Here is a 45,621-nt window from a genome sequence, read left to right as displayed (position 1 = left end):
CAAGAACTCCGGCATCGGCCGGGAGAACCACAAGATGATGCTGGACCACTACCAGCAGACCAAGAACCTGCTGGTCAGCTACTCGGCGAAGAAGCTCGGATTCTTCTGAGCGGAATGACGGGGCGGCGCCCTCACGCCGCCCGGCACAGCGCCACCGCGCCGGCGCAGGAGCGGTGGTGACGAGGGGCCGGACACCCAGGTGTCCGGCCCCTTCGGTGCACGCGGGCCTCGTTCACGAGCCCCCGGTAACACTCCACGACACGAGCGTCATACCGCGGTGGCGGTGCGGCGGCAGATGGCGAGGAGATTGGCGGCCAGGGTGGCGGCCACGGCCAGGCCCATTCCCAGTACCGCACCGCCCACCCCGAGTCCCGGGGCCGCGAAGCCCAGCGCCAGCACGACGAGCGCACCGCCGGCCACCAGCAGTTCGTGCCCCACGGCGCCGGTACCGGTCAAGCGGTGCAGAACGCCCAGGGCAACCAGGACGATCACCACCGGCACGGCCACGGTCAGCGCCGCGCCCCGGGCCGACAGGTGTGCGTGGTGTTCCGCGGCACCCAGGGCCACTTCCAGTCCGGCACCCAGGGCAGCGATGGCCGCGAAGATCACGTAGTGGCCGTACCCCCAGGCGAGCGCGGTCTTCAGACAGGGCAGGGTGACCTCCGGGCCGGTGAAGTAGAGCCACCACAGGGAGAAGACCAGCAGCAGACCGCCGACGACGATCATCAACAGCCCGGCGGACAGGCCCCCCTCGCTCACGGCGGACCGGACGGCCGCCAAGGAGGCGAGAATGACCTCGCCGAGCACGATGATGGTGAACAGGCCGTAGCGTTCGGCGATGTGGCCGGGGTGCCAGCGCGTGGTGCGCCCCCGGAACTCCGCCCAGGCCGGCACGGCCAGCTCCGCGGCCACCAGCACCACGAACGTGACCCACGCCCATGACTCGGGTGTCCACAGCCGGGCGATCCACCCGGCCTGCACAACGATGATCCCCACGGCGTAGCGCACGGCCGCGCCCCGGCCCTGCGGATGCTCCGCCGCGGCCCGCAGCCACTGCGTGACCATCGCCACCCGCATGATCACATAGCCGACGACCACCACCGCGAAGTCGCCGTGCGTGAAGGCGGGCTTCACTCCTGCGGCCAGTACCAGCACCCCTGCCATCTGCAGCAGGGTCAGGAGCCGGTAGGGGACATCGTCCGTGTCGTAGGCGGAGGCGAACCAGGTGAAGTTCACCCACGCCCACCAGATCGCGAAAAACACCGCGGCGTACCCGGGCAGCGCCGCACCGGTGTGTCCCTCGGCCAGCGCGTGGTGCAGCTCGGCGGCGGCCTGCGAGATCGCGACCACGAACGTCAGGTCGAACAGCAGCTCCAGCGGCGTGGAGGCGCGGTGTTCCTCGTCCGGGTCACGCCCCCGCATCACCCGCCGCATCGGTCCACCACGCCACGTACTCTCGTCGCTCACGCGCTCTGCCTCTCCTCTTCCTGCTTCGGCTGCCGCTCGATGGCACTCCCACCCTTCCACCCGCTCGGGGACGTACGCATACGCGGCGCACCGCGTGCGAGCGAGGAGCGGCGATTACCGCGACAGGGCCTCCAGGTGCGCGAGCAGCACATCGCCGCATCGCTCCGGGGTGAGGAGCTCGGGGTGCAGGACAGCGCTGAGGCCGAGGCCGTCCAGGAGCGCCGTCAGCCGCTCGGTCTCGATCGTGAGGTCGAGACCGGGGCGCAGGGTGCCTGTGGCGTCGAGCCGGGTGAGGACGCGGCGCACCAGCTTTCTGGTGCCTTCGGCGGCCTGGCGCGTGAGGTCGCCGAAGGCCGGATCGGTGCGGGCGGCCGTGTTGAAGTCCAGGAAGACGGTGACCTCGGCGCGGCGGGTCTCGTCCAGGGGCAGCAGCTCGGCCAGGAGCCCGGCAGCGAGCCGGAGCCGCTCGGGGCGGGGGTGACGACCCAGATCCCCGATGCGCTCCACGTGTGCGAGCAGCCGGCCGCCGACCCGGTCGAGCATCGACTGCATCGCGAAGCGCATCAGCTCCTGCTGGCCGGCGAAGTAGTGGCGCAGGGAGCCGATATTGAGCTGGGCCTCGTCGGCGACGGCACGCAGCGAGGTGCGCTGCAGACCGTCGCGGACCGCGCGGCGGCGAACGCCGGGCCGTCTCCGGTGCGGGCGCGCAGGGCGGCGAGGCGGTCGCGGGCCGGGTCCGCCATGGCGGCCGCGTGCTCGCCGGGGGCGAAGCCGGGGGAGTCGTCCGAGCCGACCTGGCGGGTGCGGTGGCCGAGTGCCGAGTTGGACCAGCGGGTGAAGAGCCGGGCCACGTACGCGTCCAGATCGACGTCGTCGGGGACGGTGAGGCTCGGGAGGTACTCGTTCCACAGGACCGCGCGGTGGACTGCGGGATGGTGTCGCAGCCCGCGAGGGCGCCCAGGTAGGCGATGAGCGAGTGGGTGCCGTTGAGCAGCCGGACCTTGAGGAGCTCGTACGGTTCGACGTCGTCGGTGAACAGCGCGCCGCCCGCCTGTGGTCGGCAATATTGCACAAGCTTGTCAACGAGCTCGTCGATGGTCCCTCGTCCGGGGGGCATCGCCCGTCACTCTCTGCGCATAAGTGTCATGTGCGTTCCGGGTTGTTCTGTGTCGTTCCGGGGCGTTCCTGGTCGGACAAGGGACGACGGTTCTGGTCAAAGGGTGTGTGGACGTCTTGCGGCCTGCAAAGATGGAGCGTGGGCAGTGCGGGCCTCGTCGCTGAGTGTCGCCGGGTATCGCTGTGAGCATCGGGGGCAGATGGGCCGTGGCCGGCATCAACGAGACGTTGCGGGACCTGTTGAAGATCGACGGTGTCCTCGGGGCCTCTGTGGTCGACTACTACAGTCGGCTCCTGCTGGGCGCCATCGGCCACCCCGCCGGACCCGATCTGGAGAAGGCGGCGCTGGTGGACACCGATGTCGTACGGGCCAAGCTCGCCGCGCTCGAAACGCTCGGTTACACCCCCGACCGGATGGAAGACATACTGATCACGCTGGATGACGAGTACCACCTCATCCGCCCCCTCTCCCGCGGCGGGAACGACGGTATTTTCCTCTACGTGGTCATGAGCCGGGCCGATGCCGACCTGGCGGCCACCAGGCAGTGGCTTCGGGCGGCGGAGGAAGGATTCGACGTATGACCATCGACCGGCTGCTCGCCTTCGCGGCCATGTCCTTTCTGTTGATCGTGGTTCCGGGGCCCAGCGTGCTGTTCGTGATCGGGCGGGCGCTGGCGCAGGGGCGCCGTGCCGCGCTGACCACGGTCGTGGGGAACGCACTCGGGGCGTACGTGCTCGTGGTGGCCGTGGCGCTGGGAGTCGGGTCCCTCGTGGAGCGCTCGGCCCTGGTGTTCATGGCGCTGAAGCTCGTGGGTGCCGCGTACTTGGTGTACCTCGGCGTCAAGGCGGTGCGGCAGCGCGGGGCGTTGCAGGCCGCGTTCGCGGGTGACGCCCCGGCGCGCGGCGGCCTGCGGACGGTGTGGGAGGGATTCGCCGTCGGTGTGGCCAACCCCAAGACGATCGTCTTCTTCGCCGCCGTACTGCCGCAGTTCGTGGACCGCGAACAGGGGCACGTCACCGCTCAAATGCTGCTGCTCGGCCTGGTCTTCAACGTCATCGCGGTGGTCTCCGACAGCGTGTGGGGGATGGCCGCGGCCACCGCGCGGAGCTGGTTCGCCCGGTCGCCGCGGCGGCTCGCCGTGGTCGGCGGGGCCGGCGGACTCGCGATGATCGGCCTCGGTGTCACCGTCGCCGCGACGGGCCGCACGGATTAACGGGTGGGCGCGAAGGCGCCATTGGCAGTGAAGGCCAGTTTCGTGAAGCGTTCGCCGATGCGGCGGTGGGTGGCGGCGTCCGGGTGGAGCCGGTCGGGCAGCGGCAGTTCGGCGTGGTCGTACTCGCCGTAGAGCTCGCGGCCGTCGAGGTAGTGCAGGTTCGGGTCCTCGGCCGCGCGGGCGGCGGTGATCCGGGAGAGCTCCGCCCGGATGATGTTGAGCGTCAGGCGGGTGCGGTCCGCGGGGTCGCCCGTGGCCCGGAAACTCAGCTTCCCGGCACCGATGTCGCTGAAGTCCGGAGCGGCCGGCCCGGGGGTGTCCTCGTGGATCGGGCAGTAGATCGGCGAGACGACCAGCAGCGGTGTGGCCGGGTGGCCTTCGCGGATGGTGTCGAGGAAGCCATGGACGGCGGGGGCGAAGGCGCGCAGCCGCATCAGGTCGGCGTTGACCAGGTTGATGCCGATCTTGACGCTGATCAGGTCCGCGGGGGTGTCCCGCAGGGTACGGGCGGTGAACGGGTCGAGCAGAGCGCTGCCGCCGAAGCCCAGGTTGATCAGTTCCACGCCCGCGAGGGAGGCGGCGAGGGCGGGCCACGTGCTCGTGGGCCCGGCGGCGTCGGAGCCGTGGCTGATCGAACTGCCGTGGTGCAGCCACACCTTGCGGCCGCGGTCCGGTACGGGCTCGACGGGCGCGTCGGTGCGCAGGGCGACCAGTTCGGTGGTCTCGTTGTGCGGCAGCCAGATCTCGACGTCCTTGGCGCGGCCGGGCAGGCCGGTGAAGCGGAGGGTGCCCGCCGGACCGGGCCGGGTCTCGGCGGATCCGGTGGTCATGTCGATGGTCAGGGTGTTGCCGCCCGTGACGCTGCCCCGGTCGGCCGGGCGGCCGTCGACGAGCAGCTCGTACACGCCGTCCGGGCGGGGCGGGGCGCCCACGTAGTCCCGCTTGGTGGGCAACGCGTCCAGTTCGACGGCGGTGGCACGGGTGCGGAAGACCAGTCGCACGCCGGAGGGCTGGGACTCCGCCATGGCAAGCTGCCCGTCGGGGATCTGCTTGCGGGCCCAGGCGGGCAGCCGGTGCGGCAGCACCCCGTGCTCTGTGTGCTCCAGATCGAGGGCGCCGCGCAGCAGGTCCGCGGTGAGGGGCGTGGTGATCCAGGTGTGTGCGGTGTTGTGCTCGGTGTGCATGGTCTCAACCTGTAGGCGTGGTGGGGGTGTTCGGGGGCGCGGGCCAGTTCCGCAGCAGTGCGTCGAGGGCGTCCAGCGTCCGTGACCAGCTTTCCTGGCTGTCGGGGGCGCTGTGGCTGAAACCACCGCCCAGCTCCAGGCTGACGTAGCCGTGGAAGACACTGCCCAGCATCCGGACCGCGTGTGTCTGGTCGGGCTCCGTCAGGTCGTAGCCGCGCAGGATCGCCCGCGTCATCTGTGCGTGCCGCACGCCCGCGCTCGCGGCCGCCGTTTCCGGGTCGAGCCTGAGCTGGGCCGCGGCGTAGCGGCCGGGATGCTCCCGGGCGTAGTCGCGGTAGACGTTCGCGAAGGCGGTCAGCGCGTCCTTGCCGGCCCGCCCGGCGAGCGCAGCGGCGGCCCGGTCGGCCATTTCCTCCAGGGCGAGCAGGGCGATCCGGGTCTTGAGGTCCTGCGAGTTCTTCACGTGCGAGTACAGACTCGCGACCTTGACGTCGAACCGCCGGGCGAGCGCCGAGACGGTCACCTGGTCGAACCCGACCTCATCGGCCAGCTCCGCCCCCGCCCGGGTCAGCCGTTCCGTGGTCAGTCCTACGCGGCGCGTCATGCCGTCCTCCCGGTCGTCCGGAATCGATTATGCATTTGCCTAATGCTTTTAGGCAACTCGGTATCTCGATTAGGCGAGTATCGAGACAGTGGAGGCAGTGGCCGCCGGGGAAATTTCTCAGCCGCCCGTACAACCTTTCGATGCTCCGGATGATCTTCCCCGTCGAGTCAACCGACTCCTTCGCACCCTCGGGCCTGTGAGCAGCCAGTTCCGGGCCCCTTCTCCACCTGGAGAACACCATGCATAGACGTGCCACTGCCGCCGCCGTGAGCGGCGCTCTGGCCCTGACCGCTCTCGCGATTCCGGTCGCGCAGGCCGACGCCGGGCGGACGGGCGACGCCACCGTGGCCGCCCGGACCGCGCAGGAGAGCGCAGTGCAGCAGGCCGCATCGGCGAAGCAGAAGGCCGCGCCGGCCGGCCTGCGCGCCGCCGCCGACGACGGGTACGGCGACACGACGATCTCCAACGTCGTCGTCAACGGCGGCAAGGACGTGGTCCTGGGCACCACCAACACCAAAACGGTGACGGTCACCTTCACCGCGACCGACGCCTCGGGCATCGACTGGGCCGACGCCATCCTGTGGCACGGTGGCGCCACCTTCGACGACATGGACACCGGTGTCGTCGCGAACGAGGAAGAGGCCGACTGCACGGCGACGTCGGACACCGCCTCCAAGTGCACGCTGACGTACACGGTCGACCCGCTGTACCTGTCCAACACCGACGCCGGCACGTGGAAGGTGTGGGCGCTCGCGCAGGGCAACGACGCGGACTACGTCCAGCAGGACAACGTCAAGTCCTTCTCGGTGAAGCGCTACTCCAAGCTCACCACCAACGCCTCGCCCGAGCCGGTCCTCAAGGGCCGGACCCTCACCATCACCGGCTCGCTGACCCGCGCCAACTGGGACACCTCCAAGTACGCCGGCTACACCCAGCAGTCGGTGAAGCTCCAGTCGCGTCCCGCGAGCGGTGGCACGTACGCCACGCTCAAGACGTACACCTCGGGCAGCGGCTCGACCGCGGGCCAGGTGAAGACCACCCGTACCGCGAGCACGGACACCTGCTGGCGCTACAGCTTCGCCGGTACCTCCACCACCCCCGCCGTGACCTCCACCGGCGACTGCGTCGACGTGCGCTGACGCCCGGCACGCCCCCTTCCCCGCCGGGGCCCGGTCACCCGTGGGTGAGAAGGTCCTGGTGGGGGAGGGGGCGGTGGAGGGCGAGGAGGGCCTGGTCGTCCTGGGGGGCGCTGGCGCTGTGCCGGCTGACGTCGCGGGCCAGGAAGTCCAGGACGGCCGCCGGCTCCGCGGGATGGCCGGTCTGGCGCAGATAGTCGCGGAGCATGCCGGGGACCCGGTCGGCCGGGTCGTAGAAGGCGCCGGCGCGGTCGCGGGCCTCGGTCACGCCGTCCGTGAAGCACAGCAGCATCGCCCCGGGCGGGAAGGCGTACGTCTCCACCGGTGACGCCCAGCTCCCCAGCGAGGTGATGCCCAGCGGCGGCGCCTCCTCCGCCGGCTCCAGCACGCGCGCCCGGCCGTCCGCGTACAGCAGGAGCGGCGCCGGGTGCCCGCGATTGACGAGCTGCACCTGCTCCAGGTCGTCGCTGAACTGGACGATCAGAGCGGTGGTGAACCCCTCGGTATCGTCCGGGCCCTCCCGGCGCCGGCCCTCGCGCAGCAGCGCCTCCTCCATGACCTCCACCAGGTCGGGCAGGTCGGGCGAGTGGTCGGCGGCGTAGCGGAAGGCGCCGATGTCGACGCTGACGGCCGCGACGGCGGACAGGCCCTTGCCACGCACGTCGCCGACCATCGCGCGGACGCCGAACGGCGTGTCCTGCACCACGAAGAGGTCGCCACCGATCAGGGCCATGTCCTCGGCCGGCACGTACCGGGCCGCGATCCTCAGGTCACCCAGCCTGCTGGGCGGCCGGGGCAGCACGGCCCGCTGGGCCACCTCGGCGGCGTACCGCGCCCGGCTGGCGCTGGCGTGCTGCGAGCGCAGGGACCGGTCCAGGCCCACGGCCAGTGCGGTGACCGCCAGAAGAGTGACCTGGTTGGCGATGCCGGCCTGCCAGCCGAAGGAGCCGGCGGCGTACGCCAGGCCCGCGTGCGCCAGCATCGCGGCGAGGCCGACGGCGATGATGCCCACCGGCCGGAGGAGGGAGACCGCCGCCACCGGCGCGACGGCCAGCAGCGGCGCCGACGACACGGGTGAGGGCGTCAGCAGGTCCACCAGCACGGCGAGAACGATCACCGCCGCCGGAATCCAATGACGCGTCCGCGACCACACTGCCAACTCCCTCATCAGGCCATCTTGCCCGCCCACTACGCCGCAAGCAGCTCACGGCAAGCCGAAGGCCACCGAACGGTATCCCTCCGAGCGGCCACCGGCGGAATCTCTCAGGCGCGCCGGGGTGCTGCCGAGGCCATCGCCGTCAGGGTCCGGCGGCAGATCTTGCCCGTCGGGCCCAGCGGCATTTCCGGCAGCCGGAGGAGGAGTTCGGGGAGCTTGCGGCGTTCGAGGCCGCGCTCCCGCTCCAGGAAGGCGGTGAGGTCCGGCAGGGTCAGCGACGGGGCCGTACCGGGCAGCTCGCGGACGCACGCGCACAGGCGCTCGCCCAGATCGGGGTCCGGCACGGCCACGCAGACGGCCTCGGCGACGGCGGGATGGGCGCCCAGCTCCCGCTCCACCTCGGCCGGACTGATGTTGTATCCGCCGCGTACGACGATCTGCCGGAGCCGGCCGAGGACGTGCAGCCGGCCGTGCGCATCCAGCAGCCCAAGGTCGCCCGTGCGCACCCAGCCGCCGGCGGTGCGGTAGCGGGCGTCCAGCTCCGGGCTCGCGACATAGCAGAGCGGGGTCATCGGGCCGCGGGCACAGATCTCGCCCGGCTGCCCCGGGGGAAGCGGATCGCCGTGGCCGTCGGTGATGCGGATGGCGGCCACGGCGGGGTCGGGGCGGCCCGTGCCGGTCTCCGGGGTGAGGCCGGTCGCCGCGGTGTGGCAGTTCACGCCGTCGGAGGAGCCGTACACGGCGATGACCGGGCGCCCGAACCGCCGCCGGCAGGCGTCGGCGGTGGAGGCGGGGAGCGCGGCACCGCTGGAGACGACGGCCCGCAGGCCGGTGAGGTCCTCGCCCGGGAGCGGTGGGTGGTCGGCGAGGCGGCGCAGCATGGTCGGCACGCCGAAGACATGCGTGGGGCGGTACTCGCTGATCATGCGGAGGGCCGCCGCCGGGTCGAAGGAGTCCTGGACGAGGAGGGTGCCGCCGAGCGCCGCGACCGTGACGGGCGTGCCGCAGGAGCCGAAGGAGGAGGCGAGCGGGACGAGGACGAGGTGGCGCGGCGGAGTGCCGTCGGCGTGCAGGGCCCGGATGTACGCGGCCCGGCCGCCGGCCATCGCGTTGTGCGCGTAGGCAACCATCTTCGGCTCGGCCTCGGAGCCGGAGGAGACGAGGATACGGGCGGGGGAGTCGGGATCGGGGGTCGGCGGCGGGTCCGGGAAGGCGGGCGCGGGGACATCGAGCGGACGGGCGCCGGGCAGGCCGCCGGGGGCGAACACCGCGCGCAAACAAGCTAGTTGAGGAAGGAGAGCAACATCGTCGGGGGAGGAGAAGACGGCGCCGCGGGCCCGGGAGCGGGTCAGCAGGCTGACGGTGTCCCGGGTGCCGCGGCCGGGCGGGTAGGGGAGCGACACCGCACCCAGCGCGGCCACCGCCAGCTCCGCCGCAACCGCCTCGCGGCCGTTGGGCAGCCGGAGCGCGATGATGTCCCGCGCGCCCAGGCCCGCGGCGGCGAAGGCAGCGGCGATGCGCCGCACCCGGGCGGCGAGGGTGGCGTAGTCCACCGCGCCCGCCGCGTCGATGACCGCCTCCCGCCCCGGGTGCCGGCGGGCGTGCTCGGCGAAGAGCGAGTACAGGTCGCGGTCCGGGCAGTGGCCCCGGGCGGCCCAGGCGCGGCGGTCCCGCTCCGGTACGAGATCGTGGATCACCACTCCGTCGCGCGAGGTCCACACGGTCCTCGGCGTGGCAACTGCTGACTCCGCCGTCATGAGAACTCCCAGGGGGCGAGCGGATACGCGTGCTCCGCCGTCGCGATCGCCCCGCGGAAGGCCGGGGCGCGGGGCAGGTCGCGCAGGTCGGTGCAGACCGGCGTCGCGGTCAGGCCCGCCTCGTGCAGCCGGGGCGACCAGAAGCCCGTCGGGCGGAGGCGGAAGCGGAGGAGGGAAGCGGCGAGGTCCGCCGCGGCGCCGGGCCCCGTGATCCGCGCGACGCGCTCTGGGTGGGCGCGGGCTTCCGGGCCCAGCGCGAGATAGCCGTCCGCGGTCCGCACGGGACGGTCCAGCGGGGTCCACTCGACCCGCCGCCGGCGGCGCGGGATCACCGCGGCCGCGGAGAGCAGGGAGGAGTCGACGCGGCCGCCGTGACCGGTGCGGATGCGGGTGAGCAGCGCCGCCAGTACGCCTTGCGCCGACACCAGGCCGCCGAGGACGTCGGTGAGCGTCATCAGGGAGGGGACGGGGACCTCGTCGGCGGGTCGGAGCGCGGCGGCCAGGCCGCTGCGGGCCTGCACCAGGAAGTCGGTGCCGAGCGGCGGCGTCGGCCCGAGCGCGTCGCCCCAGCCCGAGGCCCCGGCGTACACCAGGCCCGGGCGGGCCCCGCGCAGGTCGTCGGCGTCCAGACGGAGCTGCGCGGCCTTGCCTGGCGCCCAGTTGTGCAGGAAGACATCGGCCTCGGAGACCAGTTCGTGGACCTCGCGCCGGCCGGCCTCGGTGGTGAGGTCGATCTCCGCCACGGTCTTGTCCACGTTGAGCGCGCTGAAGCGGGCCGAGCAGGTGCCCGCGATCGGCGGGATGCCGCGCATCGGATCGCCGCCCGGCGGCTCGATGCGCATGACATCGGCGCCGAGCATCCGGAGGACGTGCCCGGCGAGCGGGCCCTGTACCCGCCGGGTCGATTCGATGACCCGCAGGCCGCCGAGCGGTGCTCCCGTTGCGGGGGAAGGCCGCTCGGCGGCCCGCTCGGGGAACGGGGTCAGGGTCCACGGCCGGATGCCGATCGGCGGGAACGGGTCCTCGCGGACGGCCAGTACGCTGACGCCCGCCTCGCCGGCCGCGTGCCGCACGGCCCGGAACGGGGCGCGGGCCACCGCCTCGTGCAGGGACGCCGGCAGCGGGCAGCCGGCGGTGCCGAACCGCTGCTGGAAGGGGCGCCAGCCGCGCCCGACATCGGCGGGGGGTGCGCCGAGCCGCCGCCAGAAGTCCTGCCACTGCAGTGGATCCAGGGTCTCTAATTCGATGTGCACCCCGTCGGCCGTGAGCCAGGCGCACTCGCCGGGGGCGAGCGGCTCGGGCGGGTCGTCGTCGGCGGTCGCGGCGGCGAGGTACTGCGTGACGGAGAGCAGCGCGGCCTGGGCGACCGAGGTGCGGACCCGGTCCAGCGCCAGGCCCCGGGACCGGCCGATGAGGACGGCCAGGGCGCCCTGCGCGGCCAGCACTCCGGCCACCGCCGACGCGTAGTCGACGGCGAGCGGTGCGGGGCGGCCCGCCGCGCGGCCGTGCACGTGCATGATGCCGCAGGCCGCCTGGACGGCCCGCTCGTCGGGCAGCGGCAGGCCGACCGGCCCCGCCCAGTCGATCGCGTACGCGGGCCGGCCGGACTTGGGGGCGTCGGCGAGGTCCAGGGCGCGCGCCGCGACGCGCCCCGCGACCGCGGCCTCGACCGGCTGCGGCGGGGCGGTCACGAGCCGCCTCCCACCGCCGGACGGCGGCCCTGTGTCGAGTACAGGATGCTGGACGCCGCGCGGAAGGACGGGTCCCGCATCAGCGCGCGTACGTCTTCCAGGTCCCGCTCGGTCATGCCCTCGGCGATCAGCTTGTCCCGCAGGTGGTAGGTGTGGTGGAGCTGGAGCCGCAGCCCTGCCGAGGCGGCGTGCCGGGCCTCGATGAACGGCTGCGGATCGATGTCGACCAGCCCGGCGGCCCGCATCGCGGCCGGCACCCGCCGCCCCCAGTGCGGGTCGCCGCCGCCCGCCCGCATCGCGGCGGCCTTCGCCCGCAGGAACGCCGAGTACAGCTCGGCCGCGCGCGCGTCCGGGGCGAGCAGGGGCGGTTCGTAGGAGGTGTCGAACTCGTCGATCTGCAGCAGGCCGCCGGGCTTGAGGGCGCCTACCAGTTTGTCGAGCACGGCGCCCCGCGCCGGGAGGTGCTGCAGGACGAGGCGCGCCACGATGAGGTCGAAGGCCGCCTCGGGCAGCGGATCGGTCACCACGTCGTGCCGGACCACGGAGAGCCCCGGCATCTCGGGGATGTGGTGCGGTTTGACGTCGGTGGCGGTCACCTCACCGGTGGGCACGACGCGTGCGGCGAGCCAGCGCGCCACGCTCCCGCCGCCCGAACCGATCTCCAGGCACCGCCAGCCGTCCCCGACCCCTGTCGCGGCCAGCCGCGGGAGGGTTACGGGGTCGTACGCGGCGGCCAGGCAGCGGTGCTGCTCCTCGCTGTGCGCGCTGTCGTTGTCGAAGACGTAACCGGGGGTGTCGTACGTGTAGTCCGTGCTGTCCGTGTCGTTCAGGGTCTGGCGCAGTGTGCTCCCCGCCTCTCTGCAATGCATGAGCCGCTCGTTACTCACCGGGCGCCGGCTCTCAGGCCCACCGGCCCTCAAATCCACCGGCTCTCACGTCCACTGGCCGGAGCCGCAGGTGTCCGTACGGCCGGTGAGCTGCCGGAGCAGTGCCGTGCGGCGCACCTTGCCCGTGCCCGTACGGGGGACGTCGTCCCAGGTGAGGACGGTCGGCTCGCGCAGCGTCGGGAGGTCGCGCACCGCCTCCTGCCAGCGGTCCCGGTCCAGCGTGCCGTCCGCGGTGACCACGACGGGCAGCGGATCCTCGCCGGGACTGCCGAGCACGACGCACTCCAGGACCTGCGGCAGCCGCTCCTCCAGAACGTCCTCCGTTTCCAGGCAGCTCAGTTGCGGGGTGCGGTCGACCTCGCGGTCGAGCAGCCGGACGGTGCCGCCGCGGCTCCGGATGCCGATGTCGCCGGTGTGCCACCAGCCGCGGTGCTGCTTCGCCGCCCAACGGGCGTCCTCGCCGATGTACGCGAGGCCGCGCGCCGCCGTCCTGGCCAATACGAGTCCCTCGCGGCCGCGCGGCAGCGGCGCGAGCGTCTCGGGATCGACCACCTTCAGCCGGGTCTTGAGGGGGATGGGGCGGCCCAGATCGCGGGCGTCCTGCTGCCCGTCGTCCGCCGACACGGAGCGGCGGGTATGGAAGCGGAAGGTCAGCGGGCCGGTCTCGGTCTGGCCCCAGCCCTGCATCCACAGCGGGCCGCGGGCTGCGCTGGCCTGCAGATAGGCGCGGAGGACGGGCGGGTGCACCGCGTCGTACGTGCTGATGTACAGCCGTACGCGCCTGAAGGGGTTGTCCAGGCGGGCGGTCAGCGGCCGGAAGCGGACGTAGGACGCGGGGAGCGCCTCGACGACCGTCGGCGGGTGGGCGCGCAGCAGCGGGTCGGCGGCGTCCGGGTCCTGGCCGGTGACGATCGTGATCCGTCGCGGCGCGAGGCACAGCACGCTCGCGGTCCAGCAGAACGTCCGGCCGTGCGCGTACGAACTGGCGTTGAGCAGCGTGTCGTCGCGCCGCACGCCGATCTTCGGATACCGCACGGTCTCGAACCGGGCCAGCTTGCCGATGATCGTGCGGGTCGAGTGCACCACCAGCTTGGGGACGCCCGTGGTGCCCGAGGTGTGGTTGATCACCAGGGGTTCGTCGTCGTGCCGGCGGCGGGGGCCGGGCGCGGGGTTCCCCTGCAGGGCTTCGAAGGCGAGCGTGCCCGGTAACGCGCCGTCCAGCAGGACACAGGCGTCCGCCGCCCGCGACAGGTCGGCGCCTTCGCCGCGGGCCCGCTCCAGCACACCCGACGTGGTCACGAGCAGGGCGGGGCCGAGGCGTTCGAGCAGCAGCCGCAGCGTCTCTCCGGAGAGCTGCCCCGAAAGCTGCGCGGGGACGGCGCCGATCCGCACGGCGGCGCAGGCCAGCAGGTCGTAGTCCCAGTGGTTGTCCTTGACGATCGCCACCCGGTCCCCGGGGCGGGCCCCGGCGGCGGCCAGCCGGCCCGCCATGTCCTGGACGAGCGCGGCCAGTCCGGCGACGGAGTGTGCCGTACCGGCCTCCGGCGCGATGTCGAAGGGCCGGTCCAGCCGGAACTCCGTACCGTGGCCCCGCTCGGCGCACTCCTCGAACAGGGTCCCCATGTCACGCGGTTTCACGTGTCGTCTCCCGGTCGGTCGTGTCGTGGGGGCGGGGGCCGCGCAGCCGGCTGAGGACGCGCGAGGCGGCGAGCGCGCCCGAGCGCACGGCGCCCTCGGAGGACGGCCGCAGCATCACCCAGTCGCCGGCGTACTCCACGGGGCTCGTGGCGCGGGCCATGAAGGACGGGCGGCGGCGCAGCGCCGCGGGGGTGGCCTCGGGCAGACCGTGCGGGAAGGCGTGCACGAAGTTGCGCATACCGGTCTGCTCCAGGTCCGGTACATAGCGCCGGGCCGCCTTGGTGAGGCGCTCGATGACCTCCCGTTCCGGCGCGGCGAGCAGCTCGGGGATGGTCCGGGCGTGCGCCATGAGGGTCAGCAGGCCCTTGCCGGCGGGGGCCCGCGCCGGGTGCTTGACGTGGTCCGCGATGACACCGGACAGCACGCTGTCCTCCGCGTCCGGGGTGAGGAGGAGGTACAGCGGCTCGCCGCCGGCCCGCGGCCCGCGCGGCCGGTCCAGCAGGCAGCTCACCTTCAGCGTCGGCGTGAACGTGCACGCGGACAGGAAAGCGGCCTCGTCCACCGAGGGGTTGGCGTGCAGCCGGGCGGCCACGGGCGCCGGTACGCAGAGCACCGCCGCGCGCGCCGTGACGACGCCGCCGCCGATCCGCAGGCCCGCCGAATCCCGGTCGGCGACCACTTCGTGCACCTCGCTGCCGGTGACGACGTCGAGCCCGGCGGCGAGCCGACGGGCGAGAAGGTCCATGCCGCTCGCGTACGTGTGCCAGCTCGCCGGGCCGCCCGCGTCCAGCAGCAGGCTCAGCATCGGGGCCGCGGCGGAGCGCGCGGTGTCCCAGCCGAAGAAGCCGCCGGCGACCGGCTGCAGGAGATAGTCGTGGAGATCGGGGTGGTAGCGCCCGGCCAGCTCCTTGACGGTCGTCGTGCCCAGCGGCGTCCGCTCCGGGTGGTCGGCGTCGAACTCCGCGCGCTGCCGCGCGAGCCGGGCGAGGAAGCGGGCCAGGTCCAGGCGGGCGCGCGGGCCGAGCCCGGCGCCGGTGAGCAGCGCCGAGGGCTCCGCCACGCCCGGCCGGGCCCGCGTGCCGCGCCACATGCCCAGCCGGCCGCCGATCCGCGGCACGTCGCCCTCCGGTACGCCCAGCCGCTCGATCAGCTCCCAGGTGGCGCGGTAGCCGTGCCGGGGGAGCTGCTCGGCGCCCTCGTCGACGGTGTAGCCGTCGTGCCGGAAGCTGCGCATCCGGCCGCCGACGTGCCGCTGCTTCTCGTACACCCGGACGCTCAGCCCGGCGCGCTGCAGTTCGTGCGCGGTGGTCAGCCCGGCGATGCCCGCGCCGATCACGGCCACGTCCAGGTCCGGGCTCATCCGGCGGCCCCCGATCCCACGAGGAGGTTCGCCGCGACCAGCAGCGCCACGCTCAGGCGGTGCACCCTGAAGCCGGTCCGCCGGGCCCGCATGATGTCGCCGCGCACGAAGCCGGTGACGAACTGCTTCGTCCGCAGCGCCGTCGCGGGCAGCATCAGCAGCACGAACCACCACGGGGCGATGCCGGTGGCCGAGGCGACCGCGCCGAGCAGGAACTCCGCGGCCGACAGACAGCCGATGAACACCGCGTTGCCGCGCTCCGACACCAGCGCCGCCACGGTCGGCCGCCCGACGGCCCGGTCGCCCTCGACGTCATTGGTGTTGGAGTACACCCCGAACATCAGCGGCCCGAACCCGAACAGCACGCCCTGCACGAGCAGGAACCCGGAGAACCGGCCCTCGGCGAGACCGTACGGCGCGACGACCAGCACCACGCCCAGCGCGACCAGGAACGCCTCCTGGAAGCCGTGATAGCTGATCTTCAGGCCGTAGGAGTACTGGAGGGACACCACGAACAGGGCCCCGATCAGCACCAGCGCCCACGTCGGACGGTGCGGCGCGAGGGTCACGGCGGCGGCCCACAGGAGCGCGCCGATCAGCGCTGTCACCCAGGCGAAGCCGAGCGCCTCGCGCTCCGTCAGGGTGCCGGCCACCAGTGGCTTGCGCAGCTTGTTGCGCAGTGGGTTGTCCGGGCCGTAGTTCTGGGTGTCGCTGCCGTCGCGGAAGCCGGTCACGTCGTCCAGCGCGACCATCGCCATGATCACGAACACCTGGCCGAGCAGGAACACCACGAGCATCGTGGCGGTGGGCCGGTCGAACCGGGCGACGGGCAGCAGCACGGCGGCCAGTACCACCAGGATGCTGAGGTAGTAGTCGTAGACATCGAGCTTGCCCAGCCGGGCGAAGCTGCGGAGCCGGTGCTCCGCCCGCCCCGCGGCGGCCCGCGGCAGCCCGGCCGGAAGGTCGTGGTGCGCCATCTGCCTTGTCCTCCTTCAGAGTTGGTCGCTTGTCGCGCAGTCGCTCATTGCTGAGGTGCTCGCTGCTGGAGCGCTCGCCGGTCAGTCGTGCGCTGCTCAGTGGGCAGCGCACGCGCACACGGCGTCGGCGATGTACTCGACCTGCGCGTCGGTCAGATGCGGGTACACCGGCAGCGCCAGGGCCTGCCTGCCCGCCTCCTCGGCGTGCGGCCACCGCTCCCCGGGCGGCGCGAACACGGCGAACGCGGGCTGCAGCGGCAGCGGGAGCGGGTAGTACGCGTGGGACTCGATGCCGCGCTCCCGCAGCGCCCGCTCCAGCTCCTGCCGCCGCTCCGCGAGCACCGCGTAGACGTAGTAGCAGCGGCCGTCCCGGCCCGCGGGCGGCGGGACCACGCCCCGCTCCGCCAGCGGCGCGAACCGCTCGGTGTAGTACTCGGCGATGGCGGCCCGCCGCTCCAGCCGCCCCGCCAGCCCGCCGAAGCGGTGGATCTGGAACGCGGCCTGGATCTCGTCGAACCTGCTGTTCCGCCCGATGACGTGGTGCAGGAAGCGATGACGGCCGTCCTGCCCGTGGTTGCGCAGCATCCGCACCCGCTCCCCGAGGGCGGCGTCCCGGGTCACCACCACGCCGCCCTCGCCGGGCATCCCGAAGGACTTCACCTGCACGAACGAGAACACCCCGGCCTCGCCCCACAGCCCGGCCGGCGTGCCGCCCAGCACCGCGCCCTGCGCGACAGCGGAGTCCTCGACGAGCCGGACTCCACGGCGCCGCGCGAGGTCGGCGAACTGCGGCATGTCGGCCATGACGGAGAAGATGTGGGCCGGCATGACCGCCTTGGTGCGCTCGGTGATCCGCTTCTCCACCTCGGCGGGGTCGGCGACCATGGTGTGCGGCCGGATGTCGGCGAACACCGGCGTGGCGCCCAGGTGCACGACGGACGAGGCGAGCGGGGCACAGCCGAAGGCCGGTACCACCACCTCGTCGCCCGGACCCACGTCCAGCGCGGCGAGCACCAGGTCCAGCGCCGAGGTCCCGCTGCTGCAGGCGACCACGTCGGCCGCGCCGAGCGATTCCTTGAGCAACTGCTCGAACCTGCGGGTGTGTTCCCCGAGAATGAAGCGCTGCTCCGGCGCGAGACCGATGTCGCGGAGGAGGCCGAGCAGTACCGCGCGGTCGTCCTCGAACAGGTCCGGCGGGAAGAACGGAATACGTAGCGGTACGGTCATTCCGGCCTCCCGCGGTAGAACGCGCTGATCGCCTCGCAGACGCGGTCGAGCTGCCGCTCGGACAGGTCCGGATGGAAAGGCAGCGCCACCGCGCGCTCGCTCGCCGCCTCGGCAATCGGGAAGTCGCCCCGGGAATAGCCGATTTCCGCGAAGCAGGGCTGCAGATGCAGCGGGGTCGGGTAATAGACCTCGGTGCCGATGCCCTGCCGGGCGAGGTGGTCGACCAGTTCGTCCCGGCGCTCGACTTCGATCAGATAAACATAGAAGACGGCCGAGGAGTCCGGTCCGCGGTCGATCACTTCGGGCAGCCGCAGGACGCCGGGAATTTCCCTGAGCCGTTCTCCGTAGGCCGCGGCCAGCTCGCCGCGGCGGGCGATGCCGGCGTCCAGCCGGGTCAGTTTGGCCAGTAGCACCGCCGCCTGGATGTCGTCCATCTTGCTGTTCACACCGGGTAATGCGCTCCGCGTCGAGATCGTGGGGAAGTCGTCGACGGTGCGGCCGAGCCGGCCGTGGTGGCGCAGGCCGGAGACCAGCTCCGCCGTCCCGGGATCGTCGGTGAGCACCGCGCCGGCGTCGCCGAGCGCGCCGAGCGTCTTGCTGGGGAAGAACGACAGCACCCCGCCCGCGCCGTGCAGTCCGGCGTGCACACCGCGCTGCCGCATGCCGATCGCCTCCGCGCTGTCCTCCAGCAGCACCAGGCCGTGCCGGGCGGCCACGCCGGCCAGGCCCGCCATGTCGGCCATCTGATGGAAGAGATGCGCGGGCATGACGAAACGGCTCGTCGGCGAGACGGCGGCGGCGAGTGCCGCGGGGTCCATCGCGTACGTGACGGGGTCGATGTCGACGAACTGCGGACGGCCCCCGGCGAGCGCCACCGACGTGGCGGTGGCCGCGAAGGAGTACGCGGGCACCAGGACGCCGTCGCCGGGCCGGATGCCGCAGGCGCGCAGCAGCAGCACCAGTGCGTCCGTGCCGCTGTTCACCCCGATCACATGGCGCGCTCCCGTGTACGCGGCCAACGCGCTTTCCAGTTCCGCCACCTGACGGCCGTGTGAGAATTTCCCGTTGTCGAACACCTCGTTCACGCGGTCCTCGATCAATGGCCACAGTCGCGCGAAGCTCTCCGCCTGGGAGAAGAATGGGACTGTACGACAATGCACTTGAAAGGTCGTCGCGTCATCTTCGTCGGTCGTGCCGCGACGATCCATGCCGAGAGCTACCTCGACCACCCCCTGGTACACATTCGGCGGTTTCCCGCAGGGTGAGTAATCCCCCGTTCGCATCAATCGACACGTGCCCCCTGGCATATTCACACTTTGCGGTAAGTCCTCTTCATATTTCTTGACTCGTCTTATGGCGGCACGCAGCATTCGCTTGTCCGATGAACGGCGCGCACGCCGCGCACCGCTTTTTGGAGGAAGATGCTGCAGCCCCTCGTGATCGGGCTGGGCCGGTCCGGAGCCGGACTTCATGTGAAGGCTCTCGCGCGCCTGGCCGCCTTATCCGAAGACCCGCCCGTCACCGGCCGGTTGATCGCCTGCGACCCGCGCCCGCGGGCCGGCGACGGCCTCACCGGCGTGACGGTCACCCGCTCGCTCGCCGAAGCCGCCCGGCTCGTCGACCCGCCGGCCACCGTCGTCCACGTCTGCACCCCGCCCCGGGCGCGGGCGCCCGTCCTCGCCGAGCTCGCCCGGCTCGGCTTCCGCACGTTCCTCGTCGAAAAGCCGCTCGCGGCCGACCGCGCGGCCCTCGACGCCATCGACCGGCTCCGCCGGCAGTACGGCCTCGACCTCGTGGTCATGAGCCACTGGCTGGCCGCCGGCCTCACCCACCGCCTGCGCCGCCTGGTCGAGGAACGCCCGCACGGCGCGCTGCGCCACATCGCCTTCGCGCAGCACAAACCGCGCTTCCTCAAGTCCCTCGCCGAGGACGGCCATCCGACCGCCTTCGACGTGGAGATACCGCACTCCCTCGGCGTCGTCCTCGACCTCGCGGGCCCCGCCGACCTCGTCGACGCGCACTGGAGCGACCTGACGTGCGAAGGCGGCGTACGCCGCCGGCTGGGCGGCGCCCGGCTCACCCTCCGCCACCACTCCGGCGTACGGACCGAGATCGTCTCCGACCTCGCCTCACCCGTCCAACAGCGCAGCATCACCATGCGGTTCGAGCAGGCCACGGTGGTCGGCCACTACCCCCTGAGCGAGCAGGACGACCACGCACAGCTCGTCCTCCCGGACGACCCGCACCGCCCCCGCGTCTTCCGCGACGACGCGCTCACCGCGTTCATCCGGCAGACGTACGAGGACTTCGCGGCGGGCCGGCGGCACGACGCGACCCTGCCGTACGACGTGGTCCGCCTGCTGTGCGCGGCGAAGGACCACTGTCTCGCCGCCGAAGGCCCGACCACGGCTCCCGACGCCCCGACCACGGAGGAACCGCATGCCCGGTGAACGCCCTTTCCCGCAGCACCGACTGACCGGCATCGGCGACGAGGCGGCCCGCGGCCTGGAGGGGCAGCTCGACGCGGTCCGCCGGCTCGGCTGGACCGCGCTGGAGCTGCGCACCATCGACGGCGTGCCGCTCGCCGACCTCGACGCCGGCACGTTCCGTACCGTCGCTGCCCGGCTCCGCGACGCCGGCCTCGACGCGCTCTGTCTCGCCTCCCGCATCGGCAACTGGGCCCGCCCCATCACCCATCCGTTCGCCGACGACCTCGCCGAACTGGACACGCTGGCCGACCAGTGCGCGGCCCTGAACTGCCAGTACGTACGGATCATGTCGTACCCCGACGACGGGCTCCCCGAGACCGAATGGGCCGCGCGGGCCGTCGACCGCGTCGCCCGTCTCGCCGCCCGCGCGGAAGCGGCCGGCCTCACCCTCCTGCACGAGAACTGCGCGGGCTGGGCCGGCGACCGCGCCGACCGCATGCTGCGCCTGGTGCGCGAGGTCGACAGCCCCGCGCTGCGCCTCCTGTTCGATACGGGGAACGGCGTCCCGCACGGTTATGACGCGCTCGGCATCCTGGAACAGGTCCTGCCGCACGTCGCCCACGTCCACGTCAAGGACGCCGTACGGGCCCCGGACGGCACGGTGGCGTACACCCTCCCCGGCGACGGACAGGCGCGCGTCACCGACTGCCTGCGGCTGCTCCTGGAGTCCGGCTACACCGGCGCCTTCTCCCTCGAACCGCACCTCGCCGTCCGGCCCCACGAGGGCCTGCGCACCCAGGACGACGCGGTGGGGCTCTTCGTCCGCGCGGGGCGGCGCCTCGAAGAGGTACTGGCCGGCCTGGCACCGCACGCGACGACGCCCGCCGCATCGGCGGCGACGCCCACCGCATCGGCGACGAAGCCCGCCGCATCGGAAGGAGCCCGCGCATGACCGGCAGCCCCCTGCTCGTCCCCGCCGACCTGGACCTGCTCCAGCGGCTGCTGCGCACGCCCACGGTAGGCCCCCTGGAGACCGTCCCCGGCGACGAGCCCGCGCGGCTGTGGGAGGCCCAGCACGACTACGCGCGCGCCGCCGAGGAGATCGGCATGCGCGTCGTGCACCACGCGGCGCCGCCCGCCGCCTGCGCCGCCCGCCGGGACGTGCCCGCGGCAGTACGACGGGCCGCCGCCGACCCGGACTTCCTCGCGCTGCAGCCCAGCCTCGTCCTGCGGCTGGGGCCCGCGCGGCCGCCCGCCGGGACCGTGATGTGCAACGTCCACCTCGACACGGTCGCCGGGCAGCAGCCGGTCACGTTCGACGGGCGGCGTTTCACCGGGCGCGGCGCCGCGGACGCCAAGGGCCCGGCGGTGGCCCTGCTGGCCGCGGTCCGGGCCGCGGCCGGGGCGGAGCCCTCCCTCGGCCGCGACACCGCCGTCCTCGTCCAGGCGGTCGCCGGCGAGGAGGGCGGCGCGATGGGCACGTACGGCACCCGGCCGCTGATCGAAGCCGGGTACTACGGCCGCCTCAACCTTTTCTGCGAGCCGACCGGGCTGCGCTACCTCCCGCGGGCCACCGCCTCGATGACCGCACGGATCACGGTCGACGGTGCGGGCGTGATCGACGACCGCCCGGACACCGGTCACAACGCCACGGTCCTCCTCGGCTTCCTCGCCCAGCACCTGGCGGCAACGCTGGACGGGGCGCTGCCGGACGGCCGGGTCTGCGTCGCCGGCCTGCACACCGGCGACCTGCACAACCGCGTCTACGGCCGAGGAACGCTGCTCCTCAACCTCTCGTACGCGCGCACCTCCGACGCCGCCGTACTGGAACGGGCGGTGACCGAGGCGCTCGACTCGGGTCTCCGTGCGTTCACTCAACACTTCGCGTCTACAAGGGAGTTCGCCCGCACGGCCGCTGACGCAACCCGCATCACCCGCCTGCAGTGGGACAAGCGCGGCCTGCCGTGTCTGGCCGACGCCGACCCCTGGGCCGAGGCCGTCCTCGCGGACGCGGGCGTGCCCCGATGGCCCGCCGACGAACCGGCGTTCACCTGCGACGCCCTCTGGATGGCCGGCCGTCCCGGCACCTTCACCGCGGTCCTCGGCCCCGGCACCCTCGACGGCAACCACGCCCACGCCGAAGGGGAGTTCGCGGACCTCGCCGATCTGGAGACGTTCGCCTCGGCGGTGGCCGCGGTGCTCACGACCTTCGCCCGGCGCACCGCCCGGCGAGCAGACCGAAACGCGGACCGGCAAGGGAGTTCCGTATGACCCACCCAGCCAAGGACCAGGCACCGCAGCAGCCGGTACTGGTCGAGCACGACGCCCTGTGCGCGGCCGTCACCGGCCTCTTCGCCTCCTACGGCATACCGCACCGGCGCGCCCGTACCGCCGCCACCGCCCTGTGCTACGGAGACCTCACCGGGCTCGACTCGCACGGAGTCTTCAACCTCGGGCGGCTCTACCTGCCCCTCCTGGAGAGCGGCCGGGCCGACCCCGCCGCCGAGCCACGGACCGTCACCGACCTCGGCGCCTGCGTGGTCCTCGACTCGCGCCGCGCGCTCGGCCTGTGGGCAGCGGCCGAGGCGATGGACCTCGCCGTGGAGCGGGCCCGGCTGTACGGCGTCGGCATGGTCTCGGCCCGCCGCGCGACCCACTTCGGCTGCGCCGGATTCCACACCGCACGCGCCGCCGAGCAGGGCATGATCGGCATGCTCGCCAGCAACTGCGGCGGCCAGCGCATCGCCCGCCCGCCGGACGGCGCACTCGCCATGCTCGGCACGAACCCGCTGAGCGTCGCCGCGCCCGCGCTGGACGGCCGTCCCTTCGTCCTCGACATGAGCACCACGGTCGTCCCCACGGGCCGGATCCGTACGGCGGCGCGCCGCGGCGAGACCGTACCGGAAGGCTGGCTGGCGGACCCGGCGGGCAATCCACAGACCGACCCCGCCGCCTTCGACCGCGGCGAGGCGCATCTGCGCTGGCTCGGCGGCGACCCGGCCACCGGCGCGTACAAGGGCTTCGGCCTCGGACTCGTCGTCGAGCTGCTCGCCGCCCTGCTGCCGGGCGCGGCCGTCGGACCGGCCCCGGAGGCGCTGCGGGGCGACGGCCGGCCGCACGGCCGCGACGACGACATCGGCTTCTTCGCCCTCGCCGTCGCGCCGGAGAAACTCCGTCCCGACGGGGACTTCCCCGGCGCCGCACGGGCCCTGTTCGGCACGCTGCTGGCCTGCCCGCCCGTGCAGGAGAGCCGCCCCGTGCGCTATCCGGGCTGGTGGGAGGCGGAACGGGCGGAGACGCACCGCCGCGAAGGCATTCCCCTGCCGGCCCACCTCCACGAGGAACTCACCGCCCTCGGCGTGCTCGCCCCGGAGAAGGGAGCGGTGCGATGACGCCCCGCCGCATCGGCGTCATCGGGCTCGGCGCCATCTCGCGGTACTACCTCGCCGCGATCGACCGGCTGCCCGGCTGGACCCTGGCGGCCGTGTGCGACCCACGGGAGGCGGCGCTGACCCCGCACCGCGGCCACGTCCCCTGCCACACCGGCCATCAGGCGCTCCTGGCGGAGCCCGGCCTGGACGCCGTGGTCGTCGCCGTACCGAACCACGCGCACGCCGCGATCTGCCGCGACGCCCTGCGCGCCGGCCTCCCGGTCTGCGTCGAGAAGCCGCTCGCCCTGCACGCCGGGGAAGGGCGCGAGCTGACCGCGCTGGCCCGTGCGCACGCGACGCCGCTCTTCACCGCCTTCCACCGCCGCTACAACGACGAGGTCCGCCGGCTCCAGCGCGACGTGGCCGCGGCGCGGGCCCCCATCGCCTCGCTCAAGGTCCGCTACCTCGAACGCATCGAGGAACACATAGGGGGCGACACCTGGTACCTCGATCCCGAGCGGTGCGGCGGCGGCTGCGTGGCCGACAACGGCCCCAACGCCTTCGACCTCGTACGGCAGTTCCTCGGCGACGTGGAGGTCAGCGAGGCGTCGATCACCCGCGACGCACAGGGCACCGATCGGCAGGCGGTCATCGGCCTGCGGGCAGCGGACGGGCGCACGGCCACGGTCGAACTGGACTGGTCCTACCCCGGCGAGGCCAAGGACATCGAGGTACGGCTGAGGGACGGCACCGTGCGGCACGCGGACATGCTGGCCCGGCACCCGGGCTTCAAGGCGTCGCTGTGGCACGAATACACCGGCATCCTCGACGACTTCGCCGCGGCCCGGCCGCCCGGAGCCGACGACACGGACGACGGCCTCGCCGCGCTGGAGCTGGTGGCGGCGAGCTACCGCACGGAACACGTCGTGACGACTGACAGGGGAGACCAGTGACCGGACGCATGTCCCGCGAGGGTGGTGCCTCGCACGAGGACGGCGCGAAGCGCTCCGTGCGCGGCGACCTCGTGAAGATCCTGCTGCACCGCCGGACGGACCGCGGCATGACGCTCGAACCGCACGCGAGCCGCTGCGTACGGCGCGGCGAGGTCCATGAACTGGTCACCACCGACCAGCGGGGGACCGGCCCGGGATCCCGTATCGACCGGGTCGGCTTCCTCGGCTTCGTGGAGCTGGCCTGCGCCGGGGTGATCGACCGCGGGGACGACGTCTGGATCGACGGCCTCTGCATCGGCACCGTCGTCGGCTTCGACGCCTGCCACTTCCCCAACCACTACAACATCCTTATCGGCACCGGCCGGCTCGTCACCGGCAGCGACCTGGAGCTGTGCCCCGAACTCCCGGTCGCCTTCACCCAGGCACCTTCCGCCGGCCACTGACTACTTACGGACGCGGCGCGGCCGGTGGCCCCCACGGGGACCACCGGCCGCGCCTTTCGGGGCGGTGACCGGATCAGCCGAGCAGCTCGACGTCGAGCTGGCCGAAGTGGTACTTGCGTACCGCCGCGAGCAGCTCGTCGAGCGACAGCTCACCGTCGTCGTTGGTGTCCACCTTGCGGAACGCCTCCTGGGCCTTCGAGCGGTCCACGCCGATCCCGCCGAGCCACGCCTCGAACTCACCGGCGTTGATCTGCCCGTCGGCGTTCTTGTCGCAGAGACCGATGATGCCCTTCACCACCGGGCCGAGCGCGCGGTTGAAGTCGGCCTCGCCGCCTTCGAAGATGAGGCTTTCGGTGACGCGCAGGAACTGGTCCTGAGTGAGCGGGCCGTTCGACGGCGCCCCGGCCGCCTGCGTGAGGTGGTCGAAGAGGCTGCGGAAAGCCTCCCGCAGTGCCCGCGCCTCCGCGGAGTCGGTGCGCTTGCCGAAGTTCTGCGCGATCTTCCCGGCCTCCTGCTCGAAGTCCTGCCACTCCAGGATTCCGTTACCGTCCGAGTCCCACTTCTGGAAACGCTTCAGCAGGCGCTCGTTCGCGACGGCAGTAGCCATGATGGTGTCCCTTTCTTTGGACGTACGGGATGTCAGCGACGCCGGACGGAGCGTCGGCGCCGCCTCGCGGGCCCTTCCTCTCCAAGGGCCCGCAAGTCTGGAATTCAGAGGAGCGTGACCCGGGCCCCGGAGGCCATTCCGCGGGTGTCCAGCAGGGCACAGTCCGCGCGGGTCAGCGTCGTCATGTCGTAACTCGTGTGGTACTGCAGGAGAATTGCCAGATCGGCACCGGCCAGGGCGTCCGGCAAGGAATCCACGCGCTCCAGGAATGTGCCGTCCGCCGCGAATTCCGGTACGTACGGGTCGTGATAGCGGACCGTGACGCCACGGGCGCGCAGTCCGCTCGCCACCGGCGCCGCCGGCGATTCCCTGGCGTCGGCCACATCGGGCTTGTACGCCACGCCGAGCAGCACGACCGTCGCTTCTTCGGGCGCCTTCCCCATGTCGCCGAGGAGCCCGACGGCCCGGCCGACGACATGCTCCGGCATCCGTGACACCACGTCATGGGCCGCGGACAGCATCCGGAAGTGGAAGCCCTCGGCTTCGGCCTTCGCCGCGAGATAGCGGGGATCGACCGGGATGCAGTGGCCGCCCACCCCGGCCCCGGGCCGGAACGGCGCGAACCCGAAGGGTTTTGTCGAGGCGCAGTGCAGCACGTCCCACACGTCGATGCCCGTGCGGTCGCAGAACAGCGCCACTTCATCGACGAGTGCGATATTGACGTACCGGTAGGTGTTCTCCAGCAGTTTGGCCATCTCGGCCTCGCGCGTGCCGCGCGAGACCACCAGCGTTTCCACGAACCGGCCGTAGAAGGCGACGGCGTGCTTGGCGCACAGCGGGGTGCAGCCGCTCACCACCTTCGGGGTGTTGCCGATCCCGAACTGCCGGTTACCCGGGTCGATGCGCTCGGGCGAGTACGCGAGGTGGAAGTCCGTGCCGGCCCGCAGCCCGCTGCCCTCCTCCAGGAGGGGGCGGACGACGTCCTCCGTGGTCCCCGGATAACTCGTGGACTCCAGGACGACGAGCATGCCGGGGCGCAGGCCGCGGGCCACGGCGCGCGACGCGGCACGCACCGCGCCGAGGTCCGGCGTGCCGTCGGCGCCCAGCCCCGTGGGGACGCAGATCACGACCGTGTCGGCCCGGCCGGTCACGGACGCGTCGTCCGTCGCACGGAACCCCGCCGCCACCATGTCGGCGACATCCGCGTCCGTCACCCCACCGACATGCGAGCGCCCCTCGTTGAGCCCGGTCACCACCGCGGCGGAGACGTCGTGCCCGATGGTGGTCAGGCCCGCGGCGCACGCGGCCCGCGCGAGCGGCAGCCCCACGTGCCCCAGGCCGACCACCGCGAGATCGGCAGTCATGGAAATTCTCCCCCCTTGTCAGCAACGGCTCTTTCTGCGGGTCAGGCGGAGAAACTCCCGGTGTCCGGAGGGACATGCGTGCCATATCCCGGTTGGACGGTCAGTGAGGGGGTGAGGCAGAACGGGTCGCGGTACACCCGGACGGGCTTGTCGGTGCGATTGACGAGGACATGCGCACCGACCGGCAGCGTCTGACAACCCGCCGGATTCTCATACGTGGTGAGGGGCTGCAACTCTGTTCGGAAAACGGTGACCTCGCCGTCGCTCGGGGCGGCGGTGGCCGGAACGGTCGCGGAAACGCTCGCGATGAGCGCGACGGCGACCAGGGCGAAAACAGAACCAACTCGGCGCATATGACTTTCCTTTCGTGGGGAATGAGCACCGCCCCAATGCTGCCCCAGCGCCGTCCCGCGTAATATTCACCCGTCAAGGTGCACCCGAATCAGCGACAATATGCCGATCCGGTGGAAAGAAAAGATCGTACGACCGGCCGGGGAAGCGGATACGGTCGCCGTCATGGACGAACTCGCGCTGCTCGAACGCTCCGGCGGTCCCGTGACCCGTGGCCGGCTCGCCCGTGACCTCACCGCGCTCGGCCTCGCCGACGGGGACCACGTCATGTTCCACACCGAGCTGTCCGCCCTCGGGTATGTGGCGGGCGGCCCGCAGACGGTCATCGGCGCGCTCCGCGAAGTCGTGGGTGAGCGGGGCACGTTGATGGTCACCTGCGGATGGAACGACGCACCGCCCTACGACTTCACCGACTGGCCGCGGGCCTGGCAGGACGCACTGCGCGCCGAACATCCGGCGTACGACCCGGAGTTGAGCGAGGCCGACCATGCCAACGGCCGCCTCCCCGAAGCCCTGCGCCGCATGGCGGGAGCCGTCCGCAGCCGGCACCCCGACGCCAGTTTCGCCGCACTCGGCGCGGCTGCGAAGGAGCTGATGGCCGACCATCCGTGGGACGGCCCGCACGGTCCCGGCAGCCCGCTGGCGCGGCTGGTCGCCCGGGGCGGCCGGGTCCTCCTGCTGGGCGCCCCGCTGGACTCCCTCACGCTGCTGCACCACGCCGAGGCGCTCGCCGACGCGCCGGGCAAGCGGTTCGTGACGTACGAGCAGCCGGTCGTCGTCGACGGGGAGCGGGTCTGGCGGCGTTTCCACGACATCGACTCGGAGAACGGGGCCTTCGACTACTCCGCCGTCGTGCCCGAGGGGCAGTGGCCGTTCGAGGTCATCGTCCGCGACATGCTCGCCGCGGGCCTCGGCCGCAGCGGCCGGGTCGGCGCGGCGCGCAGCCACCTCTTCGACGCCGGGGACGTCGTGGACTTCGGCGTCGCCTGGATCGAGGACCAACTGGGCGCCGCCGGCCGGTGAGACTACCGCCCGGCGGCGGACAGCAGGCCGAGTACGCCGGCGGACAGCGCGCAGGCGGAGAGGGCAGCCGCCACCGCCGTGCACAGCAGCCGGTGGCGCAGCCCTCGGTAGCGGGTGGCGTACTCGTCCTGGAGCCGGTCGCAGCGGTGGCGGACGCGTTCCAGGTAGCGGCGGGTGAGGACGAGGCGGTCGGCCGTGTACTGGCGGATGACCTCTTCGCGCTGTGCCGTGGTGAGCCAGGGCATCCGGTCCGCGAAGGCCGCGGCCTCGGTGCGGGCCCGCTCGGCCTCCGTCCAGCACAGCAGGTAGCCCTCCAGGCGGTCCGGGCCGGCGTCGGCCGCGCGCTCGTCCGGGCCGTACTGCGGGTTCATTTCTCCCCCGTGCCGCCGCGCAGCGAGGTGTCCGGGTCCTCGTCCACCATGTCCCTGCGCCCGGTGGTCTCCGCCTGGTCCAGCATGGCGACGTCCGGGTGGTGCAGGTCGAAGGCGGGGGACTCGGAGCGGACCCGGGGCAGCGTCTCGAAGTTGTGCCGCGGCGGCGGGCAGGACGTCGCCCACTCCAGGGACCGGCCGTACCCCCAGGGATCGTCGACCGTGATCTTCGGCGCGTACCTGGCGGTCCGCCACACGTTGTACAAGAAGGGCAGCGTGGAGACGCCCAGCAGGAAAGCGCCGATGGAGGAGACCGTGTTCAGCGCGGTGAAGCCGTCGGCCGAGAGGTAGTCGGCGTAGCGGCGGGGCATGCCTTCGGCGCCCAGCCAGTGCTGGACGAGGAACGTGGTGTGAAAGCCCACGAAGAGCGTCCAGAAGTGCATCTTCCCCAGCCGCTCGTCGAGCATGGTGCCGGTGAACTTCGGCCACCAGAAGTGGAATCCGCCGAACATGGCGAAGACGACCGTGCCGAACACGACGTAATGGAAGTGCGCGACCACGAAATAGCTGTCGCTCACATGGAAGTCCATCGGGGGAGAGGCCAGGATAACGCCGGTCAGGCCGCCGAACAGGAAGGTGAGGAGAAAGCCGAGGACCCAGAGCATGGGTGTCTCGAACGACAGGGAGCCGCGCCACATCGTCCCGATCCAGTTGAAGAACTTCACCCCGGTGGGCACCGCGATCAGGAAGGACATGAAGGAGAAGAACGGCAGCAGCACGCCGCCGGTGACGAACATGTGGTGCGCCCATACGGTGACCGAAAGACCGGTGATCGAGATGGTCGCCGCGATCAGTCCGATGTAACCGAAGATGGGCTTGCGGGCGAACACCGGGATGATTTCGGTGACGATGCCGAAGAACGGCAGCGCGATGATGTACACCTCGGGATGCCCGAAGAACCAGAACAGGTGCTGATAGAGCAGCGCGCCGCCGTTGGACGGGTCGTAGACATGGGCCCCGAACTTCCGGTCCGCCGCGAGCGCCAGCAGGGTGGCGGCCAGGACGGGGAAGGCCATCAGGACCAGCACGCTGGTCAGCAGCACGTTCCAGGTGAAGATCGGCATCCGGAACATCGTCATGCCGGGCATGCGCATGCAGATGATGGTGGTGATGAAATTGACCGCGCCGAGAATGGTGCCGAATCCGGAGAGCGCCAGGCCCATCACCCACATGTCCCCGCCGACCCCCGGCGTCCGGGTGGCGTCGGACAGCGGCGTATAGGCGAACCACCCGAAGTCGGCCGCGCCGCTCGGCGTCACGAATGACGCCACCGCGATCAGCGAACCGAAGAGGAAAAGCCAGTAGGACAGCATGTTCAACCGCGGGAACGCCACGTCCGGCGAGCCGATCTGCAAGGGCATGATGGCATTGGAGAAACCGGCGAAGAGGGGCGTGGCGAACATCAGCATCATGATGGTGCCGTGCATGGTGAACGCCTGGTTGAACTGCTCGTTGGAGAGGATCTGCAGGCCCGGGCGGGCCAGTTCGGTACGCATGGAAAGCGCCAGCAGCCCCCCGAACAGAAAGAAGATGAAGGCCGTCACCATGTAGAGGGAGCCGATCTTCTTGTGGTCCGTGGTGGTCAGCCACGTCACCACCACGGCACCTCTTGTGCGACGGGGGGTTTCTCGGACCATCGGCTGATCCGGGTGCTCCGTCTGCGTCGTCACGACGCCACTCCCTTTCCGCTCCCATGGGTACACGGCTGGTATACGGCACCGGCGGAAAGCAGCCGCGCCATTGGGCCGTACGTGGGAGGGGGGAATCCGGCCCGCCGGGGAACGCCCCGGCAACCGCTCAGGTGTCGGGGATCAGCGCCTGCTCGACGACCTCCCGGGCCACCTCCCGCAGGCGCCGGCCGCGGCGGCGGGCGTGGCCGCGCATCACCTCGAAAGCCTCATCGACGCTGACCCCCATGCGGTGGGCCAGGAAGCCCTTGGCCTGCTCGATGGCGATACGGGTCTGCAGCGCGGTCCGGAGCTGGTCGTTGACCCTGCGGTAGGTGATCAGGGCCTCCCGGTAGCACAGGCTGACGGCCACCACGTGGGCCAGTGCCTGCCCCAGCCGCACATCCGGCTCGGGCACCGGAGCGGAGCCCGTACGCAGCAACAGCAGGCAGCCGTCGGCCTGTCGGCGGTGGGTCAGCGGGACCGCGCTGGCGAAGCGGTACCCGGCGGCGAGGGCCTGCTCGGTGAACGCGGGCCAGCGCGATGCTGTGGTCAGCAGGTCCACCGAGACGACCGGGGAGGTGGTGCGGTAGCCCTCCCGCGCGGGTCCCTCCAGCGCCGCGATGGCCAGCAGGTCGGCGAAGGCCGGGTCCGGCTCGCTCGCGGCGACCGGCTGCAGCCCCTCGCCCGGCGGCGCGAACAGCACCGCCGCGGCGGAGACGTCCAGCAGCTGTACGCACCGGGTGGCGAACCTCTGCAAGTAGCCGGTCGTTTCGAACGCCTTCCCGTAGGAGGAGGCGTCGGCCAAGTCCACGAAGACGTCGGCCAGGAACTGCTCGCGACCCATGATCATCCTTACGGGCGTGAAGAGAGGGAGGAGGACGGTCGTCCGGCAGGCAGGGGGTGTGAACGCGCGGTCGGCCGCGACGCCTCCTCGGGCAATGCCGCACACCGTGCGCATCCACCCGGTAACAGCACTCTCACAGGGTCCCGCACCGGCCGCACGCGAGGACTATGACTCGGACACGTACCGCGCGGTCCGAGCCATCCGGCGCCCGGACCCGGACCTCCCGCCAGGGCACACGCGTGCGGGCACGCCCCGCACCGGGCCAGCCGTAATGCCAAGGGGACATGCCACACGATCCGCTGCACCCGCCGAATCCGACTCCTGGATGCGCATTCAAAGATGGCTCGGACAGCCCCGGCCCTCTTGAACCGTCATCCGGAAGCTGCGCAGGGCGTGCGCCCGGGCCGGCGAACCGGGTCCGACGCCCCATGGGGAAATCGGGGCAGGAAGCCTATCTTGAGGCGCATGGACAGCATCCCGCGCGAAGCATCCGTCGAAGCGAACCCGCTGCGCTGTCTCACCCTCGGAGAGCTGCGGCGGCGGACCAGCATGAAATGGCGCACGTACCCGGACGACGTGCTGCCCCTGTGGGTGGCGGAGATGGACGTACCACTGGCCGAACCGGTCGTACGGGCGGTCACGGACGCGCTCGCGCGCGGCGACACCGGCTACCCGGCGGGAACGGCGTACGCCGAGGCGCTGGCGGAGTTCGCGCGCGAGCGGTGGGGGTGGGACGGGCTCGCCGTGGAGCGCACGGCGATCGTGCCCGACGTGATGCTCGGCGTCGTGGAGATGCTGAAGCTGACCACGGGGCCGGGCGACGTGGTGGTCGTCAACTGCCCCGTCTATCCGCCGTTCTACCAGTTCCTCGGCAACGCGGACCGGAAGATCGTGGAGGCGCCGCTCGGCCCCGGCCACCGGATCGATGTCGACACGCTGGAGAACGCCTTCCGCAACGCCGTCGCGGGCGGGCGGCGGGCCGCGTACCTGTTGTGCAGCCCGCACAATCCGACCGGAACGGTGCACACCGCCGACGAACTCGCCGCGGTCGCCGCGCTGGCCGCCCGGTACGGCGTCCGGGTCGTGGCGGACGAGATCCATGCCCCGGTGGTGGCCACGGGGGTCACCTTCGTGCCGTATCTGAGCGTGCCGGGTGCGGAGAGCGGGCTGTCCCTGATGTCCGCGTCCAAGGGATGGAACCTCGCCGGGCTCAAGGCCGCCCTCGCGCTCGCGGGCCCGGCGGCCGCCGACGACCTCGCGCGCCTCCCGGAAGAGGTCGGCCACGGTCCCAGCCACGTGGGCGTGCTGGCCCACACCGCGGCCCTGCGGGACGGCGGCGACTGGCTGGACGCGCTGCTCGCCGGGCTGGACGAGAACCGTACGTTGCTGGGTGACCTGCTGGCCGAGCGGCTGCCGACGGTGCGGTACGCGCCTGCCCGGGGCACCTACCTCGCCTGGCTGGACTGCCGCGGCCTCGGCCTGGGCGACGACCCGGCCGCGGCCTTCCTGGAGCGCGGCCGGGTCGCCCTCAGCCCCGGTACGGACTTCGGCACCGGCGGCGCGGGCCACGCCCGGCTCAACCTCGCCACGTCGCCGGAAGTGCTCACCGAAGCGGTACACGGAATGGCGGCGGCCCTGGGCTGAACTGCGGGTGCTGTGCGACTGGGGCGCCACCGCAGCGGACCGGCCCGCGGAGCCGTCCGACTAGTCGCTCTCCGGCGTGGACTCGTCCGGGTCCCGGTGGCTGCCGGTGGACTCGGCCGGATCCTTGTGACTGCCGGTGGGCATGGCCGGGTGGCGGCCGAGCAGGAAGACGCCGGTCACCACCGCGGCCAGGCCGAGGAGTTCCCCGGTCAGCGCGCCGGGGGTGACGCGGATGCGGTCGCCGAGGAAGCCGATGCCACAGGCGATGCCGGCCAGCGGTTCGGCCGCGGTCAGCGCCGGCAGGGACATCCGCAGCGGCCCGGCCTCGAAGGCGCTCTGCACCAGCAGCAGCCCCGTCACGGCCAGCACCACGATCAGGTAGGGCTCCCAGCTCAGCAGCATCCTCCCGAGGCCGTGGTCCTCCGCGAGCGAGCTGGACACCCGGGTCAGCGCGTCCTGCAGGCCGTACAGCACACCCGCGGCGGCGGCCAGCAGCGGCGGCTCCTCCACCAGCCGCACATGACGGGCTGTCAGCACCAGGAGCAGTGCGATCGCGAGGACGCCGCCGAAGACGAGCCAGTGCCGCAGCGTGCCGGTGTGCGCCGGCCCGCTGTGCGGGCTCCCGGCGACGATGAAGGCCGCCACGCCACCGCTGAGCAGGAGCACGCCGGCCCAGCCCGACCAGCCCAGCCGCTCCCCGCTCAGCCACCGCGCGAGCACCATGGCGAAGAGCAGGTTCGTGGCCAGCAGCGGCTCGACCCGGGACAGGTCGCCGTGGCTCAGCGCGAGCACGCTGAAGATCTGCCCGACGACCATGCAGCCGATCCCCGCGAGCCACAGCGGTACCTTCATCAGGTCCAGCAGCAGCCGGAAGCTGAGCATGTCCTTCAGCGGCGCTTCCCGTGCCGCGTGCTGCTGCAGGACGAAGCCCAGCCCCAACAGGCAGGCGGCGAGGACACCGTAGAGGTAGATCATGGTCACCGCACCGGGGGGCGGCCGGCGCGCTGCTGCTCGGCCGAGGGCACCCGGGCCGCGTCACGCAGCGCCGCTTCGCCCTTGAGCAGCGGGGAGCGGGCCAGTACCAGCGCGGAGACGGCGATCAGCGCGCCGCCCGCCACGGCCGGCACGACGTACCAGCCGCCGCGCACGTGCTCCGCGAAGGCGAGGGAGCCCCACAGGATGGCCACCAGCGGGTCGGAGAGGGTCAGCCCGGGCTGGGCCGCGAGCAGATTGCCGGCGTGCAGCGCGGACTGGAGGAGGAACATCGCGAGGATGCCGGCCGCGACCATCGCGTAGAGCTGCCAGGCCGCGAAGACCGCGGAGAAGCCCTCTTCCTCACGGCTCATCGCGCCCTTCATGAAGGCGGCCGTCAGCCCGAACTGGCAGCCGGCCGCCACGCCGAAGGCGGCCGCCCTGCGGCTGGCGCCGCCCGGGAGCGCCGGCGGCTGGCGGCGGCCCCACTCCACGGTGGCGACGACGAAGGAGAGGTTCACGCCGACGCCCACCGTCCACGCCTCCCAGCCCGCCTCCTCGCCGTTCCCGGGGGCGGGCGAGAGGAAGTACAGCAGGGCGGCGAGCCCGCCGGTCATGCCCACGGCGGACAGCCACTCGCGGCGGTGCAGCCGGGTGTGGAAGACCCACGACGCCAGCAGCAGCGTCGCCGGCAGTTCGACGACGAGGATGGGCTGGACGACCGACAGGCTGCCGGTCGCCAGCGCGGCCGCCTGCAGGACGAAGCCCAGGATCACGCAGAGGAAGCCGGCGAACCACACCGGGCGGCGCAGCAGATGGAGGATCAACTGCGGCCGCAGGCTGTCCTCGCCCGGCAGATCGCGGCTGGCGCGCCGCTGCAGCACCGAGGCGGCCGCGTTGGCGCAGGCGGCGAGCACGGCCAGGAAGTAGCTCAGCACGACGTCCTTCCTCGGTCATCCTCCCCGGGAGGACGGATCGGGCGGCCCCGCACTCAGGCGAAGCGCGTGGCCAGCCGCCGGAACAGGGCCGGGGCGAGGCCCTTGAAGCGGGCGGGGAGCTGCAGCCAGCCGGGGACGAAGACCTCGCTCCGCTCGTGCGCCACCGCGTCCCAGACGGCGTCGGCGACCCGCGCCGGGGCGATCGGCCGCGGCCGGGAGCGCTGGTAGGGCGCTCCTCTGCGGGTGAAGAAGGGGGTGTTGACCGCGCCGGGCACCACCACCGAGACCCGCACCCGGCTGCCCGCCAGTTCGTACCGCAGGCTCTCGGCGAAGGCCGCGACGGCCGCCTTGGCCGCCGAGTACACGGCCTCCTCGCGCACGCCCACGGCGCCCGCGATCGACCCCACGAAGAGGAGGTGTCCGCGGTCGCGGCGCACTATGTCGGGGAGCACCCGGCGCGTCAGGTGCATCACGGCGGCCAGGTCCACCGCCAGGACCTCGTCGATGGCGGCCGGCGGCATGGCCATGAAGGGGCCCGCCCAGCCGATGCCGGCCCCGGCGACCAGCACGTCCACGCCGCCCGCCACGTCGAGGGCGCGCTCGACGAGCTGTCCGCAGCCCGCCGGGTCGCTCAGGTCGCAGGGGAGTGCCGTGGCACCGCAGTGGTCGGCGATCCGGTCCAGGCGCTCCTGGTCACGGCCGTTCAGCAGGAGCTGCCAGCCGCCCTCGGCGGCGAACCGGGTGGCGACGGCCGCGCCGATGCCCGACGAGGCGCCGGTGATCAGCGCCACCGGTGCGCCGGTCCGGTGGGCCCGCGGCGCGGGGCCGTGGCGCCCGGGCCGGTCCTCCGGGAGTACAGGACTGTGCGGCAGTGGTCCCGCGGCTTCCACAGGAGACCTCCTCCGGGCTGGGGCTCACCCTCTATGTCCTGATACCAGATCCGGACCAGCATGACACGACTTTCGTGATGATCCGGGCAATTGCCACCTCGGGCGTCACCACCCCGTGTCGTCCGTACCGTGGTCACGCAGCGGGCCCACGATGAGGCCCTGCCGGCGGCAGTGCTGCACCAGTACGGGCAGCGCCTGGAGCGTGGCGTGCCAGGAACCGGGCGCCGACGTGCGGTCGCTGTCGTGCAGCAGGACGGTCGCGCCGCCCTCCAGCCGGCGCTCCACGGTGCGCACGACCGCGGCCGCGTCGGCCCCCGCCACCCAGTCCCGCCCCCACGCGGACCACAGCACGGTGCGCAGCCCGAGGCGGTGCGCCGCGGCCCACCGGCCGCCTGTGAGGATGCCGTAGGGCGGCCGGTACCACCGGGGCCGCACCCCGCAGATGTCGGCGGCCGCCCGGACCGCCCGGCGCAGGTCGCGCAGTTCGCGTACCGGCGCGGGCCACCAGGGCCTGCGGTGGTCCCAGCCGTGCAGCCCCACCTCGTGCCCGCGGGTCACGATGTCCCGCCCCACCTCGGGCGCCTCGGCCAGCGCCGCGCCCAGCAGGAAGAAGGTCGCCCGGACGCCCAGACCGTCCAGCGCGTCGAGGAAGCGCGGCGTGCTCGCGCGGTCCGGGCCGTCGTCGAAGGTCAGGGCGATGTGCCCCGGGTGGCCCTGGCCGTCGAGCCCGGGGAAGAGGGCGCGCCGCACGGGCGGCAGCCAGGTCCCGGCGGGTCCGATGTGCAGCGCGGCCGCCGCTGTCGTGGCCGCGCCCGCCGCCTGCCACGCGGCGAGCCCAGGCGGAGGACGGTCGATGCGCATGACGTCCAGTATGGTCGCGTACGCCACGAAATGCTTGGGAAAGGCACCCGGACCGGGGCGGTGGACACATGGGCGGACGATTCGTCATCCTCAGCGCCGGCATGGGGGCCGGGCACCACGCGGTGGCAGGGGAACTCGCGCACCGGCTGACCGGCCGCGGCCACCAGGTCGCGACCCTGGACGTCCTCGACCTGCTGCCGGCCGGCACCGGCGCCGCCCTGCGCGGCTTCTACGCCACCACCGTCCGGCACGCGCCCGCGCTCTACGACGCGATCTACCGCGCCTACTTCGCCCCCCGGCCACCGTCAGGGACCGGGCGCCCGCAGCCGGGCCCCAACGACACCTCGCCGGTCGTCGCCCCCGCCGCCAAGGAGCTGCGGCGCCGCCTGGCCGGCGCGCCGCCCGACGCGGTGATCGCCACCTTCCACCTCGCCGCGCAGGTCAGCGGCCGGCTGCGGGAAGCCGGTGCGCTGAGCTGCCCGAGTGCCGTCGTGCTCACCGACTTCGCCGTGCACCGCCAGTGGCTGCACCCCGGCAACGACCTGCACCTGTGCCCGACCCGGGAGACCGCGGAGGAGATCGGCCGGCTCGGCGGCCGGGGCGCGCAGGCGGTCGGGCCGGTGGTACCCGCCGCGTTCCGCACCGCGCCGCCCCCCTCCCGTACCGCCGTCTTCGCCCGCCGCTTCGCCGCCGGCGCCCCCGGCCGCACCCCCGTCCTGCTCTCCGCCGGGGCCTGGGGCGTGGCCTCGCACCTGGCGCGCACGGCGGCGCTGCTCCGCGACGGCGGGTACCTGCCGGTGGTGATGTGCGGCCGCAGCCGGTCGCTGCGGCGGCGGATCGGCCGGGTGCCCGGGACCGTGGCGCTCGGCTGGGTGGCGGACGTACCGGCCCTGATGGCCGCGGCGGGCGCGCTGGTGGAGAACGCGGCGGGGCAGACGGCGGCCCAGGCGCTGGCGGCCGGGCTGCCCGTGGTGAGCTACCGGCCGATCCCCGGGCACGGCGCGGCGGGGGCCCGCCGGATGGCCGCCGCCGGGCTGTCGGGCCACGCCCGCGACCCGGCGGATCTGCTGCGCGTACTCGACGGGCTGACCCGCGACGGCCCGGCCAGGGAGGCCCGGATCGCCGCCGGGCGAGCCCTCTTCCGGGCCGATGCCGCCGAGATCATCACCGCTGCGGTACGGCCGGCGGCCACCGCGCCTCCGGTCTGACCCGGGCACGCCCGGTACCGGCGGCCACCGCGCCACCGGCCTGACACGGATACGTGCCGTACCGGCGGACTCAGCCGCTCCGGTGCGCCCGCCGGATCCACGGGTCGCCGAGCGACTCGGCCAGCCAGTCCAGCGCTGTCCGGCCGGTGCGGACCGGGTTGGCCAGCCGGCCCACGCCGTCGATGACGATCTCCACCACATCGCCGTCCGCCAGCGTGAAGTCCAGCTCCGGCACGATGCCCGTACCGGTCGAGAGCACCGCGCCGTCCGGGAACGGCTGGCCGTGGAAGAGATGGCGTACGAGGTCCTGCGGGGTGCGGTGGAAGGCGGCGGTGGAGGTGGTGGCCTCGTAGGCGGGCGCGCCGCCCCGGTGCACGGTCATGGTGATCTTCAGGGCCGACGGGTCGCCGATCTCCCACGCCGGCACGATGCCCGCCGAGAGTGCCGTACTGCCGGCGTAGATCTTGGCCTGCGGCAGGTACAGCGGGTTCTCGCCCTCGATGGAGCGGGAGCTGACGTCGTCGGCGACGAGGTAACCGACGGTCTCGGCGTGCCGGTTCAGGACGAGCGCCAGCTCCGGCTCGGGGACGTTGAGGGGCGAGTCGTCCCGTACGGCGATCGGCTCGCCGTCGGTCACCACGCGCCAGGGCACGGACTTGAAGAACAGCTCGGGCCGCTCGGCGTCGTAGATCCGCTCGTACACCGACTGCTCGGTGCTCTCGGCGATCCGCGCCTCGCGCGAGCGCTCGTACGTCACGCCGGCCGCCCACACCTCCGTCAGCCCGTCGGCCGGCGGCAGCAGCAGGACGTCGGACTCGGCGGCGTCCGGCTCCCGGGCGGCGGTCTCCTCGGTGAGCGCCCGCAGCTCATCGGCGGTGCGGTGCAGCAGGTCGGCGAGGCGCGGCGCGCCGGGGAAGGCGCGGATCGCGCCGGCGTCGTCCGCGAGTCCGGTGCGGACCGCGCCCGTGGTGTCAGCGAAGCGCACGATGCGGGTCATCGGTGATGTCCTCCTTGTCGGGGTGCGGGTGAGCGGCGGGGGTGCGGAGACCGGCCCAGCGGAAGCCGGTGACGACCGCGGCGCCGGCGATGACGATCAGTGCGACGGCGTACAGGCCGGTGGCGCCGGAGCCGGTGGACGTCTCGACGACGCCCATGACGTACGGGCCGAGGAAGCCGCCGAGGTTGCCGAAGCCGGAGATCAGCGCGATCGTGCCGGCCATCTGAACGCCGCTGAGGATCGTCGGCGGCACGGTCCAGAAGACCGGCTGGGCGCCCAGGAAGCCGAACGCGGCGACGCACAGTGCGGCGACCGCGGGGACCGGCGGCAGCAGCGCCCCGCCGACCAGGCCGGCCGCGGTGAGGACCAGGGCGAGGCGGAGCGGGCCGCGCCGGTTTCCGCTGCGGTCCGAGAGCCACGGCAGGATCAGCACGCCGAGCAGCGCGAAGACCCAGGGGAGCGCCGAGACGAAGCCGATGCCGACATCGTCCAGGCCGCCGATCCGGCCGACCAGCGCGGGCAGCCAGAACGTCACCCCGTACACGCCGATCTGGATTGCGAAGTACACGAACATCAGGCGCAGTACACGGCTGTCGCCGACGATCTCGCGGATGCGGCGCGGCGGACGCGCGTCCTCCGCCGGACGGTCCGCCTCGATGCGCGCGGCCAGCAGCGCCTTCTCCTCGGCGGTCAGCCAGCGCGCGTCCTCGGGGCGGTCGGTGAGCAGCCACGGCACGGCGAGCGCCAGGAGGACGGTCGGCGCGCCCTCCAGCAGGAACATCCACTGCCAGCCGTCCAGCCCGGCCAGGCCGTGCAGCCCGATGAGCCAGCCGCCGACCGGGTTGCCGATGATGCTCGAAATGGCCACCGCGGACTGGAACATGCCGGTGGCCTTCCCGCGGTCGGACGCGGGGAACCAGTAGGTGATGTAGAGGATCACGCCGGGGAAGAAGCCGGCCTCGGCGGCGCCGAGCAGGAAGCGCAGCACGTAGAAGCCGGTGGGGCTGGCGGTCAGCGCCATGGCGCAGGACAGCAGGCCCCAGACGAACATCAGCGCGGCGAGCCAGCGGCGGGCGCCCCAGCGGTGCAGCACCAGGTTGGAGGGCACGCCGAGCAGTGCGTATCCGACGAAGAAGACGCCGGCGCCGAAGCCGTACGCGGCCGCGTCGATCCCGGCGTCGGTGGCGAGGTGTGTTTTGACGAGCGCGACGTTCGTCCGGTCCAGGAAGCTCAGGACGAACATCAGGAAGAGAGGTGGTAGCAGGCGTCTGGCCACTTTGCGGCGCACGGTGTCCGTGTTCATCCGACCTCCTGAGGGAGACATCTGACCGCTGGACCGTACGAGCCGTGCGCCTGCCGAGCAATACTCCGTGCACCGGCAATTTTTCTCGGCGAAACATCTGGCCGTCGACACAGACATCTGACATCTTGGTCGCGCTGCGCCACAGTCCCCGCTGTGCCGCAGTCCCGCTGCGCCGCAGCCCTCTCACCCGACGCACCCGTACAGGAGTGAGCGCCGATGACCGCCCGTATCGTCGATGTCGAGACGATCGACATCCGCTTCCCCACCTCGCAGAACCTCGACGGCTCGGACGCCATGAACGAGGCCCCCGACTACTCCGCGGCATACGTCGTCCTCAAGACCGACGCGCCGGACGCCCCCGAGGGCCACGGCTTCACCTTCACCATCGGCCGCGGCAACGACCTCGCCGTCCAGGCGGCCCGCGCCATTGGCGAGCGCGCGCTCGGCATGACCGTCGAGGAGATCACCGGCGACCTCGGCGCCTTCTCCCGCCATCTGCTCGGCGACAGCCAACTGCGCTGGCTGGGCCCGGACAAGGGCGCCATTCACCTCGGCACCGCCGCCGTCGTCAACGCCGCCTGGGACCTGGCCGCCAAGCAGGCCGGCAAGCCGGTCTGGAAGCTGCTCGCCGACATGACGCCCCAGCAGATCGTCGACCTGGTCGACTGGCGTTACCTCAAGGACGCGCTCACCCCCGAGGACGCGCTGACGATGCTTCAGGAGCGCGCGGCCGGCCGGGCCGAGCGCGAGGCGTACGTACGCGAACACGGCTACCCCGCCTACACCACGAGCGCCGGCTGGCTCGGCTACGACGACGACAAGCTCGCGCGGCTCTGCCAGGAGGCCGTCGACGCGGGCTGGGACTCCGTCAAGCTCAAGGTCGGCGCGGACCTTTCGGACGACATCCGGCGCTGCCGCATCGCCCGCTCCATCATCGGCCCGGATCGCCGCCTGATGATCGACGCCAACCAGACTCTTGGCGTTGACGAGGCCGTCGCCTGGGCCAAGGCGCTGGCGGAGTTCGACATCTGGTGGTTCGAGGAGCCCACCAGCCCCGACGACGTCCTCGGCCACGCCGCCATCGCCCGGCAGATCGGCCCCACCCACGTCGCCACCGGCGAACACGCCCACAACGCCGTGATGTTCAAGCAGTTCCTGCAGGCCGACGCGATCGGCATCTGCCAGATCGACGCCTGCCGGCTCGGCGGCGTCAACGAGGCGGTCGCCGCGCTGCTGCTGGCCGCCGCGCACGGCGTACCGGTGTGCCCGCACGCCGGCGGCGTCGGCCTGTGCGAACTCGTACAACACCTCTCGCTCTTCGACTACATCGCGGTCAGCGGCTCCATGGAGAACCGCGTCATCGAGTACGTCGACCACCTCCACGAGCACTTCCACGACCCGGTCCGCATCCGCGGCTCGCGCTACCTGGTCCCCGAAGCCCCCGGCTACAGCGCACAGATCCGGCGCGCGACGCTGGCGGAGTACCGCTACCCGGACGGCCCGGTCTGGAGCGGCCGCGGCCGGGTGGCATCCTGACGTCCATGCCCACCAAGAGAGAACGGCCGGGCCGCGGCGACGGGAACGGCGCCGGCGGCAGCGTCGTCGACGAGGCGATCGGCCGGCTGCGCAAGCGCATCGAGAGCGGCGAGTTCGCGCCCGGCCACCGCCTCCCTCCGGAGGCGGTGCTCGCCGCCGAACTGGAGCTGTCCCGCCCCTCGCTCCGCGAGGCGGTCCGCGCGCTGGCCATGGCCGGGGTACTGGACGTACGGCGCGGCGACGGCACCTTCGTCACCGACCTGCGCCCGGACCGGCTGCTCAGCGCCATCGGCAGCTTCCTGGACCTGGCCCAGGACACCGGCCTCGAGGAGATGCTGGAGTGCCGCAAGGTGCTGGAACCCGGCGCCACCGCGCTCGCGGCCACCCGCATCGACGACGCCGCGCTGGACGGCCTGCTGGAGCGCATCGAACGGATGCGGACCCTGCAGGATCCCGAGGAGCTGGTCCGCGAGGACCTCGCCTTCCACGCGGACATCGTCGCCGCGGCCGGCAACCGGACGCTGTCGTCCCTGGTCTCCTCCGTCACCCAGCGGACCGCCAGGGCCCGCATCTGGCGTGCCCTGGTCAAGTCCGACGTGCTCTCCTGGACCCACCAGCAGCACATGGACATCTACGCCGCACTGCGCGCCCGCGACAGCCTGGCGGCCTTCACGGCGGCCGGCCGCCATGTGGGTGACGTGGAGCTGTGGGTACGCGAACGCCTCGATCCGCTCAGGGAGCGGACGGAGCACTGAGGGCTACGGCCCGGGGCGGCGTCCTCACGCGTCCCGCGGCCAGTAGTCCAGATCGCCGCCCCGCCACTCGATGAGCGCGGGATCGGCCAGCGGGATCTCCTCGGCGTCGGACAGCCCGGCCCGGCGCAGGAACTCGGCGACGTCCCCGCGGCCGTGGGCGAGGCCGACGATCTGGCCGTGAATGGTCACCCGCCGCCCACCGGCGGTGGGCGGATACACGATCACCGGCGGATGTGTGGTCATACCCCCAGGCTGTCTCCCCGCCGCCCGCCGCGCATCCCGAAGCCCCGAATCCGCCGGTACCGATACCCTCGGGCGCGCACCGGGACGTACTCCGGAACGTGCTCCGGGCGGCGGGCACGCACGGTCGTCGCTGTCCCCGCCAACGGCTACGATCGGCGCATTCGTGGCTGTCGCCGGGAGGAAGAGCGAGAGATGGGCCTGTTCCGCCGCGGTCCGAAGCGGGATCCGCGCGACACCCCGCGCGATGAGGAGTTCGGATTCTTCTCCGACCGCGAGGGCGGCATCTTCCGCGGCCAGGTGCGGGCGGCCTTCGCCGAGCAGGGCCTGGAGGTCACGGTGTACGCCGGCATGGTCGCCGACTCGGCGGGCCGGCAGTTCGGCCTCGGCAACCTCGCCGCCGTCTGCCACCGCGACCGCCGCGGCGAGCGCGCCTGGCCCGCGCTCGTCAGGGACCACGTCGGCAAGGTCCTCCGTACGATGGACGGCCCCCAGCCGATGGAGACGATGCCCGAGGACGAGATCCGGGCCCGGCTCTACCCCCGCGTCGTCGCCGAGGACTCCCTCCCCGCCTCCGACTCCTTCCGGTACGCGCGCCCGCTCGCCCCCGGCCTGCGCGAGGTCCTGGCGCTCGACCTGCCCGAAGCCGTGCAGATACTCGGCGAGGACTCGCTGCTGGACATCGGGGACGTCGCCGAGCTGCGCATCCGGGCGCTGAACAACCTCCGGGCACTGCCGGTCGAGGGGCACGAGACGGTCCGCCGCGGCGACGGCTCGGCCTTCGAGGTCGTACTCGGCGACTCCTTCTTCACCGCCAGCCGGGTCCTGGTCCTCGACGAACTGGTCGAGCGGCTGACCGGCGCGCCGCTGACGCCCGACGGGGCGCTGGTGGCGCTGCCCTTCCGGCACCAGCTCGCCTTCCACCGCATCCACGACGCCCAGGTCGTACCGGCGCTGCAGGCCATGGCGCAGTTCGCCGCCGCCGGACACGAGGACTCGGCCGGCGCGATCACACCGAACGTCTTCTGGTGGCGCCGGGGCACGATGACCCGGCTGAGCGAGCCGGACGGGGACGGGCTGCGGGTGGTCGTCGACGAGGACTTCCAGACCATGCTGGAACGGCTGGTCCAGGACGAGGCATAGCAGCGGCGAGGCGTGGGAGCCTGGGTCGGTCCGGCTCCCCGGCAGGGCGTCCGAGGGCATTGGTGAGGCCCCGCACACGGGGGATGATGCGGGGCCTCACTCAGTACAACGGCCGGACCCGCCGAGAGGTTCCGTCCTGCCGAAGAATTCCGCGAATAAATCTACGGGTGGCGCTGCGGGTGGCGCGCTGGCCGGGCATCTACGGGCAGAGCTGGACATAATTCTTCTGGGGGCCGCGGAACAGGGCCGAAATTAGGGAGCGACAGTGATCCGTGTTCTTCTCGTCGAGGAAAACGGGCTTCTGCGCGGAGCGCTCGCCGCTCTCCTGACCCGCGAATCGGACATGGAGGTCGTCGCGCAGGGCGGGGGAGACGGCCAGGTCCTCGCGCGGGCGCTCTCCTACCGCCCCGATGTGGTCGTCATCGACGTCGACGCCCGCCAGGACGAGGCGCTCGCCACGGCGGGCGAGCTGTGCGAGCGGCTCCCCGAATGCCGGACGCTGCTGGTGGCTGGGTCGCCGGCGCTGGAGCGGCTCCGCAGCGTACTGGCCCTGCGGCCGCCAGGACTCATCGGGAAGGACGCGCCCTGTGACCGGCTCGTCGAGGGCATCCGCAAGGTCGTCGGGGGACAGCGCTACATCGACCCCGGACTGGCACTGCTGGTGCTCGACGCGGCGGCGGACCCGCTGACGCCGCGGGAGCGGGAAGTCCTGCGGCTCGCCGCCGACGGCGCCCCCGGACGGGAGATCGCCGACCGGCTGTCGCTGTCCGTGGGCACGATCCGCAACCACCTCTCGGCGATCACTCGGAAGATCGGAGCACGGAACCGGATCGACGCGATCCGGATCGCCCGGGAGTCGGGCTGGCTGTGAGACCCGGCTTCCCGGCTGTGGAACCCGGTTTCCCGGCTGTGTGATCCGGCTTCCGGGTTGTGTGATCCGGCTTCCCGGTACCCGCCCCGTCCTCCCAGTGGCCGACGAGGTCCCGGTAGAGGGCGGAGCCCGCCATCAGCTCCGTATGGGTCCCGAGGGCGGCCCGCGCGCCGTCCAGCACCATGATCCGGTCGGCCCGCAGCGCCGAGCTGATCCGGTGCGCGCACACGATCAGCGTGCCCGGGCGGCGGGCGAACGCCTCCTCCGCGCGCGCCTCGGCGGCCGGGTCGAGATGGCAGGTCGCCTCGTCCAGCAGGAACAGTTCCGCCGGCGGGAGGTAGGAGCGGACCAGAGAGACGAGCTGGCGTTCCCCGGCCGACAGCTCCTGCTGGTCCACGGCCGCGTCGTAGCCGCCCAGCCGCTCCACGAGCGGCCGGGCGCCGACCTCGTCCACCGCCGCGTCCACCACCGCCGCCGGGACGCCGGGCGCCAGATAGGTGAGGTTCTCCCACAGCGACCCCGCGAACACATACGCCTCCTGCGGGATCAGCACCCGGTGCCGGGCCGGGCCGTCGTTGAGGCACCCGACCGGTACACCGCCCAGCCGGACGCCGCCCGTATGCGGCGCGAGCACCCCGGCCACCAGCGCGGCGAAGGTCGACTTCCCCGCCCCGCTCGGCCCCACGACGGCCAGATGCTCGTCCGGCCGCAGCACGAGGTCGAGCGCGTCGATCACCGGCTCGGCGGAGCGCGCGTAGCGGAAGGTGACGCCGTGGAGCTCTACGCCGGAGTGGCGCGGGCGGCCGGGCGGGCTGCTGGCTGTGGGCCCACCGGCTTCGGGCTCACCGGCTTCGGGTTCCGTCGGCGGCCCGCCGGCCGTGGGCTCCGTCGGTGGCTCGCCGGCCGCCCCCGTGATCCGGCCGAGCGTGACCAGCAGCCACAGTCCGCTGTCCGCGATCCCCCGGACCAGGCTCTGCAACGCGGGCTGGAGCCCCTGCGACACATACGTCACCGCACCCAGCACCGCGCCCGCCGTCACCCCCCGCTGCACCAGCCACGGCGCCCCGGCCAGGACGAGGACGAGTGGCAGCCAGCCACCGACGGCCAGCGACGCGGTCCGTACGGCCGTCATCCGCGCCAGCGCCCGGGTGGCCCGCGCCGCCGCGTCGATCCGCTGGCCCGCCCGCTCCCGTACGACGTCCTCCCCGCCGCACGCCACCACGTCCCGCAGCCCGCCGGTCACCTCGCTCGCGGTCTCGGCGACGCGCTCGTCGGCCAGCATCACGTCCCGCTGGCGCGCGGCCATCGCCCGCAGCGCCCCGACGAAGAGTCCGAGCCCCGCGAGGAGGGGCGGCAGAACGAA

The 45,621-nt window shown here is 72.8% G+C and carries 44 protein-coding genes and 1 pseudogene (1 of these 45 running past the window's edge); 16 read left to right on the top strand and 29 right to left on the bottom strand.

The window, feature by feature from the left end:
• Positions 1-267 precede the first annotated feature (267 nt).
• From IG84_RS0121860 to IG84_RS42335, 4 genes and pseudogenes are all read right to left on the bottom strand, one after another.
• Entirely contained in the window at positions 268-1,422 is a 1,155-nt protein-coding gene (locus IG84_RS0121860; protein ID WP_051862184.1) for a low temperature requirement protein A, read from the bottom strand.
• Between the two features lie 159 nt (positions 1,423-1,581).
• Entirely contained in the window at positions 1,582-2,031 is a 450-nt protein-coding gene (locus tag IG84_RS0121855) for a TetR family transcriptional regulator C-terminal domain-containing protein (protein ID WP_342668458.1), read from the bottom strand.
• A complete protein-coding gene (locus IG84_RS42340) occupies positions 2,031-2,318 on the bottom strand; it encodes a hypothetical protein (protein WP_245659503.1) in 288 nt (95 codons plus the stop codon). The genes IG84_RS0121855 and IG84_RS42340 overlap by 1 nt, the downstream gene beginning before the upstream one ends.
• Positions 2,319-2,440: 122 nt before the next feature.
• A pseudogene (locus IG84_RS42335) lies at positions 2,441-2,584 on the bottom strand (hypothetical protein); the annotation flags it as partial.
• Between the two features lie 206 nt (positions 2,585-2,790).
• Between IG84_RS42335 and IG84_RS0121850 the strand changes: the two are divergent.
• Both IG84_RS0121850 and IG84_RS0121845 read left to right on the top strand, forming a co-directional pair.
• Positions 2,791-3,165 carry a hypothetical protein gene (locus IG84_RS0121850; protein ID WP_031059762.1) on the top strand — a complete coding sequence of 125 codons (375 nt, stop codon included), beginning with the start codon at positions 2,791-2,793 and terminating at the stop codon, positions 3,163-3,165.
• Entirely contained in the window at positions 3,162-3,797 is a 636-nt protein-coding gene (locus IG84_RS0121845) for a LysE family translocator (protein ID WP_031059760.1), read from the top strand. The genes IG84_RS0121850 and IG84_RS0121845 overlap by 4 nt, the downstream gene beginning before the upstream one ends.
• Here the strand turns inward: IG84_RS0121845 and IG84_RS0121840 are convergent.
• Together IG84_RS0121840 and IG84_RS0121835 are read right to left on the bottom strand one after the other, a co-directional pair.
• A complete protein-coding gene (locus IG84_RS0121840) occupies positions 3,794-4,981 on the bottom strand; it encodes a GDSL-type esterase/lipase family protein (RefSeq protein ID WP_031059759.1) in 1,188 nt (395 codons plus the stop codon). The genes IG84_RS0121845 and IG84_RS0121840 overlap by 4 nt on opposite strands.
• A 4-nt stretch (positions 4,982-4,985) precedes the next feature.
• A complete protein-coding gene (locus tag IG84_RS0121835) occupies positions 4,986-5,585 on the bottom strand; it encodes a TetR/AcrR family transcriptional regulator (protein ID WP_031059757.1) in 600 nt (199 codons plus the stop codon).
• 239 nt (positions 5,586-5,824) lie between these two features.
• Between IG84_RS0121835 and IG84_RS0121830 the strand changes: the two genes are divergently transcribed.
• The gene (locus tag IG84_RS0121830) at positions 5,825-6,724 is read left to right on the top strand and encodes a DUF5707 domain-containing protein (protein WP_031059754.1); all 900 of its coding nucleotides are present in this window, start codon (positions 5,825-5,827) and stop codon (positions 6,722-6,724) included.
• A 34-nt stretch (positions 6,725-6,758) separates the two neighbouring features.
• Here the strand turns inward: IG84_RS0121830 and IG84_RS0121825 are convergent, their stop codons facing one another.
• The 9 genes from IG84_RS0121825 to IG84_RS0121785 form a co-directional block, all read right to left on the bottom strand.
• Entirely contained in the window at positions 6,759-7,889 is a 1,131-nt protein-coding gene (locus IG84_RS0121825; protein ID WP_051862170.1) for a PP2C family protein-serine/threonine phosphatase, read from the bottom strand.
• Between the two features lie 95 nt (positions 7,890-7,984).
• Positions 7,985-9,634: a class I adenylate-forming enzyme family protein gene (locus tag IG84_RS0121820; RefSeq protein ID WP_051862169.1), complete on the bottom strand. Its 1,650-nt coding sequence runs from the start codon at positions 9,632-9,634 to the stop codon at positions 7,985-7,987.
• Positions 9,631-11,325 (bottom strand): CoA transferase, encoded by a 1,695-nt coding sequence (locus IG84_RS0121815; protein WP_037800709.1) that lies wholly within the window; start codon positions 11,323-11,325, stop codon positions 9,631-9,633. Before IG84_RS0121815 ends, IG84_RS0121820 begins: the two co-directional genes overlap by 4 nt.
• Positions 11,322-12,194: a methyltransferase gene (locus tag IG84_RS0121810; protein WP_078649165.1), complete on the bottom strand. Its 873-nt coding sequence runs from the start codon at positions 12,192-12,194 to the stop codon at positions 11,322-11,324. The genes IG84_RS0121815 and IG84_RS0121810 overlap by 4 nt, the downstream gene beginning before the upstream one ends.
• 63 nt (positions 12,195-12,257) lie before the next feature.
• A complete protein-coding gene (locus tag IG84_RS0121805) occupies positions 12,258-13,850 on the bottom strand; it encodes a long-chain fatty acid--CoA ligase (protein WP_245659487.1) in 1,593 nt (530 codons plus the stop codon).
• On the bottom strand, positions 13,837-15,210 hold the full coding sequence (locus IG84_RS0121800; RefSeq protein WP_031059735.1) for a protoporphyrinogen/coproporphyrinogen oxidase: 1,374 nt from the start codon (positions 15,208-15,210) through the stop codon (positions 13,837-13,839). The genes IG84_RS0121805 and IG84_RS0121800 overlap by 14 nt, the downstream gene beginning before the upstream one ends.
• A complete protein-coding gene (locus IG84_RS0121795) occupies positions 15,207-16,187 on the bottom strand; it encodes a UbiA family prenyltransferase (protein WP_051862166.1) in 981 nt (326 codons plus the stop codon). Before IG84_RS0121795 ends, IG84_RS0121800 begins: the two co-directional genes overlap by 4 nt.
• 96 nt (positions 16,188-16,283) lie before the next feature.
• Positions 16,284-17,414 (bottom strand): DegT/DnrJ/EryC1/StrS family aminotransferase, encoded by a 1,131-nt coding sequence (locus IG84_RS0121790; protein WP_031059729.1) that lies wholly within the window; start codon positions 17,412-17,414, stop codon positions 16,284-16,286.
• The gene (locus IG84_RS0121785) at positions 17,411-18,622 is read right to left on the bottom strand and encodes a DegT/DnrJ/EryC1/StrS family aminotransferase (RefSeq protein WP_078649183.1); all 1,212 of its coding nucleotides are present in this window, start codon (positions 18,620-18,622) and stop codon (positions 17,411-17,413) included. The genes IG84_RS0121790 and IG84_RS0121785 overlap by 4 nt, the downstream gene beginning before the upstream one ends.
• A 213-nt stretch (positions 18,623-18,835) precedes the next feature.
• On the opposite strand from IG84_RS0121785, the gene IG84_RS0121780 reads away from it, so the two are divergent.
• From IG84_RS0121780 to IG84_RS0121755, 6 genes are read left to right on the top strand one after another with little or no spacing between them, the layout of a single operon-like run.
• Positions 18,836-19,864, top strand: coding sequence for a Gfo/Idh/MocA family oxidoreductase (locus tag IG84_RS0121780; RefSeq protein ID WP_031059722.1), 1,029 nt, complete (start codon positions 18,836-18,838; stop codon positions 19,862-19,864).
• Positions 19,854-20,795, top strand: a complete 942-nt coding sequence (locus IG84_RS0121775) for a sugar phosphate isomerase/epimerase family protein (RefSeq protein ID WP_031059721.1) — start codon at positions 19,854-19,856, stop codon at positions 20,793-20,795. Before IG84_RS0121780 ends, IG84_RS0121775 begins: the two co-directional genes overlap by 11 nt.
• The gene (locus tag IG84_RS0121770; protein WP_051862162.1) at positions 20,792-22,114 is read left to right on the top strand and encodes a M20/M25/M40 family metallo-hydrolase; all 1,323 of its coding nucleotides are present in this window, start codon (positions 20,792-20,794) and stop codon (positions 22,112-22,114) included. The genes IG84_RS0121775 and IG84_RS0121770 overlap by 4 nt, the downstream gene beginning before the upstream one ends.
• Positions 22,111-23,235: an Ldh family oxidoreductase gene (locus tag IG84_RS0121765; protein ID WP_037800707.1), complete on the top strand. Its 1,125-nt coding sequence runs from the start codon at positions 22,111-22,113 to the stop codon at positions 23,233-23,235. Before IG84_RS0121770 ends, IG84_RS0121765 begins: the two co-directional genes overlap by 4 nt.
• A complete protein-coding gene (locus IG84_RS0121760; RefSeq protein ID WP_031059713.1) occupies positions 23,232-24,167 on the top strand; it encodes a Gfo/Idh/MocA family protein in 936 nt (311 codons plus the stop codon). Before IG84_RS0121765 ends, IG84_RS0121760 begins: the two co-directional genes overlap by 4 nt.
• Positions 24,164-24,610: a DUF6917 domain-containing protein gene (locus IG84_RS0121755; RefSeq protein WP_342668457.1), complete on the top strand. Its 447-nt coding sequence runs from the start codon at positions 24,164-24,166 to the stop codon at positions 24,608-24,610. Before IG84_RS0121760 ends, IG84_RS0121755 begins: the two co-directional genes overlap by 4 nt.
• A gap of 73 nt (positions 24,611-24,683) precedes the next feature.
• Here the strand turns inward: IG84_RS0121755 and IG84_RS0121750 are convergent, their stop codons facing one another.
• The 3 genes from IG84_RS0121750 to IG84_RS0121740 form a co-directional block, all read right to left on the bottom strand.
• Complete coding sequence (locus IG84_RS0121750; RefSeq protein WP_031059708.1) at positions 24,684-25,217, bottom strand: EF-hand domain-containing protein; 534 nt, start codon at positions 25,215-25,217, stop codon at positions 24,684-24,686.
• A 104-nt stretch (positions 25,218-25,321) separates the two neighbouring features.
• Positions 25,322-26,581 carry a nucleotide sugar dehydrogenase gene (locus tag IG84_RS0121745; protein ID WP_031059705.1) on the bottom strand — a complete coding sequence of 420 codons (1,260 nt, stop codon included), beginning with the start codon at positions 26,579-26,581 and terminating at the stop codon, positions 25,322-25,324.
• A gap of 41 nt (positions 26,582-26,622) precedes the next feature.
• Positions 26,623-26,934, bottom strand: a complete 312-nt coding sequence (locus IG84_RS0121740; protein ID WP_031059704.1) for a hypothetical protein — start codon at positions 26,932-26,934, stop codon at positions 26,623-26,625.
• A gap of 163 nt (positions 26,935-27,097) precedes the next feature.
• Between IG84_RS0121740 and aac(3) the strand changes: the two genes are divergently transcribed.
• Positions 27,098-27,955, top strand: coding sequence for an aminoglycoside 3-N-acetyltransferase (gene aac(3), locus IG84_RS0121735; RefSeq protein WP_031059701.1), 858 nt, complete (start codon positions 27,098-27,100; stop codon positions 27,953-27,955).
• A gap of 2 nt (positions 27,956-27,957) precedes the next feature.
• Here aac(3) and IG84_RS0121730 read toward each other — a convergent pair whose 3' ends face one another.
• The 3 genes from IG84_RS0121730 to IG84_RS0121720 all read right to left on the bottom strand — a co-directional run bounded on the left by IG84_RS0121730 (position 27,958) and on the right by IG84_RS0121720 (position 30,900).
• On the bottom strand, positions 27,958-28,326 hold the full coding sequence (locus IG84_RS0121730) for a hypothetical protein (RefSeq protein ID WP_031059699.1): 369 nt from the start codon (positions 28,324-28,326) through the stop codon (positions 27,958-27,960).
• Positions 28,323-30,023, bottom strand: a complete 1,701-nt coding sequence (gene ctaD / locus IG84_RS0121725) for an aa3-type cytochrome oxidase subunit I (RefSeq protein WP_078649182.1) — start codon at positions 30,021-30,023, stop codon at positions 28,323-28,325. The genes IG84_RS0121730 and ctaD overlap by 4 nt, the downstream gene beginning before the upstream one ends.
• A 160-nt stretch (positions 30,024-30,183) precedes the next feature.
• The gene (locus IG84_RS0121720; RefSeq protein ID WP_051862158.1) at positions 30,184-30,900 is read right to left on the bottom strand and encodes an ANTAR domain-containing protein; all 717 of its coding nucleotides are present in this window, start codon (positions 30,898-30,900) and stop codon (positions 30,184-30,186) included.
• Positions 30,901-31,365: 465 nt separating this feature from the next.
• Here IG84_RS0121720 and IG84_RS0121715 point away from each other — a divergent pair, with 465 nt between their 5' ends.
• Positions 31,366-32,544: a MalY/PatB family protein gene (locus IG84_RS0121715; RefSeq protein ID WP_031059691.1), complete on the top strand. Its 1,179-nt coding sequence runs from the start codon at positions 31,366-31,368 to the stop codon at positions 32,542-32,544.
• A gap of 60 nt (positions 32,545-32,604) precedes the next feature.
• Here IG84_RS0121715 and IG84_RS0121710 read toward each other — a convergent pair whose 3' ends face one another.
• From IG84_RS0121710 to IG84_RS0121695, 4 genes are all read right to left on the bottom strand, one after another.
• A complete protein-coding gene (locus tag IG84_RS0121710) occupies positions 32,605-33,519 on the bottom strand; it encodes a DMT family transporter (RefSeq protein WP_031059688.1) in 915 nt (304 codons plus the stop codon).
• Positions 33,520-33,521: 2 nt separating this feature from the next.
• Positions 33,522-34,454, bottom strand: a complete 933-nt coding sequence (locus tag IG84_RS0121705) for a DMT family transporter (protein ID WP_051862157.1) — start codon at positions 34,452-34,454, stop codon at positions 33,522-33,524.
• Between the two features lie 53 nt (positions 34,455-34,507).
• Positions 34,508-35,344: an SDR family NAD(P)-dependent oxidoreductase gene (locus IG84_RS0121700; RefSeq protein ID WP_031059680.1), complete on the bottom strand. Its 837-nt coding sequence runs from the start codon at positions 35,342-35,344 to the stop codon at positions 34,508-34,510.
• Positions 35,345-35,449: 105 nt separating this feature from the next.
• Positions 35,450-36,205, bottom strand: coding sequence for a polysaccharide deacetylase family protein (locus IG84_RS0121695; protein ID WP_031059675.1), 756 nt, complete (start codon positions 36,203-36,205; stop codon positions 35,450-35,452).
• A gap of 68 nt (positions 36,206-36,273) precedes the next feature.
• On the opposite strand from IG84_RS0121695, the gene IG84_RS0121690 reads away from it, so the two are divergent.
• A complete protein-coding gene (locus tag IG84_RS0121690) occupies positions 36,274-37,413 on the top strand; it encodes an MGDG synthase family glycosyltransferase (protein ID WP_031059674.1) in 1,140 nt (379 codons plus the stop codon).
• A gap of 70 nt (positions 37,414-37,483) precedes the next feature.
• On the opposite strand, the gene IG84_RS0121685 is transcribed toward IG84_RS0121690, so the two are convergent.
• The gene (locus IG84_RS0121685; RefSeq protein WP_031059672.1) at positions 37,484-38,410 is read right to left on the bottom strand and encodes a fumarylacetoacetate hydrolase family protein; all 927 of its coding nucleotides are present in this window, start codon (positions 38,408-38,410) and stop codon (positions 37,484-37,486) included.
• Complete coding sequence (locus tag IG84_RS0121680) at positions 38,385-39,713, bottom strand: MFS transporter (RefSeq protein WP_051862155.1); 1,329 nt, start codon at positions 39,711-39,713, stop codon at positions 38,385-38,387. Before IG84_RS0121680 ends, IG84_RS0121685 begins: the two co-directional genes overlap by 26 nt.
• Positions 39,714-39,929: 216 nt before the next feature.
• On the opposite strand from IG84_RS0121680, the gene IG84_RS0121675 reads away from it, so the two are divergent.
• Both IG84_RS0121675 and IG84_RS0121670 read left to right on the top strand, forming a co-directional pair.
• Positions 39,930-41,249, top strand: coding sequence for an enolase C-terminal domain-like protein (locus IG84_RS0121675; protein ID WP_031059668.1), 1,320 nt, complete (start codon positions 39,930-39,932; stop codon positions 41,247-41,249).
• Between the two features lie 5 nt (positions 41,250-41,254).
• Positions 41,255-42,004 (top strand): FadR/GntR family transcriptional regulator, encoded by a 750-nt coding sequence (locus IG84_RS0121670; protein WP_051862153.1) that lies wholly within the window; start codon positions 41,255-41,257, stop codon positions 42,002-42,004.
• Positions 42,005-42,028: 24 nt separating this feature from the next.
• Here the strand turns inward: IG84_RS0121670 and IG84_RS0121665 are convergent, their stop codons facing one another.
• Positions 42,029-42,247, bottom strand: coding sequence for a hypothetical protein (locus IG84_RS0121665; protein WP_031059664.1), 219 nt, complete (start codon positions 42,245-42,247; stop codon positions 42,029-42,031).
• 192 nt (positions 42,248-42,439) lie between these two features.
• On the opposite strand from IG84_RS0121665, the gene IG84_RS0121660 reads away from it, so the two are divergent.
• Both IG84_RS0121660 and IG84_RS0121655 read left to right on the top strand, forming a co-directional pair.
• Complete coding sequence (locus IG84_RS0121660) at positions 42,440-43,387, top strand: hypothetical protein (RefSeq protein WP_031059661.1); 948 nt, start codon at positions 42,440-42,442, stop codon at positions 43,385-43,387.
• Between the two features lie 265 nt (positions 43,388-43,652).
• Positions 43,653-44,258, top strand: a complete 606-nt coding sequence (locus tag IG84_RS0121655) for a response regulator transcription factor (RefSeq protein WP_031059657.1) — start codon at positions 43,653-43,655, stop codon at positions 44,256-44,258.
• Here IG84_RS0121655 and IG84_RS0121650 read toward each other — a convergent pair.
• Positions 44,188-45,621, bottom strand: partial view of an ATP-binding cassette domain-containing protein gene (locus IG84_RS0121650; protein ID WP_051862180.1) — the 3' portion only. The gene runs 483 nt beyond the window's last position; the window shows 1,434 of its 1,917 coding nt (coding positions 484-1,917); its start codon lies off the right edge, out of view; the stop codon is at positions 44,188-44,190. The genes IG84_RS0121655 and IG84_RS0121650 overlap by 71 nt on opposite strands.

This window comes from Streptomyces ochraceiscleroticus (assembly GCF_000720485.1).
Lineage (GTDB): Bacteria > Actinomycetota > Actinomycetes > Streptomycetales > Streptomycetaceae > Streptomyces > Streptomyces ochraceiscleroticus.
Note: the sequence above shows the minus strand (reverse complement) of the source record. Positions and strands in the feature narration are given on the sequence as shown.

Excerpts from the sequence above, each read along its gene's own strand:
- IG84_RS0121860 (WP_051862184.1), bottom strand. The coding sequence starts at position 1,422 with ATGCGGGGGCGTGACCCGGACGAGGAACACCGCGCCTCCACGCCGCTG.
- IG84_RS0121855 (WP_342668458.1), bottom strand. The coding sequence starts at position 2,031 with ATGCGCTTCGCGATGCAGTCGATGCTCGACCGGGTCGGCGGCCGGCTG.
- IG84_RS0121845 (WP_031059760.1), top strand. The coding sequence starts at position 3,162 with ATGACCATCGACCGGCTGCTCGCCTTCGCGGCCATGTCCTTTCTGTTG.
- IG84_RS0121840 (WP_031059759.1), bottom strand. The coding sequence starts at position 4,981 with ATGCACACCGAGCACAACACCGCACACACCTGGATCACCACGCCCCTC.
- IG84_RS0121835 (WP_031059757.1), bottom strand. The coding sequence starts at position 5,585 with ATGACGCGCCGCGTAGGACTGACCACGGAACGGCTGACCCGGGCGGGG.
- IG84_RS0121830 (WP_031059754.1), top strand. The coding sequence starts at position 5,825 with ATGCATAGACGTGCCACTGCCGCCGCCGTGAGCGGCGCTCTGGCCCTG.
- IG84_RS0121825 (WP_051862170.1), bottom strand. The coding sequence starts at position 7,889 with ATGAGGGAGTTGGCAGTGTGGTCGCGGACGCGTCATTGGATTCCGGCG.
- IG84_RS0121820 (WP_051862169.1), bottom strand. The coding sequence starts at position 9,634 with ATGACGGCGGAGTCAGCAGTTGCCACGCCGAGGACCGTGTGGACCTCG.
- IG84_RS0121810 (WP_078649165.1), bottom strand. The coding sequence starts at position 12,194 with ATGCATTGCAGAGAGGCGGGGAGCACACTGCGCCAGACCCTGAACGAC.
- IG84_RS0121800 (WP_031059735.1), bottom strand. The coding sequence starts at position 15,210 with ATGAGCCCGGACCTGGACGTGGCCGTGATCGGCGCGGGCATCGCCGGG.
- IG84_RS0121795 (WP_051862166.1), bottom strand. The coding sequence starts at position 16,187 with ATGGCGCACCACGACCTTCCGGCCGGGCTGCCGCGGGCCGCCGCGGGG.
- IG84_RS0121790 (WP_031059729.1), bottom strand. The coding sequence starts at position 17,414 with ATGACCGTACCGCTACGTATTCCGTTCTTCCCGCCGGACCTGTTCGAG.
- IG84_RS0121785 (WP_078649183.1), bottom strand. The coding sequence starts at position 18,622 with ATGGATCGTCGCGGCACGACCGACGAAGATGACGCGACGACCTTTCAA.
- IG84_RS0121780 (WP_031059722.1), top strand. The coding sequence starts at position 18,836 with ATGCTGCAGCCCCTCGTGATCGGGCTGGGCCGGTCCGGAGCCGGACTT.
- IG84_RS0121775 (WP_031059721.1), top strand. The coding sequence starts at position 19,854 with ATGCCCGGTGAACGCCCTTTCCCGCAGCACCGACTGACCGGCATCGGC.
- IG84_RS0121770 (WP_051862162.1), top strand. The coding sequence starts at position 20,792 with ATGACCGGCAGCCCCCTGCTCGTCCCCGCCGACCTGGACCTGCTCCAG.
- IG84_RS0121765 (WP_037800707.1), top strand. The coding sequence starts at position 22,111 with ATGACCCACCCAGCCAAGGACCAGGCACCGCAGCAGCCGGTACTGGTC.
- IG84_RS0121760 (WP_031059713.1), top strand. The coding sequence starts at position 23,232 with ATGACGCCCCGCCGCATCGGCGTCATCGGGCTCGGCGCCATCTCGCGG.
- IG84_RS0121750 (WP_031059708.1), bottom strand. The coding sequence starts at position 25,217 with ATGGCTACTGCCGTCGCGAACGAGCGCCTGCTGAAGCGTTTCCAGAAG.
- IG84_RS0121745 (WP_031059705.1), bottom strand. The coding sequence starts at position 26,581 with ATGACTGCCGATCTCGCGGTGGTCGGCCTGGGGCACGTGGGGCTGCCG.
- IG84_RS0121740 (WP_031059704.1), bottom strand. The coding sequence starts at position 26,934 with ATGCGCCGAGTTGGTTCTGTTTTCGCCCTGGTCGCCGTCGCGCTCATC.
- IG84_RS0121730 (WP_031059699.1), bottom strand. The coding sequence starts at position 28,326 with ATGAACCCGCAGTACGGCCCGGACGAGCGCGCGGCCGACGCCGGCCCG.
- ctaD (WP_078649182.1), bottom strand. The coding sequence starts at position 30,023 with ATGGTCCGAGAAACCCCCCGTCGCACAAGAGGTGCCGTGGTGGTGACG.
- IG84_RS0121720 (WP_051862158.1), bottom strand. The coding sequence starts at position 30,900 with ATGGGTCGCGAGCAGTTCCTGGCCGACGTCTTCGTGGACTTGGCCGAC.
- IG84_RS0121715 (WP_031059691.1), top strand. The coding sequence starts at position 31,366 with ATGGACAGCATCCCGCGCGAAGCATCCGTCGAAGCGAACCCGCTGCGC.
- IG84_RS0121710 (WP_031059688.1), bottom strand. The coding sequence starts at position 33,519 with ATGATCTACCTCTACGGTGTCCTCGCCGCCTGCCTGTTGGGGCTGGGC.
- IG84_RS0121695 (WP_031059675.1), bottom strand. The coding sequence starts at position 36,205 with ATGCGCATCGACCGTCCTCCGCCTGGGCTCGCCGCGTGGCAGGCGGCG.
- IG84_RS0121690 (WP_031059674.1), top strand. The coding sequence starts at position 36,274 with ATGGGCGGACGATTCGTCATCCTCAGCGCCGGCATGGGGGCCGGGCAC.
- IG84_RS0121685 (WP_031059672.1), bottom strand. The coding sequence starts at position 38,410 with ATGACCCGCATCGTGCGCTTCGCTGACACCACGGGCGCGGTCCGCACC.
- IG84_RS0121680 (WP_051862155.1), bottom strand. The coding sequence starts at position 39,713 with ATGAACACGGACACCGTGCGCCGCAAAGTGGCCAGACGCCTGCTACCA.
- IG84_RS0121675 (WP_031059668.1), top strand. The coding sequence starts at position 39,930 with ATGACCGCCCGTATCGTCGATGTCGAGACGATCGACATCCGCTTCCCC.
- IG84_RS0121670 (WP_051862153.1), top strand. The coding sequence starts at position 41,255 with ATGCCCACCAAGAGAGAACGGCCGGGCCGCGGCGACGGGAACGGCGCC.
- IG84_RS0121665 (WP_031059664.1), bottom strand. The coding sequence starts at position 42,247 with ATGACCACACATCCGCCGGTGATCGTGTATCCGCCCACCGCCGGTGGG.
- IG84_RS0121660 (WP_031059661.1), top strand. The coding sequence starts at position 42,440 with ATGGGCCTGTTCCGCCGCGGTCCGAAGCGGGATCCGCGCGACACCCCG.